We start from the raw sequence: 41083 nt of genomic DNA, 5'->3' as shown, positions 1-41083 counted from the left end.
TTCCCCATGTGAGAGTAGGTCATCGTCAAGATTAAATTCCGAAACCCCAATTGCGAAAGCAGTTGGGGTTTTGTTTTAGTAGAAGTATCCGTTTTTGCTGGCCTGTTACCGTGTTGACGGGCCAGATACAGAATTTCTTGACGACCATAGAGCGTTGGAACCACCTGATCCCATCCCGAACTCAGTAGTGAAACGATGCATCGCCGATGGTAGTGTGGGGTTTCCCCATGTGAGAGTAGGTCATCGTCAAGATTCAATTCCGAAACCCCTGTCTGCGTAAGCAGACAGGGGTTTTGTCATTTCAGGTTCACTAAAACCCACGGTCAAATGGCTTTACGAGCCTTGCTGATGCGTCGAGCCTGCCACTTGCGCCACCAGATGTAGACCCCAGTCCCTGACAACCCCGCAATCAAAATGCCTAATAGCGCGATCATCACTTGCCCGGTGACACCAATGATCCGTCCACCGTGTATCGGTAACTGCAACCGGTAAAACTGTTCCCCCAACGTTCCCTGCCCTGCAATCTCCTGCCCTAACAATCGCCCGTCCGTACCGTGAAAGAACAACCAGGATTTGCCATGTGCCTCTGTGTCGTGCTGTCCGAATCCTGCCCCGTAGAAGTTGTACTCAAAGCTGTAATACAACTCCCCGATCGCCGCTGTCAGCCCTAACCTTTCTCCCTCCTGTAATGCCCTTTCGTACGCCTGTTGATAACTCAGTTGGGTCACCCCAACCTCGCTGGTGGGTATTCGCCCTCGGGCTTCATAGACGCTCGGTTCAATGGGTGAAAACAGCGACACCACAGGTTTGAACACTTGGCTCGGCAAGTTCATCGCCACACTGCTGACCGCGATCGGCAACAACAACAGCCATAACCACAATCCGCCAGCCCGATGCAGATCGAAGTTAAGCCGATAGGCGTGTCCGCCCTTGACCTTCCACGCCGTCGACCACTTCTTCCAGAACGGTTTGCCGCGCGGCAAGGTCAGCCACAACGCCACAAAGCAATCGATCACCCAGGCGATTGCAACCAGGCCCATCAACAGCAATCCCCAGTTGCCTGGCAACGTCAGGTTGTAATGAAATTCCAGAATGAACGGGACAAAGTTCTCCCGCTGAAAACAGCACTCACCCCAATAACGCTGACCCTTCTGTTCAGCCGTCACCGGATCGAGATAGAACACCTGATTGCGCTCATCGAACGGCTTGCCGGTCGCTGGGTCATTGCGCGGCACCGCCGCCAGCAGCGCCGTGTGGCCAGCCTCATGCGGATACTCCATGTACCAGACCTGCAACTTCGGATGCGCAGACTGCACCGCGTCGACCAACTCGCCCGGAGGCAATCGTGAACCCTGCGCAGACGCTGAGTAGAACTGTGGATTGAGCCACTCATCCAGTTCATGATTGAACGCCAGAATGCTTCCGGTAATCCCGGCCAACAGCAAAAACACCGCCGTGGCCAAGCCGATATAGCGATGCAACAACACCAGAAACGCACGCATTAAAATTTCCCCACTGAGACGACAAAGCCAGCCCCTGACATTTCAGGGGCTGGCTTTTTTATGCACAGGACAAAGGTTTAGAACTGATAGCTGACCGTCGCCGCGACGTTGCGCTCTTCGCCCATGTAGCAGAAGTTCAGGCTGGCACAGGAAGCCACGTAGGACTCGTTGGTCAGGTTGTTTGCATTCAGCCGTACATCGACGCCCTTCAGGCCAACCTTGCCCAGGTCATACCCGATCGATGCATCGAACAGCGTGTAAGACGGCACCTTCAAGGTGTTTTCCGCATCCGCCCAGCTATAGCCGACATAACGCACACCGCCGCCCAGACGCAGGCCATCCAGCGCCGCGCTGTCGAACTTATAGTCGGCCCACAGCGACGCCATGTGACGCGGTGCCTGAGTCGGCGAGTTACCTTTGTTCTCGATCACATCGGTCGGGGTGCTCAGCGTGCTGACCATCGACTTCGAATATTCGATGTCGGTGAAGGTGTAGCTGCCGAGCACTTTCAGGTTGTCGGTCAGTTGCATGTGCGCTTCCAGTTCCAGCCCTTGGGAGCGGACAGCACCGACAGCGCGATAGAAGTTTTCCTGCGGCAGTTTGGTCGCCAGGTTTTCCTGATCGATGCGGAACAGCGACGCGGTGAACAGGTTGTCGGTGCCCGGCGGCTGATACTTCAAGCCCATTTCCCACTGCGTGCCATCGGTAGGCGCCAATGGATTGCCGGCGCTGTCGGCATAGGAGTTCGGGTTGAACGATTCGGAATAGCTGACGTAGGGCGCCAGACCGTTATCAAACAGATACAGGGCGCCAGCGCGGCCGGTCAATTTGGTGCGACGGTCATTGATTTCGGTGCCCAGCGGACGCCCCGCTTCGGCAATGCGGTTTTCATCCGACGTCTCGACCCAGTCCTGGCGCAGACCCAGCGAGAAACGCCATTTGTCCATCTCGATCAGGTCTTGCAGGTAGACGCCGGTCTGCTCCAGGCGGCGCAGGTAACTGGTCTCGCCGTACATATCAATTGCCGAGTTGCCGTACACCGGGTTGAACGCGTTGATCGGTGCCAGACCGCCGCTGGTCCAGTCGACCACGGTTTTGCGCCGCTGATAATCCGCGCCCATCAGCACCGTGTGTTTGGTCGCGCCGGTGAAAAATTCCGCCTGCAGCATGTTGTCGACGATAAACGCATGCAGACGCTCATCACCGCCGGTGTAATAGCGGTTCAGTTCGTTACTGGTCGGCGTGGTCCAGCCATAGGCGTAGACCTGGTCCATGTTCACCTTGGAGTCGAGGTAGCGGAAATTCTGCCGTGCCGTGAAGACATCGTTGAAGCGATGCTCGAACTGATAACCGAACGACTGTTGATCACGTGAATAACCATCGATGCCCGGCTCGCCCTCGAAGAAGTGCGGCGAGATCCGGTTGCCATTGCGCTGATGGATCGTGCCGTCGGCCGGGACGCCGCCGTGATAACCGCCATCCGGGTCATGTTGCAGATACGCCTGCAGGGTCAGCGAGGTGTCTTCACTGAAGTCGATGCTGACGGTCGGCGCCAAGGCAAAGCGTTTTTCCTTGTTGTGGTCGAATTGCGTGTCGGACTGATCCGTTAACCCGGTCAGACGATAGGCAACGCGCTTGTCGTCATCGACCGGTCCGCTGAAGTCAAAACCGACCCCGCGCTGACCTTGCGTGCCGACCGTGGCTTGCACCTGATGGTAAGCCTCGTACAACGGTTTCTTGCTGGTCAGTGCGACGAGGCCGCCGGGCGAGCTGCGACCATACAGAACCGACGAAGGCCCTTTGAGAATGTCCACGCGCTCAAGGAAATACGGGTCGACCTGCATGGTGCTGTAAGTGCCGCTGTCGCCCATCGACTTGAGGCCATCGAGGTAGATGTTGTCCACCGAGCCGTCGTTGAAACCGCGCATTGCCACATAGTCGTAGCGATGCGTGGCGCCGTAAGGATTGGTCAGCACGCCGGGGGTGTAGCGCATCGCCTGGGAGACCGTTTGCGAGCCCTGGTCGTCCATTTGCTCACGGGTGACCACGGACACGCTTTGCGAAGTTTCCAGCAGCGCAGTACTGGTTTTGGTGGCGATCTGGCTGTGCGTGGCGTTGTAGCCGTCCATGCTGCCCAGCGCGTTGCCGAGGGCAAAGCCTTTGATATCGGTGGTCGGCAAGGCCAGCGCTGCGGATTCAGCGAGCGGGCGCAGGGTGTAGCTGCTGCCATCCTGGCTGACCGCTTCGAGGCCGGAACCACCGAGCAGATGACTTAGCGCCTGATCGGTCGAATACTCGCCCTGTACGCCGGGCGACTGCTGTCCCTGAGTTTGCTGCGGCGTCATCGACAAGGTGATGCCCGCCTGGCGCGCGAACTGATTCAGCGCCTCACCCAAAGGGCCGGCAGCGATGTTGTAACGATGGCTGACTTCACTGGCAGCGGTTGCGGCCGCCACACTCAGGTTAGGCAACACTGAGACGCCCAGCGCGGTGGACAACAAAGCAGCGCGAACCGCGTGGCGCAACACGGCCGATTCGACAGTGAAATTCAGAGAGTTCTTACAGGTGGCGCGGACAGTCATTGTAGGTTTCCGTAGGAAGTCGCAAACGCTTGAATTGAAGTGCTTACTGACCAAGCCGGATTGACCGCGAAAACCCGCCAAAATATTTTCAGACCGCACGTTCCAGCGTCACCCACCAGCGTGTGCGATAGCGCAATTGCACCGGCAAGGTCTGCGGCAGAATCGCCAACAGCTTGTCGGTGTCCTCCAGTCGGAATACCCCGGAAAGACGCAGGTCCGCAGCATCCGCCGCACAACTCAGGAAACCCTGCCGATAACGCCCGACTTCAGTGAGGAAGTCGCCCAGACGCATATTGCGGGTGACGATCAGGCCGTCGACCCAGGCGCCGACATCCATATCCAGCGCCGGCGCTGGACGCACCTGATGGTGATCGATCAGATAGCTTTGTCCGGCCAGCGCTTCAATCGACGTACCGCCGGAATGAATGGCCACCCGGCCACTGGTGACACTGAGTTGCGTGCAATCGCTCTGCTGACGCAGGACGAACCGCGCGTCCTGTGGCGCATAAATACCGTGGCGACTTTGTACGCGCAGGGGCCGTTCAAAGGTCGCGCCTTCGTCAGCGCCGCCGCAGGTGACGACGATTTCACCGCGGGTCAGTTTGATCAGGCGCTGCTCTGCGGTGTAATCCAGATCCACTGCACTGGCGGTGTTGAGCTCGATTCGCGTGCCGTCCGGCAACTGAAAACCGCGCCGCTCGCCGGTCGCCGTGGCGTAATCGGCGCGCCACTGCTGCCAGGCAGCGGTGTCTTTCGCCAACCACGCGACCGAGCCCATCAGTAAAGCGCCCGACAACAGCTTCAAGGCCTGACGACGGCCCAGCCCCTGCGCACTGTTTTCCAATGTGTTGAACGCCACATGCGCACCGGGTACCGCGCGCAGGTTGTTGCTCAATTCGGCGTGTAATGACTGCACCCGTTGCCAGGCCAGTTCATGTTCATGATGCTCGGCACGCCACTGCTCGCACTGGCGGTTCAGCCGTGCGTTGCCATGGTTGTTGCGCAGGCGCAGCAGCCAGTGAATGGCTTGCTTGACCACCTTCTGTTGCGGTTCGGCGCGCCGGCCCAATGAGAGGTTATCCACAGCCATCAGCTTTCGTACCGCAGCACGTAGCAGTGATACAGCGCGTCGGCGACATAGCGTTCGACCGAACGCAACGATACGTTCATCTGCTCGGCAATCTGCTTGTGGCTCAAACCTTCGCACTGGGCCAGCAGAAACGCCTGACGCACTTTTGGTTTCAGTCCTTCAAGCATGCGCGCGATGCTTTCCAGCAGTTCGATCACCAGTGCCCGGGATTCGGCACTCGGCGTTTCGGCCTCGGGCAAGTGGGCGATGGTTTCCAGATACGCCCGTTCGATTTCTTCACGGCGCCAGTGGTCGATGACCAGACCGCGCGCAATCGTGCGCAGAAACGCGCGGGGTGCTTTCAGCTCCAGGCGTTCGGTGCGTTGCAGCAGACGCACGAACGTGTCCTGCGCCAGATCCGCCGCATCCGCAGCGTTGCCCAGCCGCGCACGCAGCCAGGCATTGAGCCAGCCGTGATGAGTACTGTAGAGCGCCTGTACTGCAAACTCAGGTGAGGACATGAACGCGACAGCCCGAACGTCACAAATGATAATTAGTCGCATTGTCAGCAAGGGGTGGCGAATTTGCAACTGCCACTCGAACATCGCTCGGAAAAAAATCATCAGCGGACGCTCTGGCACGCCGTTCGGCGGGAATTCGGCAGAAATGCCATCCATTTCCTACATAGCCCTAAGATTTCTCCCGCGCGTGCCGACAGACTGGTGAGACATGCGTGCACCAAAGTAGAGCGGCCAGAAGAACGCTGCCTGCGCTGTACATGGAATGTTGCATCCGGAACGCATCCCCACTTTTCGCATAAGAAGTCCCATGAAATGAATCTCAAGTTCAGCCATAAAATCCTGTTGGCCGCCTCGGGCGTCGTGGTCCTGGCGTTCGCGCTGTTCACCCTCTACAACGACTATCTGCAGCGAAACACCATTCGCCAGAACCTCCAATCCTCTGTGCAGCAGGCCGGCGATCTGACCGCCAGCAGCGTGCAGAACTGGATGAGCGGGCGAATTCTGGTGCTGGAAAACCTCGCGCAGAACGTTGCCCATCAGGGCAAGGACGCCGATTTCCCGGGGCTGGTCGATCAACCGGCGTTTACCTCGAACTTCCAGTTCACCTACGTCGGCCAGGCCAACGGTGTCTTCACCCAGCGCCCGGACGCGAAGATGCCGGACGGCTACGATCCGCGTCAGCGCCCTTGGTACAAGCAAGCGGTCGTCGCCGACAAAACCATGCTGACGCCGCCGTACATGGCTGCCGTCGGTGGTCTGGTGGTGACGATTGCCATGCCGGTGAAAAAGAACGGCGAGCTGCTCGGTGTGGTTGGCGGTGACTTGAGCCTGGAAACCCTGGTGAAGATCATCAATTCCGTGGACTTCGGTGGTCTCGGCCATGCGTTCCTGGTCAGCGGTGACGGCCAGGTGATCGTCAGCCCGGACAAAGATCAGGTGATGAAGAACCTGAAAGACATCTACCCGAACTCCAGCGTACGCATCGAGAAGGGCAACCAGAACGTCGTGCTCAACGGTCAGGAACGTATTCTCTCGTTCACCCCGGTCACTGATTTGCCGAATGCCGAGTGGTACATCGGTCTGTCGATCGATCGCGACAAGGCCTACGCCGCACTCAGCCAATTCCGTACCTCGGCGCTGATCGCGATGTTCGTGGCCGTGGCCGCGATCGCATTGCTGCTGAGCCTGTTGATCAATGTGCTGATGCGTCCGCTGACCACCATGGGCCGTGCGATGCAGGACATCGCTCAGGGCGAGGGCGATCTGACCCGCCGTCTGGTGGTTGAGAGCAAGGATGAGTTTGGTGAGCTGGGCAGCGCGTTCAACCAGTTTGTTGAGCGAATTCACGCCTCGATTTCCGAAGTATCCTCGGCCACTCGCCACGTACATGACTTGTCGCAGCGGGTAATGGCCTCGTCCAACGCTTCGATCGTCGGCTCCGACGAACAAAGTGCGCGCACCAACAGCGTCGCTGCGGCGATCAACGAGTTGGGCGCTGCCACGCAGGAAATCGCCCGTAACGCCGCCGATGCTTCGCAGCACGCCAGCGGCGCCAGCGAGCAGGCGGACGACGGTCGTCAGGTGGTGGAACAAACCATCCAGGCGATGACCGAGCTGTCGCAGAAAATCAGCCTGTCGTGCACGCAAATCGAAACACTGAATGCGAGTACCGACAACATTGGCCACATCCTCGATGTGATCAAGGGCATCTCGCAACAGACCAACCTGCTGGCGCTCAACGCGGCGATCGAAGCGGCGCGTGCCGGTGAAGCCGGGCGTGGTTTTGCCGTGGTCGCGGACGAGGTGCGCAACCTCGCCCACCGTACTCAGGAATCGGCGGAAGAGATCCACAAGATGATCACTTCCCTGCAAGTCGGTTCGCGTGAAGCGGTGAGCACCATGAACGCCAGTCAGGCGTCGAGCGAGCAGAGCGTGGAAGTGGCCAATCAGGCCGGTCTGCGTCTGGTCAGCGTGACTCAGCGCATTGGCGAAATCGACGGCATGAACCAGTCGGTAGCCGCCGCGACGGAAGAGCAGACCGCCGTGGTCGAGACCCTCAACGTCGACGTCAACCAGATCAACCTGTTGAACCAGCAGAGCGTCGCCAACCTCAACGAGACGTTGAAGGATTGTGATGCGTTGTCGCAACAGGCCAATCGCCTGAAGCAATTGGTTGATAGCTTCAAGATCTGAGTGAAGGTCGGTTAGATCGCGTTATCGTTCATCGCGAGCAGGCTCACTCCTACACATTAATCGGGTTTCCGGTAGGAGTGAGTCGCGATCTTAGTCTGCGGCTTTGCGGGTTTGTCCGGCAGGGCTGGCCAGGAAGCGCGTGATCACTTCGACACCCCGGTTGAGGTGTTGCACCAGCAACGTCACCGAACCCTCGACATCCCCATCACTCGCCGCTTGCAGCAAGGCGCGGTGGTCATCCTGAGAAATCTTGCCCAGGCCCATGGCTTCGAGATTGAAGCGCAGGAACCGCTCCTCTTCATTAAGGCCGTCTTCGACCAGGCGCAGCAGGCGCTTGTTCGGTGCCTTGCTGTACAGGGCCATGTGGAACAAGCGATTGAGCCGACCGATTTCGCTGTAGTCCTGCTGGTTTTCCAGTTCATCGATCAGGTCGGCGGCGCGTTCGAGATCAGCCGCCACCAGCAGCGGAATCGACTGACGCAACGCTGCGGATTCCAGCAGGATCCGCAGCTCATAGGTTTGCGCGGCATCGCCTTGAATCAGCGCGGCTACCACCGCGCCTTTGTGCGCAGTGACATTCAGCAGCGCTTGCGCTTCGAGCTGGCGCAAGGCCTCGCGCACCGGCATACGGCTGACACCGAACAGGTCGGCCAGATCTTGTTGGCGCAGGGCCGTGCCGCACGGCAGGCGACCGTCGAGGATCGCCGCGCGCAAGGTTTCTTCTATGATCGAGCGGGCCAAATGCGCGGGAATGGGCCCGTCGACTTTGATGCTGTGCAGCGGTTTGGGCTTCTGTGTCACGACTACGCACCCTGTCTTTCGACTGAATTGGATCCAAATGACACTAGTGATTGCTCTACAGGTTGTCAAACCGTGTGGAGGAATACCGTATTCCACAAGTTTAGCGCGGCGTCGATGATCTCAGGGTGCCATTGTTTTTTACCCGGCTAAGCTTCACCATCAAACGCTTTCCTTCCTGCCCCCCGGAAATCTGCTGTGGCGGTACGTTTCGCGATCCCCCGGACTCTGCGCTGGCTAGGCTGCGCACTGCTGCTGGCCGGCGTCATGCTGGGCGGTCTGCATGCCGATTGGGATTTTTCCGCGATCAGCCGCAAGGCTACGGCGCTGTACGGCCCGCTGGGTGCCGGGCAGCAACGCATCGATGCCTGGCAAAATCTGTTGGCGACGCAGAAGCAAGTCAGCGAAATGGACAAGCTGAAAGTGGTGAACCTGTTCTTCAACAAACAGATGCGCTACGTCGAAGACATCGACCTGTGGCACGAAGTCGACTATTGGGAAACCCCGATCGAGGCGCTGTGGAAAGGCGCCGGCGATTGCGAAGACTATGCGATCGCCAAGTATTTCAGCCTGCGCCATCTCGGGGTATCCAGTGACAAGCTGCGCATCACTTACGTCAAGGCGTTGCGCCAGAACCGCGCGCACATGGTGCTGACTTACTATGCAACACCGGATGCCATGCCGCTGGTGCTCGACAGCTTGATCGACCCGATCCAGCCGGCGTCGCAGCGAACCGATTTGCTGCCGGTCTACTCTTTCAATGCTGAGGGCCTGTATCTGCCTGGGGCCAAGGGCAACAAGAAGGTCGGTGACACCAAACGTCTGTCACGCTGGCAGGATGTGTTGAAGAAAATGCAGGCCGAAGGTTTTCCGGTCGAAACGATTAACTAGGAGCACGCGCTCAGATGTCTTTGTTCAAACAGCTGTTGATCGCTATCTGTCTGTTCCTGGTGGTCGCCTTCACCGGCAGCTTCATGGTCAGCCTGGAGAGCTCGCGCACTCAGTACGTCAACCAGTTGCGCTCCCACGCTCAGGACGCCGCGACAGCGCTGGCGTTGTCGCTGACACCGAATATCGACGACCCGGCGATGGTTGAATTGCTGGTCAGTTCGATTTTCGACAGCGGTTATTACGCGAGCATTCGCGTGGTTGATCTGAAGACCGACCAGACCATTGTCGAGCGCAACGGCATCCCCGCCGTCAGCAATGTGCCGGACTGGTTCGTCAAACTGATTGGCCTGGAACCGGCTGGCGGCGATGCGCTGGTCAGCCGTGGCTGGGAACAGGCGGCGCGGGTCGAGGTGGTCAGTCACCCGATGTTTGCCGTGGCCAAGTTGTGGCAGAGCGCGTTGGGCAGCCTTGGCTGGCTGCTGATCTGCGGTGCGGTGAGTGCGCTGCTTGGCGCGCTGCTGTTGCGCCGGCAATTGAAGCCGCTGGATTACATGGTCAAGCAATCCCACGCCATCGCCCGTCGCGAATTTCTCAGCTTGCCCGAATTGCCGCGCACGCCGGAATTGCGTCGCGTCGTGCAGGCGATGAACCAGATGGTCGAGAAGCTCAAGGCGCTGTTTCAGGAACAGGCTGAACGCAGTGAAAAACTGCGTGCCGAGTCTTATCAGGACAACCTCACCGGGCTGGCCAACCGGCGTTATTTCGAGATGCAACTGAACAATCGGGTGAGCAATCCGGAGCAGGCCAGTTCCGGTTATCTGCTGCTGTTGCGGGTCAAGGATCTGGCCGGGCTCAACCAGCGTCTGGGCGGGCAGCGCACCGATGAATTGTTGAAGGCCGTCGGTGAGCAACTGTCGCGCGAGTGCGCCAAATACCCGGAAACCCAGAACCTCGTCACGCGTATTCGCGGTGGTGAATTCGCCGTGCTGGCGCCTGGGCTGGTGCGTGAAGAAGCGCTGCAACTGGCGCAGAACCTCGACAGTGCGCTGAGCAGCTTGCACGCCACGGGGGCGACGGACGTGGCGGCGGTGGCCTCGATCGGTCTGGCACCGTTTGCTCACGGTGATTCGCCGCAGTCGGTGCTCAGTCTCGGTGATCAGGCGCTGGCGCAGGCTGAAGGGCAGGGTGAACAGAACTGGGCCTGCATCGATCAGAGCCTGACCGCAGACGTTGGCGACGATCACCACGCCTGGCATCGCTTGCTCGATCAGGCCTTGAGTCAGCAACGTTTCGAGCTGTATTTCCAGCCGGTGGTCGCCGCGCAGGACACGCAACTGGTGCTGCATTACAAAGTGCTTTCGCGCTTGCTCGACGAACAGGGCCAGACCATACCGGCCGGACGTTTCCTGCCGTGGCTGGAGCGCTTCGGCTGGACCGCGCGGCTCGATCGACTGATGCTCGAGCGAGTACTGGAACAAATGAAAGGCCATGAAGATTCGCTGGCGCTGAACCTGTCTTCGGCGACCCTGGCCGATCCGCAGGCGCTGAGCAAAGTCTTCGAAATCCTCCGGGCGCATTCCAACCTCGGCGCGCGGCTGACCCTTGAGATTGGCGAAGAGCAATTGCCCGAGCAAGCGGTGCTGGAGCAGTTGACCCGGCGCCTGCGCGAACTCGGCTTCTCCCTCAGTCTGCAACGTTTTGGTGGCCGTTTCAGCATGATCGGCAACCTCGCGCGCTTGGGGCTGGCGTACCTGAAGATCGATGGCAGTTACATCCGGGCGATCGATCAGGAGAGTGACAAGCGCCTGTTTATCGAAGCGATTCAGCGCGCGGCGCACAGCATTGATCTGCCGCTGATTGCCGAGCGGGTCGAGACGGAGGGGGAGTTGTCGGTGATTCGCGAGATGGGCTTGTATGGGGTTCAGGGGCAGTTGTTGGGTGAACCCAAGCCTTGGCAATAATCTTCAGATTTTAAAGGCGAAAAGATCGCAGCCTTCGGCAGCTCCTACATGGAATGCATTCACCTGTAGGAGCTGCCGAAGGCTGCGATCTTTGCTTTTAGATCAACCCGGTTTCGTCATCATCGATCAACTGACTCAACCCACCCAACGCTTCACGCGCCTGGGTCCGGTCCATCAGTTTGGCCTGGGCCGCCGGCGGCAGGTCGGTGACGCGGATCACGCCTTTCTGGGTCAGCACCTGAATCAGGTCGTCGAGTACCCGAATCATTTCAAAGTCGCTCTGCTTGAGCTGTTTGAGGCTGGTTTCCACGACCTCGTTGGCGAACCAGGCCTGGATTTCATGGCTGTCGGCCGGCAGCGTTTCCGTGGCTTCGGCGTAGGCCGCGGCTTCCACGCGAATCAACAGACCTTGCGCATCGCGTTGCACGTAAAACATTGAGCATCCCTCAGAAATGAACCAGCGTCATGCTGTCAGCAGCATAGCCAACTGCGCGCAAGTATGCGGTGCGCCGATGCAATCGTCACCGTGGCGGTGACTGCAAACGTGACGGCCGCCCGAGAAGGGCGGCCGTTGTGTTCACGCATCAGCTGTTGTTGTGGTCGACCTTGATGGTCGGGTCGCTGCCGGCAATCAGGTTATGAATGTTGGCGCTCGACCAGTTGTTGCCTTCCAGTTTGATCGTCACATCCGGGGTTGCCGCCGCAGCGTCGCCGGAGTTGAACTTGCCCGCCGAGCTGACTTGCAGCGACGACGTGCCGTCGACCGTGGTGATCTTCAGGAAGTTGTCGATGGTGCTGCCGGTTTCGCCCTGCAGCAAATCGCGCAGGTCGATGCGGTCACCTTCGCTGGCCTTGAAGTCCTTGATCACGTCGTTGCCGGTGTCGCCCGCCTTCCAGACGAAGGTGTCGGCACCCGAACCACCAATGAGGATGTCGTTGCCCTGACCGCCGATCAGCGTGTCGTTGCCGGTGCCGCCGAGCAGGATGTCATTGCCTTTGCCGCCATCGAGCCAGTCGTTGCCGCCCGAGCCGAAGAGGATGTCATTGCCCGCGCCACCCAGCAGCGTGTCATTGCCGTCGTGCGCGCCGGACACATCGAACGCCTGATAGTGCTCGGTGATGTACTGGTGCACGTTGCTGGTAGTGACTTTGCTGACGTCGACGCCGGTTTCCTTGGCCACGAACGCCTGCATGGCCTGATAACCCTCGCCGGCGATGCCGTTGAAGCTCACCAGATCGCCGAACAGGATGTCGTTACCGTCGCCACCGCTGACGGTGTCATTGCCCGGCAGCGTCGCTTCGGTGTGGCCGATGATCGAGTTGGCCAGATCCTTCGGATCGATGTTGGTCTGTGGAGTTTTATCCGAATCGTACGGCTTCAGATCGTTGAGGCTGACGCCGTTGTTGAGGCCGATGGCCTCGACGTTCGACAGACCGCTGAGCAAGGCAAAACTGCTGGTGGAGTTGTCAGTGGTGGTCGTGCTGGTGCTGCTGCCGCTGCCCGCCAGACTCGACAACTCGTAAGTGCCGTCGCCCTGCGCGTGGACGGTACCCAGATTGGTAGTGCTCCAGCCGTAGCGGTTGGTGTAGGTCTGCAACTGGGCGAAACCGCTGGCGTTGATGCTCAGGTAATGCGTGTTGTCGATGTAGGTGCTGAAGGTGTCGCCCAGCTTGTAGTTGCTGGTGGTCACCACGCTGTCGAACTTCACGCTGCCGTACAGCGTCGGGTTGGTCTGCTCGCCGCTCTGGTAGTAGGTCGGCTGGCCATCGGTGATGAAGTACGTGAGGTTCTTCGCCCCGGTGTTGGCCACAGCTTCTGTGCTTTGGAACCAGTTGGCCGTGGTCTTGAACACGTCCTCGTAGTTGGTGCCGCCGCCGGAACTCATCGAATCCAGAACTGCTTTGAGCAGGGTCAGCGCATTCGGGTCGTTGAGGTTCACCGACACCGACTTGTTGACCTGGGTATCGAAGTCCACCAGGAAGATATTCACCGTGCCCGAGTTGCTGCCGCCCAGGCTCTGCTTGAGGGTGTTGAACACCGCGGTCAGCGAGTCCTTCGCCGCGTTGATCGACGAACTGCTCATACTGCCGGAACTGTCGACCATGAACGCGATGTTGTAGTTGGTGCCTGGCACCACGGTCAGGCCACCGATGTCGGCGACGATGATGTCGTTGCCATCGGTACCGGTGACGGTGTCATCGGCCGAGGTGGCGACAATGGCGTTGTAGACCGCCGGCACCACGGTGACCGGAATGGTCGCCGTGCTGCTCGCCGAGCCGCCAACCTGTTCGGTGGAGGTCGAGGTCACGGTCAGGTTGAACTGGCCGTTGTAGTACGGCGGTGGCGTCACGGTCAGGCTGCCGAGGTTCCAGCCGGTGACGTTGGCGTCGCCGCTGCTGGCGGTGACGGTGAAGGTATGCCCTGCGCCATCGCTGAGTACCGAGCCGACCGGTGCACCGCTGATCTTCACGCTCAGGGTTTCCGAACCGTCGGTATCGGTCAGCGCGGTGCTGACGGCCGACAGTTTCACGGTGGTGCCTTCGGCGCCAGTGTTGAGCTTGTAGCCGTCGTAATAACCTTCACCGTTGGTGCCGTGCAGATCGGAAACGGTCACGCCCGAGTTCACCAGATCCTGCACGCCGGTGTAGATCGGCACGCCGGCGCTGCTCAGGTCGATCGGCGTGCTGCCGTTGACCGACAGGTTGACGTCGTAGCTGCCCGGGCCGCTCTGGTTGTGGTGGTAGATGTCCAGGGTGTAATAGCCGCTGGTGGTCGGGGTGAATGAACCGTTGAGGTTGCCGCCCGCGCCCCACGTGGTCGATGCCACGCTCTTGCCGCCAATGGTCACCAGCAGGCTGTCATCGCCGATGCCGCTGAAGGTGTAGGTCTTGCCGGCTTCCAGATAAATTAGCCCCGAGGTTTTCGACGCGGTACCGGCGGTCACGCTGCCGTCGGACTGCACGTTGTTGACGTTGGTGCTGGTGTTCGGAGTGCCGGCACCGTCGATGACGTTTTTCAACGTGGTCGAATCCGCGCCGTTGCCGTTGGTGCCAAGGCCCGACAGACCGGTCCAGACTTCCTTGATCAGCCCGGTGGACTTCACGCTGTTGTCGGCCACGCTCACGGTCGGCGCATCCGCCACTGGCGTGATGTCGATCTTCACGGTGCCGGTGTTGCCCAGCAGTTGGCCGTCGGTTGGCTGGAACTTGATCTGTGCGTAGTCAGCCTGGTTGTTACCCAGACCTGTGCCGCCGTAACCGTTGACGCCCGACTCGTTGGCATCCGGCATGAAGCGCAGCTTGCCAGCGTCGATGTCCGCTTTGCTGAAAGTCTGGTTGTTGGCGACGTCTTTCCAGGTCGAGCCGTCCAGGTACTGCAGTTTGCCTTCGCCCGGCAGCTGGGTGATTTTGATCCCGAGGCTGCTGGCCGGGCTGTCGACGTCAGTCACACCGAAGGTCGACCAACCGAGGATCAGCGGCGTGTCTTCAGTGCCGGTGACGTTGACCGGTGCTGCAACTGGCGCATCGTTGACTGCCACGACGTTGACCGTAGTGGTCGCCACGTTGGAGTAGTTGCCACCATCGGTCACGGTCACCGTGATGATGCGTGGCACGGTGCTCGGGTCTTCACTGCTGTTGGTGAAGCTGATGTTCTTGATCGCCTGCATGTAGTCGGCCAGCGTCGCGTTGCCCGACAAGGTCAGGGTCACGGTGCCGTTGGTGCTGTTGGCATTGATGGTGATGCCGTTGACGCTATTGCCGAGGTTCAGCGCATCGCCGTCCTGACGGTTGGTCAGTACCACGGTGGCGCCGGTCAGCATGGTGCTGTCCGGGTCGGTGATCTTGATATCGGTGTCGGCAATCGACACGCCCGCGCCCGGGGTGTTCTCGGTGAACGTCACCTTGTAGTCGGCACCGGTGGCGCCACTGGAATTGTTGGCATCCAGGTCGATGACCGGCGGTGCATCGTTGTCGATGATCGAGGTGCTGACGCTGCCATTGGTGCTGCTGACCGCGAGGTTCTCGAAGTTGCCACCCGTAGCCGAATCAATCTTGACCACGAAGTTCTCGGTGCCTTCGGTGATCTTGTCATCGATGGTGGCGACGTTGAACTGCGCGCTGCTCGCACCTGCCGGGATCTTCACGGTGTACACGCCGGTGAAGTCCGAACCGTCGGCGGCGGTACCGCTGTAGACGATTTTCAGGGTCACTTCGGTTTGCGCCGGGTGGTTCAGGCTGACGGTGTAGCTGGCAGTCTGGCCTTCGGTCACCGAGGTGCTGCCGGTGATGCTGACGGTGGTGGTGTCGATGGTGTCGGTGACGTTGGTCACGGCTGGCGTGGAGTTGGTCACCAGGTTTTCGAAGTTGCCGCCCGTTGCATTGCTGATCGTGGCTTGAACGGTGCCGGCGTCTTTGTAGACGTCGTCAGCCGGGGCCGCAACAGTCACGGTGCCAGTGGTTTTGCCGGCGTCGATGGTAATGACGGCGCCGTTGCTCAGGGTCACGGTGACTGGCGAGCCAGCGGCGTTGGTCAGGGTCGCGGTGTAGGTGATCTGGCCACCTTCGGCCACGGTGCCGGTCGCGGACAGCGTCAGGTTGGTGGTGTCGACGGTGTCGGTCACGGTAGTGCTGACCGGGGTTTTGTCGGCGACGAGGTTTTCGTAGTTACCGCCGCTGACATTGGTGATCGCGTTGGTCAGTGGTGCGTGGCCAGTCAGCGCATCGTTCGGTGCGATGGTGGTCACGGTGCCAGTGGTTTTGCCGATGTCGATGGTGATGGTCTGACCGTTCGACAGGGTCACGACAACCGGCGCGCCGGTCACCGGCGCACCGACAGTCGCTGTGTAGACGACGTTGCCGCCTTCAGCCGCAGAGCCTGTCGCGGTCAGTTTCACCGTCGTGGTATCGATGGTGTCGGTGACGTTGGTTACGGCTGGCGCAGTGCTGGTCACCAGGCTTTCGAAGTTGCCGCCAGTGGCGGTCTTGATTGTTGCCTGAACGTTGCCGGCATCTTTGTAAACGTCGTCGGCTGGCGCTGCAACGGTCACGGTGCCAGTGGTTTTGCCGGCGTCGATGGTAATGACGGCGCCGTTGCTCAGGGTCACGGTGACTGGCGAGCCAGCGGCGTTGGTCAGGGTTGCGGTGTAGGTGATCTGACCGCCTTCGGCCACGGTGCCGGTCGCGGACAGCGTCAGGTTGGTGGTGTCGATGGTGTCGGTCACGGTGGTGCTGACCGGGGTTTTGTCGGCGACGAGGTTCTCGTAGTTACCGCCCGTTACGTTGGTGATCGCGTTGGTCAGTGGTGCGTGACCGGTCAACGCGTCGTTAGGCGCTGTGGTGGTCGCGGTGCCGGTGGTTTGGCCAACGCCAATGGTGATGGTCTGACCGTTCGACAGCGTTACCACGACGGGCGAGCCAGTCACCGGCGCACCGACGGTAGCGGTGTAGACGACATTGCCGCCCTCTGCCGCTGTAGCCGTTGCCGTCAACTTCACGGTGGTGGTGTCGATGGTGTCGGTGACGCTGGTCACGGCTGGCGCAGTACTGGTCACCAGGTTTTCGAAGTTGCCACCGGTTGCGGTCTTGATCGTTGCCTGTACGTTGCCGGCGTCTTTGTAGACGTCGTCAGCCGGGGCCGCAACAGTCACGGTGCCGGTGGTTTTGCCGGCCTCGATGGTGATCACTGCGCCGTTCGACAAAGTCACGGTAACTGGCGAGCCAGCGGCATTGGTCAATGTCGCGGTGTAGACGATCGAACCGCCCTCGGCCACGGTGCCTGTCGCACTGAGCGTCAGATTAGTGGTGTCGATGGTATCGGTGACGGTGGTGCTGACCGGCGTCTTGTCGGCGACGAGGTTTTCGTAGTTGCCGCCGCTGACATTGGTGATGGCATTGGTCAACGGAGCGTGGCCAGTCAATGCGTCGTTTGGCGCAGTGGTGGTCGCGGTGCCGGTGGTCTGGCCAACTCCGATGGTGATGGTCTGACCGTTCGACAGGGTCACGACAACCGGCGAGCCGGTCACCGGCGCACCGACAGTCGCTGTGTAGACGACGTTGCCGCCTTCAGCCGCAGAGCCTGTCGCGGTCAGTTTCACCGTCGTGGTATCGATGGTGTCGGTGACGCTGGTTACGGCTGGCGCAGTGCTGGTCACCAGGCTTTCGAAGTTGCCGCCAGTGGCGGTCTTGATTGTTGCCTGAACGTTGCCGGCATCTTTGTAAACGTCGTCGGCTGGCGCTGCAACGGTCACGGTGCCGGTGGTCTTGCCCGCATCGATGGTGATAACGGCGCCGTTGCTCAGGGTCACGGTGACTGGCGAGCCAGCGGCGTTGGTCAGGGTCGCGGTGTAAGTGATCTGGCCACCTTCAGCCACGGTGCCGGTCGCCGACAGCGACAGGTTGGTGGTGTCGATGGTGTCGGTGACAGTGGTGCTGACAGGCGTCTTGTCGGCCACGAGGTTTTCGTAGTTGCCGCCGCTGACGTTGGTGATGGCGTTGGTCAGCGGTGCGTGGCCAGTCAATGCGTCGTTAGGCGCAGTGGTGGTCGCGGTGCCTGTGGTCTGGCCAACTCCGATGGTGATGGTCTGACCGTTCGACAGGGTCACGACAACCGGCGAGCCGGTCACTGGAGCGCCGACAGTTGCGGTGTAGACGACGTTACCGCCCTCTGCCGCAGTGGTCGTTGACGTCAACTTCACGGTGGTGGTATCGATGGTATCGGTGACGCTGGTGATAGCCGGAGTCGTGCTCGGCACCAGGTTTTCGAAGTTGCCACCGGTGGCGGTGCTGATTGTCGCCTGCACGGTGCCGGCGTCTTTGTAGACGTCGTCGGCTGGCGCTGGAACGGTGACGGTGCCAGTGGTTTTACCGGCGTCGATGGTGATCACGGCGCCGTTCGACAGGGTCACGGTCACTGGCGAACCAGCGGCGTTGGTCAGCGTTGCGGTGTAGACGATCGAGCCGCCTTCAGCGACCGAGCCCGTCGCGCTCAGCGACAAGTTAGTGGTGTCGACCGTGTCGGTCACAGTGGTGCTGACCGGCGTCTTGTCGGCCACGAGGTTTTCGTAGTTGCCGCCGGTAACACCGGTAATCGCGTTGGTGATCGGCGCATGACCAGTCAACGCGTCGTTCGGCGCGGTGGTGGTCACGGTACCGGTGGTTTTGCCGACTTCGATGGTGATGTTCTGGCCGTTGGCCAGGGTCACGACCACAGGCGAACCGGTCACCGGAGCGCCAACAGTGGCGGTGTAGGTGACGGTGCCACCTTCAGCAGCCGATTCGGTGGCGGTCAGTTTGACGGTGGTGGTATCGATGGTGTCGGTCACATTAGTGACGGCCGGAACGGTGCTCGGCACCAGGCTCTCGAAGTTGCCGCCAGTAGCGGTCGAAATGGTCGCTTCGACTTTGCCGGCGTCTTTGTAAACGTCGTCGGCCGGCGCTGCGACGGTTACGGTGCCGGTGGTTTTGCCCGCGTCGATGGTGATTACGGCGCCGTTCGACAGGGTCACGGTGACTGGCGAGCCAGCGGCGTTAGTCAGCGTCGCGGTGTAAACAATCGAACCGCCCTCGGCCACAGAACCGGTCGCGGACAGCGACAGGTTGGTGGTGTCGACGGTGTCAGTGACATTGGTCGAAACCGGGGTCTTGTCGGCCACCAGGTTCTCGTAATTGCCACCCGTTACGCCGGTGATCGAGTTGGTCAGCGGCGCATGGCCGGTTAGCGCGTCGTTCGGTGCGGTGAAGGTCACGGTACCGGTGGTCTTGCCGACTTCGATGGTGATGTTTTGACCGTTGGCCAAAGTCACGGTGACCGGCGAACCGGTTACTGGCGCGCCAACGGTGGCGGTGTAGGTGACCGTACCGCCTTCAGCCACCGAAGTATCGGCGGTGAGTTTGACCGTCGAGGTGTCGATGGTATCGGTGACGTCGGTGACCGCAGGCGTGGTGCTCGGAACAAGATTCTCGAAGTTGCCGCCGGTGGCGTCCTTGATCGTCACTTCGACTTTACCGGCGTCTTTGTAGACGTCATCGGCTGGCGCTGCAACGGTCACGGTGCCCGTGGTTTTGCCCGCGTCGATGGTGATTACCGCGCCATTGCTCAGGGTCACGGTGACGGGCGAGCCGGCAGCGTTGGTCAGGGTCGCGGTGTAGGTGATCTGGCCACCTTCGGCGACGTTGCCAGTCGCGGTCAGCGACAGGTTAGTGGTGTCGACGGTATCGGTGACGTTGGTCGAAACCGGAGTCTTGTCGGCCACCAGGTTCTCGTAATTGCCACCGGTTACGCCGGTGATCGAGTTGGTGACGGGCGCGTGACCGGTCAACGCATCGTTTGGTGCAGTGAAGGTTACGGTGCCGGTAGTTTTGCCGACTTCGATGGTGATGTTTTGACCGTTGGCCAAAGTCACGGTGACCGGCGAACCGGTTACTGGCGCGCCAACGGTGGCGGTGTAGGTGACCGTACCGCCTTCAGCCACCGAAGTATCGGCGGTGAGTTTGACCGTCGAGGTGTCGATGGTATCGGTGACGTCGGTGACCGCAGGCGTGGTGCTCGGAACAAGATTCTCGAAGTTGCCGCCGGTGGCGTCCTTGATCGTCACTTCGACTTTACCGGCGTCTTTGTAGACGTCATCGGCTGGCGCTGAAACGGTCACGGTGCCCGTGGTTTTGCCCGCGTCGATGGTGATTACCGCGCCATTGCTCAGGGTCACGGTGACGGGCGAGCCGGCAGCGTTGGTCAGGGTCGCGGTGTAGGTGATCTGGCCACCTTCGGCGACGGTGCCAGTCGCGGTCAGCGACAGGTTAGTGGTGTCGACGGTATCGGTGACGTTGGTCGAAACCGGGGTCTTGTCGGCCACCAGGTTCTCGTAATTGCCACCGGTTACGCCGGTGATCGAGTTGGTGACGGGCGCGTGACCGGTCAACGCATCGTTTGGTGCCGTGAAGGTTACGGTGCCGGTAGTTTTGCCGACTTCGATGGTGATGTTTTGACCGTTGGCCAAGGTCACGACAACCGCTGAACCGGTGACTGGTGCGCCCACGGTAGCGGTATAGGTGACGGTACCGCCTTCAGCCACCGAGGTATCGGCCGTCAGTTTCACGGTCGACGTGTCGATGGTATCGGTGATCTGAGTCACCGCCGGAACAGTGCTCGGCACCAGGCTTTCGAAGTTGCCGCCAGTAGCAGTCGAAATGGTTGCTTCGACTTTGCCCGCGTCCTTGTAGACGTCATCGGCTGGCGCTGGAACAGACACGGTGCCCGTGGTTTTGCCGGCTTCGATGGTGATCACCGCGCCATTGCTTAACGTCACGGTCACTGGCGAGCCAGCGGCATTGGTCAGGGTCGCGGTGTAGATGATCGAACCACCCTCGGCCACGGAGCCGGTCGCGGTCAGCGACAAGTTGGTGGTGTCGACGGTGTCGGTCACGTTGGTGCTGACCGGCGTTTTGTCGGCCACGAGGTTTTCGTAGTTGCCGCCGCTGACGCCAGTGATGGCGTTGGTCAGTGGCGCATGACCGGTCAACGCGTCGTTCGGTGCAGTGGTGGTCACGGTGCCGGTGGTTTTGCCGACTTCGATGGTGATGTTCTGGCCGTTGGCCAAGGTCACCACGACTGGCGAACCGGTCACCGGCGCGCCGACGCTGGCGGTGTAAGTGACGGTGCCGCCTTCAGCGGCAGACTCGGTGGCGGTCAGTTTGACCGTCGAGGTATCGATGGTGTCAGTGACGTCAGTGACCGCAGGCGTGGTGCTCGGAACGAGGTTCTCGAAGTTGCCGCCCGTGGCGTCCTTGATCGTCACTTCGACTTTGCCGGCGTCTTTGTAGACGTCGTCGGCAGGGGCTGCAACGGTCACGGTGCCGGTGGTCTTGCCCGCTTCGATAGTGATCACCGAGCCATTGCTCAGGGTCACAGTCACCGGAGTGCCGGCCGGGTTGGTCAGTGTTGCGGTGTAAACGATCGAGCCACCTTCGGCCACGGAACCGGTCGCGGTCAGCGACAGATTGGTGGTGTCGACGGTGTCGGTGACGTTGGTCGAAACAGGGGTCTTGTCCGCTACCAGGTTCTCGTAATTGCCGCCGCTGACGCTGGTGATCGCATTGCTGATCGGCGCATGACCGGTCAACGCGTCGTTCGGTGCAGTGGTGGTCACAGTGCCGGTGGTTTTGCCGACTTCGATGGTGATGTTCTGGCCGTTGGCCAAGGTCACGGTTACCGGAGAACCGGTCACTGGCGCGCCCACCGTCGCGGTGTAAGTAACGGTGCCGCCCTCAGCCGCCGACTCGGTCGCGGTGAGTTTGACGGTGGTGGTGTCGATGGTGTCGGTGACGTTGGTCACGGCTGGAACGGTGCTCGGCACCAGGTTTTCGAAATTGCCACCAGTGGCGGTCGCAATGGTCGCTTCGACTTTGCCGGCGTCCTTGTAGACGTCATCGGCTGGCGCCGCAACGGTCACGGTGCCGGTGGTCTTGCCGGCCTCGATGGTGATCACCGCGCCGTTCGACAGGGTCACGGTCATGGGCGTGCCGGCCGGGTTGGTCAGGGTTGCGGTGTAAACGATCGAACCGCCTTCAGCTACCGAATCGGTTGCGGTCAGGTTCAGGTTGGTGGTGTCAGTGGTGTCGGAAACCGCGGTGTCGGCGGACTTGCCGTCGACCACGAGTTTTTCGTAGTTGCCGCCCGTGGCGCCGTCGATGGTCACGCTCAGCGAGCTGCCGCCGGCCAATGGGCTGTTCGGTGCCACAAAGTTTACCGAACCGCTGGTTTCACCGACGGCGATGGTGATGGTCTGGCCATTGGACAGAGTCACTACAACCGGCGTGCCAGTCACTGGCGCGGTCACGGTGGCGGTGTACACCACGGTTTCGCCTTCGGCGACGTTGGCAGTGGCGGTCAGCGACACGGTGGAGGTGTCGATGGTGTCGTTGACGGTAGTGACGGCCGGGACAGTGCTGGTGACGAGGTTTTCGAAGTCGCCACCGGTCGCGCCCTTGATGGTCGCTTCAACAGTGCCGGCGTCCTTGTAGACGTCGTCTTTCGGAGCGTCGACAGTCACGGTGCCGGTGGTTTTACCGGCCTCGATGGTGATCACCGAGCCGTTGCTCAGGGTCACGGTGACTGGCGAACCAGCAGCGTTGGTCAGGGTCGCGGTGTAGGTGATCTGACCGCCTTCGTTCACCGCGCCGGTCGCCGTCAGCGACAGATTGGTGGTGTCGACGGTGTCAGTCACGGTGGTGCTGACCGGGGTTTTGTCGGCCACGAGATTTTCGTAGTTACCGCCGGAAACGTTGGTGATCGAGTTGGTCAGCGGCGCATGCCCGGTCAACGCATCGTTCGGAGCAGTGGTGGTCACGGTGCCAGTGGTTTTACCCACTTCAATGGTGATGTTCTGACCATTGGCCAGGGTCACGACCACGGGCGAGCCCGTCACCGGAGCACCGACAGTGGCGGTGTAAGTGACGGTGCCACCTTCAGCCGCAGACTCGGTCGCGGTCAGTTTGACCGTCGAGGTGTCGATGGTGTCAGTGACGTCGGTCACGGCAGGCGTGGTGCTCGGCACCAGGTTCTCGAAGTTGCCGCCAGTCGCATCCTTGATGGTTACTTCGACTTTGCCGGCGTCTTTGTAGACGTCATCGGCTGGCGCCGCAACGGTCACGGTGCCCGTGGTTTTGCCCGCTTCGATGGTGATGACTGCACCGTTCGAAAGCGTCACGGTCACTGGCGTGCCGGCTGGATTGGTCAGTGTTGCGGTGTAAACAATCGAACCGCCTTCGGCCACGGTGCCGGTCGCGCTCAGCGTTAGATCGGTGGTGTCGACGGTGTCGGTGACGGTGGTCGAAACCGGGGTTTTGTCGGCAACCAGATTCTCGTAATTGCCGCCGCTCACGTCGGTGATCGCGTTGCTCAGCGGCGTGTGGCCGTTCAGCGCATCGTTCGGTGCCGTGGTGGTCACGGTGCCGGTGGTTTTACCCACTTCAATGGTGATGTTCTGACCGTTGGCAAGGGTCACCACAACCGGCGAACCGGTGACTGGCGCGCCGACAGTCGCGGTGTAAGTGACGGTGCCACCTTCAGCAGCAGACTCGGTCGCGGTCAGTTTGACCGTCGAGGTGTCGATGGTGTCAGTGACGTCGGTCACGGCAGGCGTGGTGCTCGGCACCAGGTTCTCGAAGTTGCCGCCAGTCGCATCCTTGATGGTTACTTCGACTTTGCCGGCGTCTTTGTAGACGTCATCGGCTGGCGCAGCAACGGTCACGGTGCCCGTGGTTTTGCCCGCTTCGATGGTGATGGTCGAACCGTTCGACAGAGTCACTGTCACCGGCGTGCCGGCCGGGTTGGTCAGCGTCGCGGTGTAAACAATCGAACCGCCTTCGGCCACGGTGCCGGTCGCGCTCAGCGTTAGATCGGTGGTGTCGACGGTGTCGGTGACGGTGGTCGAAACCGGGGTTTTGTCGGCAACCAGATTCTCGTAATTGCCGCCGCTCACGTCGGTGATCGCGTTGCTCAGCGGCGTGTGGCCGTTCAGCGCATCGTTCGGTGCGGTCGTCGTAACGGTGCCGGTGGTTTTGCCGACTTCGATGGTGATGTTCTGGCCGTTGGCCAGGGTGACCACGACTGGCGAACCGGTTACCGGAGCGCCAACAGTGGCGGTGTAGGTGACGGTGCCACCTTCAGCAGCCGACTCGGTAGCGCTCAGCTTCACGGTGGTGGTGTCGATGGTATCGGTGACATCGGTCACGGCTGGAACGGTGCTTGGCACCAGGTTCTCGAAGTTGCCGCCAGTAGCGTCCTTGATGGTCACTTCGACTTTGCCGGCGTCCTTGTAGACGTCATCGGCGGGCGCAGCAACGGTCACGGTGCCGGTGGTTTTACCCGCTTCAATGGTGATCACCGAGCCATTCGAAAGCGTCACGGTCACCGGAGTACCGGCCGGGTTGGTCAGGGTCGCGGTGTAGGTGATCGAACCGCCCTCGGCGACCGAGTTGGTGGCGCTGAGGGACAGGTTGGTGGTGTCGACGGTGTCGGTGACACTGGTCGAAACCGGTGTCTTGTCGGCGACGAGGTTCTCGTAGTTGCCGCCGCTGACGCCGGTGATCGAGGTGTTCAGTGACGCCTGACCGTTCAGCGCATCGTTCGGCGCGGTGACGGTCACGGTGCCGGTGGTTTTACCCACTTCGATGGTGATGCTCTGACCGTTGGCCAACGTCACCACGACAGGTGAGCCGGTCACGGGGGCACCGACGGTCGCCGTGTAAGTGACGGTGCCACCTTCTGCCACGGTGGTGTCGGCCGTCAGTTTGACGGTCGTGGTATCGATGGTGTCAGTGACGTCAGTCACGGCTGGCGTGGTGCTCGGAACGAGGTTCTCGAAGTTGCCGCCGGTGGCGTCCTTGATGGTCACTTCGACCTTGCCGGCGTCTTTGTAGACGTCATCGGCTGGCGCAGCAACGGTCACGGTGCCCGTGGTCTTGCCCGCTTCGATGGTGATCACCGAACCGTTGGAAAGGGTCACGGTGACTGGCGTGCCTGCCGGGTTGGTCAGGGTCGCGGTGTAGACGATCGAACCGCCTTCAGCCACAGACCCGGTTGCGCTCAACGTCAGGTTGGTGGTGTCGACGGTGTCGGTGACCGACGTCACGGCCGGGGTTTTATCTGCGACGAGGTTTTCGTAGTTGCCGCCGCTGGCGCCGTCGATTTTCACGCTCAGCGTGTTGCCGCCAGCCAGTGCATCGTTCGGTGCGGTGAAGTTGACGCTGCCGCTGCTGGCGCCGACCGGGATGGTGATGGTCTGGCCGTTGGACAGGGTCACCACAACCGGCGCGCCGGTAACTGGCGCGGTCACGGAGGCGGTGTAAACCACTACGCCGCCTTCAGTAGTGCTGGCGGTGGCAGTCAGGGAAACGGTGCTGTTGTCGATGGTGTCGGTCACGTCGGTGACGGCCGGGGTCTTGTCGACCACCAGGTTTTCGAAGTTGCCGCCCGTGGTCTTGGTGATGCTCGCATCGACCTTGCCGGCGTCCTTGTAGACGTCATCGGCCGGTGCTGCGACGGTCGCGGTGCCGGTGGTCGCGCCCTTGGCGATGTTGATTACTGCGCCATTGCTCAGGGTCACGCTCATGGCCGTGCCGGCCGGGTTGGTCAAAGTCGCGGTGTAGACGATCGAGCCGCCCTCGGCGACCGAACCGGTGGCGCTCAGGCTGATATTGGTGGTGTCGACCGTGTCGGTGACGGTGGTGACCACGGCCGAGCGGTTGGCATCGACCAGCTCGAAATTGCCGCCGCTGTGGCTGGCAATCGCGGTCTGTACCTTGCCGCCGTCGATGTACGGAGTATTGGCAGGCGCGGCGAAATTCACCGAGCCGCTGGTGGCGCCGGCGGCAATGTTGATCACCGCGCCGTTGGCCAGAGTCACGGTCATGGCGGTGCCGGCCGGATTGCTCAGGGTCGCGGTGTAGGTGATCTGGCCACCTTCGCTGACGGTGTCGCTGGCGCTGAGGGTCAGCGTGGTTTTGTCGACGGTGTCATTGACGGTGGTGCTGACCGGGGTCTTGCTGACGTCGAGTTTCTCGAAGTTGCCGCCAGTGGCATCGGTCATGGTCACGGTGAGCTTGCTGACATCTTTGTAAACGTCATCGCTCGGCGCGGCGATAGTCACCGAACCGCTGGTTTTGCCAGCCTCGATGGTGATGGTCTGGCCGTTGCTCAGGTTGACGGTCACCGGCGTTTGCGCAGCGTTGGTCAGGGTCGCGGTGTAAGTGATCGAGGTGCCTTCGAGCACATAGCTTTCAGCGCTGAGGGTCAGGTGTGTGGTGTTGATCGTGTCGGCGACGTTGGTCACTGCTGGCGTCGGATTGGCCACCAGGTTTTCGAAATTGCCGCCGGTGGTTTCCTTGATGGTCACTTCGACTTTGCCGGCGTCTTTGTAGACGTCATCGGCAGGCGCAGGAACGGTCACGGTGCCGGTGGTCTTGCCGGCGTCGATGGTGATGGTCGAGCCGTTGCTCAGGGTTACGGTCACCGGGGTGCCGGCCGGGTTGGTCAGCGTCGCGGTGTAGACGATCTGCCCGCCTTCGTTGACGTTGCCGGTGGCGGTCAGCGAAACGGTGGTGGTGTCGACGGTATCGGTCACGGTGGTGCTGACCGGGGTTTTGTCGGCGACCAGATTTTCGTAGTTGCCGCCGCTGACGTTGGTGATCGCGTTGGTCAGCGGTGCATGGCCGGCCAGCACATCGTTCGGTGCGGTGGTGGTCACGGTGCCGGTGGTTTTGCCGACTTCGATGGTGATGCTCTGACCGTTGGCCAGGGTCACGACGACAGGCGAACCGGTCACTGGCGCACCAACAGTCGCGGTGTAGGTGACGGTGCCGCCTTCAGCAGCGGTTTCGGTGGCGGTCAGTTTCACCGTCGAGGTGTCGATGGTGTCAGTGACGTCGGTCACGGCTGGAACGGTGCTTGGTACCAGGTTCTCGAAGTTGCCGCCGGTGGCGTCCTTGATAGTGACTTCGACTTTGCCGGCGTCTTTGTAAACGTCATCGGCCGGTGCTGCGACGGTCACGGTGCCGCTGGTTTTACCGGCTTCGATGGTGATCACCGAGCCATTGCTCAAGGTCACGGTCACCGGGGTGCCGGCCGGGTTGGTCAGGGTTGCGGTGTAAACGATCGAACCGCCTTCTGCCACGGTGCCGGTGGCGCTGAGCGTCAGGTTGGTGGTGTCGACGGTGTCGGTGACGGTGGTGCTGACCGGGGTTTTATCGGCAACGAGGTCTTCATAGTTGCCACCGCTGACGCCGGTGATCGAGTTGGTCAACGGTGCATGGCCATTCAGCGCATCGTTGGGTGCGGTGGTGGTCACGGTGCCGGTGGTTTTGCCCACTTCGATGGTGATGTTCTGGCCGTTGGCCAGAGTCACGACCACAGGTGAACCGGTGACTGGCGCACCCACGGTAGCGGTGTAGGTGACGGTGCCGCCTTCAGCCGCAGTCTCGGTTGCAGTCAGCTTAACGGTCGAAGTGTCGATGGTGTCGGTGACGTCGGTCACCGCTGGCGTGGTGCTTGGCACCAGGTTCTCGAAGTTGCCGCCGGTGGCGTCCTTGATAGTCACTTCGACTTTGCCGGCGTCTTTGTAGACGTCATCGGCAGGTGCAGCGACAGTCACGGTGCCTGTGGTTTTACCGGCCTCGATGGTGATCACCGAGCCATTGCTCAGGGTCACGGTGACCGGGGTGCCGGCCGGGTTGCTCAAGGTCGCGGTGTAAACGATCGAACCGCCTTCAGCCACAGTGCCGGTGGCGCTGAGGGTCAGGTTGGTGGTGTCGACGGTGTCGGTGACCGTGGTCGAAACCGGAGTTTTGTCTGCAACGAGGTCTTCGTAGTTGCCACCGCTGACGTTGGTGATCGAGTTGGTCAGCGGTGCATGACCATTCAGCGCATCGTTCGGTGCGGTGGTGGTCACGGTGCCGGTGGTTTTGCCGACTTCGATGGTGATGTTCTGGCCGTTGGCCAGGGTGACCACGACTGGCGAACCGGTGACCGGCGCGCCGACAGTGGCGGTGTAAGTGACGGTGCCACCTTCAGCAGCCGACTCGGTGGCGGTCAGTTTGACGGTGGTGGTGTCGATGGTATCGGTCACGTCGGTGACGGCCGGAACGGTGCTCGGCACCAGGTTTTCGAAATTGCCGCCCGTTGCATCCTTGATGCTGACTTCAACTTTGCCGGCGTCTTTATAGACGTCATCGGCTGGCGCTGCGACGGTCACGGTGCCGGTGGTTTTACCCGCTTCGATGGTGATGACAGAACCATTCGAGAGCGTCACGGTGACAGGCGAACCTGCTGCATTGGTCAGGGTCGCGGTGTAAGTGATCTGGCCGCCTTCAGCCACAGAACCGGTGGCGCTCAGTGACAGGTTGGTGGTGTCAGCAACATCGGTAACAGTGGTTGAAACCGGCGTCTTGTCGGCCACCAGATCTTCGTAATTACCACCCGTAACACCGGTGATCGAGTTGGTCAGCGGCGCATTGCCGGTCAACGCGTCATTTGGCGCGGTGGTGGTCACGGTGCCTGTGGTTTTGCCGACTTCGATGGTGATGCTCTGGCCGTTGGCCAGAGTCACGGTGACCGGCGAACCGGTGACTGGCGCGCCAACGGTGGCGGTGTAGGTGACCGTGCCGCCTTCAGCGACGGAGGTATCGGCAGTCAATTTAACGGTCGAGGTGTCGATGGTATCGGTGACTTCGGTCACGGCTGGAACGGTGCTCGGCACCAGATTCTCGAAGTTGCCGCCCGTTGCATCCTTAATGATCACTTCGACTTTGCCGGCGTCTTTATAAACGTCATCGGCCGGTGCAGGGACGGTCACAGTGCCGGTGGTCTTGCCCGCATCGATGGTGATCACCGAGCCGTTGCTCAGAGTCACGGTTACCGGTGTGCCGGCAGGATTGGTCAGGGTTGCCGTGTAAACGATCGAACCACCTTCGGCCACAGTTCCGGTCGCTGTCAGCGACAGGTTGGTATCGTCGATCGAGTCGGTAATGGTCGTGGTCGCTGGCGTGGTGTTCGGCACCAGGTTTTCGAAGTTGCCGCCGCTGGTACCGGTAATCGTGGTGCTGACGGTGCTGCCATTGTTGTAGACGTCATTGGCCGCAGTCGGCACGTTGACGCTGCCGGTGGTTTTGCCGGCCTCAATGGTGATGGTCGAACCGTTCGACAGGGTGATCGTCACCGGCGTTTGCGCCGGGTTGGTCAGGGTCGCGGTGTAAGTGATCTGGCCACCTTCGACGACAGTACCGGTAGCGGTCAGGCTCACACTGGTGGTGTCGATCGAATCGGTAACGGTGGTAGTCGCTGGCGTCGTGTTCGGCACCAGGTTCTCGAAGTTGCCGCCGGTTGCACCGGTAATCGTGGTGCTGACGGTGCCGCTATTGTTGTAGACGTCGTTCGCTGCGGTCGGCACGTTGACGCTGCCGCTGGTCTGACCCGCGCCGATGGTGATGATCGAACCGTTCGACAGGGTGACGATCACCGGTGTCTGTGCCGGGTTGGTCAGCGTTGCGGTGTAAGTGATCTGGCCACCCTCGACCACTGTGCCGGTGGCGGTCAGGGTCAGGTTGGTGGTGTCGATCGAGTCGGTGATGGTGGTCACCGCTGGCGTCGGGTTCGGCACCAGGTTCTCGAAGTTGCCGCCAGTGGCACCGGTGATGGTGGTGGTGACGGTACTGCCGTTGTTATAGACGTCGTTGGCCGGCGTCGGCACGTTGACAGTGCCGGTGGTCTGGCCTGCGCCGATGGTGATGGTCGAGCCGTTCGACAGGGTGACGGTCACCGGAGTCTGGGCCGGATTGGTCAGGGTCGCGGTGTAAGTGATCTGCCCGCCTTCGGTGACACTCGGGCCCGCCGTCAGGGTGACGGTGGTGGTGTCGATGGTGTCGGTGACCTGCGTCGTCGCCGGAGTGGTCGGCGGCGTCACGGTGATGCCGTTGCCGCCCGTGGTGCCGGTGACGGTCACGTCGATTTGGGTCGGGTCGTTGTAAACCGTGTCGTTCGGCGCCAGCGGCACATTGACGGTGCCGGTGGTGGAGCCGGCCGGAATTACGATCACCGCGCCGTTGGACAGGGTGATGGTCAGGTCGGTCAGCGGTGCCTGGGTCAGGGTCGCGGTATACACCAGCACGCCGCCGGCTTCGGTGATGGTCGGCGTGGCGCTGAGGCTCAGGGTCGACTCACGCAGGGCGTTGGTGGTGGTATCGGTGGTCTGCCCGCCGGTGATGTTTTGCGCGGCCTGACCTGCAGAGTTAATGCCTGCGGTCGGGAAGCCAATGGTCGGGTCGACGCGGCCAGCGGTGGCGTCGAGCATCACGAAGCTGTGGCCACCCCCGGCGGCACCGCCAGTGCCTGCGGCGCTCGGGCCGGCAGCGGTGGCTTCAAGGGCGGTGGTCGGGTCGACACCGGCGGCGATGGCTTGCTGCAGTTCTGCTACCGACGGCGCAGCCTGCGCGGTGGCTTCAGCCAAGTCGGTGCTGGAGTCGGGCGCGCTGGCGCTCCACTGGGTTTCGCGGCCCAGGTCGAGTGTGCGGCCATCCGCCAGCTCAAGCGACACGGCGCCGGAGAGGCCGGTGTCGATCTGGTCGCCGACATACAGGCGATCGCCTTCAACGAGTACGCGACGTACGCCCTCTGGAGACACCACGAATACCTGACCAACAATGCTTTTGACGATGGCAACAACACTGCTCATTGAAGACTCTCCGGGGTGTCACGTTCAGTTGACTTCCATGGACCTGATGGCATGGGCGCCGATTCAGTCTGGACGTACTTTAAAAATTTGCGAAACAAGTTTGACGCGTCTATTCGTCAATAATTTGGCTAGATTCTTTCGCTATTAACTTTATGCCAAACTATTGACCTTATGGGTGCCATCCTAAACAATCGCCCCACTAATGTCACATTGATATTTCCGCGGCGACCTGTCCTTCAGCGTGTGATCCAGTTCCTGTTTTGAACTTTCCGACATACGGTCAATCTGGTTGCCATCATCCGACGCAGCGCCACGTTTTGCTGTGATTCAAGACAAGAAGTTCTGGGAAATTCCTACCATGCGTTCGCCCCTGTTTCTGGCTGTACCTTTCGCTCTCGCCGCCTCTTTTGTACAAGCACAATCCTTACCAGAAGCCATGCAACAGGCATTGGATGTCCATCCGGAAATCCAGGCAGGGGTCAACAGTCGTTTGGCCGCGGATTATCAATTAAAGGCAGCGAAAGGGGGATACCTGCCCAAGGTCGATCTGCTCGGCGGTTATGGCCGTGAAGGCACCGACAGCGTCACCACCCGTGCCGCCGGTAACAACAACCACTGGGAAACCCTGAACCGCAGCGAGTCAAGTTTACGTCTCTCGCAAATGGTTTTTGACGGTTTTGCCACGTCCAGCGAGGTCGGGCGTCAACAAGCCACCGTCAACTCCCGCGCTTATTCCTTGCTCGGCACTTCCGAGCGCACCGCGCTGACCGTTGCCCAGGTCTACCTGGACGTGCTGACCCGTCGCGAATTCGTGCGTCTGGCCGAAGAAAACCTCAAGAGCCACCAGCGCATCTACGACCAGATCCAGTTGCGCACCCAGCGCGGCGTCGGCAGCGGTGCCGACCTCGATCAGGCCGAAGCGCGGATGGCTCAGGCGCGCAACAACCTGATCACCGAGCAGACCAACCTTGCGGACTCGGAAACCAACTTCCTCAGCGCCGTCGGCCAGATGCCCGATCAACTCGAGCGTCCGGCGCCGTTCATCGCGATGATGCCGGCCAACCTCAATGAAGCGCGTACGCAGATGCTGGAAAACAGCCCGATCCTGCGTTCGGCCGAGTCCGATATCGCCGCCGCCGAGAAGCAGTACGAAACCGCCAAGTCGACCTTCTACCCACGTTTCGACGCCGAACTGGGCCGCACCGCCGATAACGACCTCGATGGCCAGAACGGTCACAACAACGAGTGGCAAGCCATGCTGCGCATGCGCTTCAACCTCTATTCGGGCGGCAGCAACAAGGCCGATCTGGAATCCAAGTCGTACCTGTCGAACCAGGCGCTGGACATCCGCAACAACGCCCTGCGCCAGTTGAACGAAGAGCTGGGCCTGGCCTGGAACGCCTTGAACAATGCGAACGCGCAGGTGCCGATCGCGCAGCAATACGTTGATCACAGCACCGCCGTGCGCACCGCTTACCAGCGTCAGTTCAGCCTCGGCGAACGCACCCTGCTCGATTTGCTCGACAGCGAAAACGAGTTGTTCACCGCGTCGCGGCGTCTGGCTGACATCAAAAACATTCAGTTATTTACTCAGTACCGAATCAAGGCGACCATGGGCGAATTGCTCAGAAGCCAGGGAGTGGTCGCACCGTTGGCATCCGTTGTGCAGAACGACGTGAAGCCCAAGGTCCAGCTGCCTGGGATGAATTGAGTTGTCCCTTTTCAACTGTTAAGAGTGTCGAGCGTGGAATCAGAAGTCAGTCGAGTTCATCTCAGTCATGATCCACGCGCGTTGCACGACGATCCGTTACTGGACGGTCTGCTCGCCCTTTGCATGCTGCACCAGAAGCCTGCCAGCGCGGCGATGTTGACCACCGGCCTGCCGCTGCCCAAACAACGCTTGAGTGTCGAGTTGCTGCCCCGCGCGGCGGCTCGCGCCGGCCTGCAAGGTCGAGTGCTGCAGCGCAAACTGGAAGAAATTCCGGCGATCGCCATGCCCGCGTTGCTGCTGCTCAAGGATGGCCGCAGCGCCGTCCTGCTCGGCTGGCAGGGTGACAATGAAGCGCGGGTGTTGCTCAGTGAAACTGACGGCGGCGAGTCCATCGTCAGCCGCGAACTGCTCGTCGACGACTACACCGGCAAAGTCTTCTTCGCCCAGCCGCAACACAAATTCGACGTCAACCACGGCACGCTGATTCCGCGCGCACGCTCGTGGTTCCGCGACACCCTCAAGCGTTCGCGCTGGCTGTACGCCGATGCGATTGCCGCGAGTTTCCTGATCAACATCATTGCCATGGCCGCGCCGCTGTTCGTGATGAACGTCTACGACCGCGTGGTGCCGAACCAGGCCGAAGCGACGTTGTGGGTGCTGGCACTCGGCATCACCGGCGCCTACATTTTCGACCTGATCCTCAAGAGCCTGCGCAGCCTGTGCCTGGATCTGGCCGGGAAGAAAACCGACCTGATCATCTCCGCCACATTGTTCGAACGCATCGTCGGCATGGCGATGAAATACCGCCCGGCGCGGGTCGGCAGCTTTGCGCAAAACATCCACGAGTTTCAGAGCCTGCGCGACTTCCTCGCCTCGCTGACCCTGACCAGCCTGATCGATCTGCCGTTCACCATCCTCATCTTTATTGTCATCGCCATTCTCGGCGGGCATCTGGTGTGGATTCCGGTGTTGGCGTTCCCGATTGCCCTGGCCATCGGCTACGCGTTGCAGAAACCGCTGGTGGCAACCATGGAACGCACCATGGCCCTCGGCGCCGAGCGTCAATCGAGCCTGATCGAAACCCTCGCCGGCCTCGATGCGGTCAAGGTCAACAACGCCGAGAGCGAGCGTCAGTACCAGTGGGAGCAGACCATCGGCACCCTCAGCCGCCTCGAACTGCGGGTGAAAATGCTCTCCGGCCTGGCGATGAACATCACCTTGCTGATCCAGCAACTGGCCGGGGTGATCATGATCGTCTTCGGCGTGTACCAGATCATTGATGGTCACTTGAGCATGGGCGGTCTGATTGCCTGCTACATGCTCAGCGGTCGCGCGCTGAGCCCGTTGGCCTCGCTGTCCGGTCTGCTCACGCGCTATCAACAGGCGCGGGTGACCATGACTTCGGTCGATCAAATGATGGAGCTGCCGCAAGAGCGCAATTTCGAAGAGCGTCCGCTGAGCCGCAAGGTGTTGCAGGGCGCGATCGAGTGCCGCCAGCTCAACTTCACCTACCCGGAACAACAGAACCCGGCGCTGAAGAACATTAACCTGGTGATCCGTCCCGGCGAAAAAATCGGCATCATCGGCCGCAGCGGCTCGGGCAAAAGCTCGCTGGCCAAACTGCTGGTGGGCCTGTATCAGCCGGACGACGGCGCGCTGTTGGTCGACGGTGTGGACATCCGCCAGATCGACGTCAGCGAACTGCGCTACAACATTGGCTACGTGCCGCAAGACATCCAGCTGCTGGCCGGCACCCTGCGTGACAACCTGGTCTCCGGCGCACGCTATGTAGAAGACGAGTTGGTGCTGCAAGCCGCCGAACTGGCCGGCGTCCACGAGTTCGCCCGTCTGCACCCGCAAGGCTATGAGCTGCAAGTCGGTGAGCGCGGGCAGAATCTGTCCGGTGGCCAACGACAAAACGTCGCGCTGGCCCGAGCGCTATTGCTCAATCCGCCGATCCTGTTGATGGATGAACCCACCAGCGCGATGGACAACACCGGTGAAGAACGCCTCAAGCAACGCCTCGCCGCCGTGATCGAAAACAAGACCGTGGTGCTGGTCACGCACCGGGCTTCACTGTTGTCGCTGGTCGATCGTCTGCTGGTGATCGACCGTGGACAAATTCTCGCCGATGGCCCGAAAGCCGCCGTGATGGAAGCGTTGAAGAAGGGGCAGATCAGTGTTGCTTAAGTCGGGTTTCAAGGATTCGATCCGTCGCTACTTCAAGGGCTCGGCATCGTTGCAGGGCCAGCCACTGCCGGAGGTCAACAAGGCGCTGATCGAGGACGCCCCGCGCGTCGTGCGCCTGACCATCTGGGCGATCATCGGCTTCTTCGTCTTCCTCATGCTCTGGGCCAACTTCGCCGTGATCGACGAAGTGACCAAGGGCGACGGCAAGGCGATTCCGTCGTCGAAGATTCAGAAAATCCAGAACCTTGAGGGCGGGATCGTCTCTGAACTGTTCGTCAAGGAAGGCCAGATCGTCGAAGCCGGCGCACCGCTGATTCGTCTCGACGACACGCGATTTGCTTCCAACGTCGGCGAAACCGAGGCCGATCGTCTGTCGATGCTGCTGCGCGTTGAGCGTCTGAGCGCCGAGGTCGATGATCGCCCGCTGAATTTCCCCGAGGACGTGCTCAAGGCTGTGCCGGGACAGGCGAAAAGCGAAGAGTCGCTGTACATCAGCCGCCGTCAGCAGTTGCACGACGAGATCGGTGGTTTGCAGGAGCAGTTGATTCAGCGTCAGCAAGAGCTGCGCGAATTCGCTTCCAAGCAAGCGCAGTATCGTCAGCAACTCGGCTTGCAGCGTCAGGAAATCAACATGTCCGAGCCGCTGGTGGCGCAGGGTGCGGTGTCCCCGGTGGAAGTCTTGCGTCTCAAGCGTGCCGAGGTGGAAACCCGTGGTCAGCTCGATGCAACGACGCTGGCGATACCGCGTGCCGAATCGGCGATCAAGGAAGTGCAGCGCAAGATCGACGAAACGCGCGGCAAATTCCGCAGCGAAGCGCTGACCCAACTCAACGAAGCGCGCACCGACCTGAATAAGGCCAGCGCCACCGGCAAGGCGCTGGAAGACCGCGTCAGCCGTACGCTGGTGACATCGCCGGTGCGCGGTATCGTCAACAAGTTGCTGGTCAACACCATCGGCGGCGTGATCCAGCCGGGCAGCGACATGGTCGAAATCGTACCGCTGGATGACACCTTGCTGGTCGAAGCGAAGATCCGTCCGCAGGACATTGCGTTCCTGCACCCGGGGCAGGAAGCGATCGTCAAATTCACCGCGTACGACTACACCATTTACGGCGGGCTGAAGGCCCAGCTGGAGCAGATCGGTGCCGATACCATCACCGACGAAGACAAGAAAACCACGTACTACATCATCAAGGTGCGCACTGAACGCAGCCACCTCGGCACGGACGAGAAGCCATTGCTGATCATCCCGGGGATGGTCGCTTCGGTGGACATCATCACCGGCAAGAAGTCGGTGTTGAGCTACCTGCTCAAACCGATCATCCGCGCGCGGGCTGAGGCGTTGCACGAACGCTAGATTTGCAGCGCGGCTGGTGGCCTCTTCGCGAGCAGGCTCGCTCCTACAGTAACCGCATTTCTCCAGATGGAATGTGATCCCTGTAGGAGTGAGCCTGCTCGCGATGGCGGCAGCCGAAACACTGCATCTCTGTCAGGAAGTGACAAAAACCGTCACTCACCATCCAGTCCATTCCGCCATATCGTTATTCATTAACGGTATTTAATCTCCCGTTCTTATAGCTATAAAGTCATCCCCCTGCGTACCTGCCGACCAATCGGCGCGCCGCACGACCTGAACCAACACGCAATCCAGCGTGAGTGTCTGATCGACGAGCGCGCCCGTGAGCGCGCCGTGCGTGGGAGATGGAAAGATGTCCGCAGCTACTGCTTCCCCTGGCGTCGCGACCGCCGCGCCGCAAACCTTCGAGATTCGTCCCTTCAGCGGTGCCGTTGGCGCCGAGATCATTGGCCTTGACCTCACCCGGCCGATCAATGATCAGGACTTTGCGCGCATCCATCGCGCGCACCTGGATCACCACGTCGTGGTGTTCCGCAACCAGCAAATCACCCCGCAACAGCAGATCGACTTCAGCCGCCGCTTCGGTGTGTTGCAGATCCATGTGCTCAAGCAGTTCCTGCTGGCCGACCACCCGGAAATCCTCATCGTTTCCAACATCATCGAAAACGGCCAGAACATCGGCCTCGGCGATGCCGGCAAATTCTGGCACTCCGACCTCTCCTATAAAGCGCTGCCAAGCCTCGGCTCGATGCTTCACGCACAGGAGTTGCCAGAGGAGGGCGGCGACACGCTGTTCGCCGACATGCACAAAGCCTGGGACAACTTGCCCGAAGCGTTGCGCAAAGCGGTCGAAGGCCGCAGCGCCGCGCACTCCTACACGGCGCGTTACAGCGAGACCAAATTCGAAGGCAACTGGCGCCCGACCCTGACCCCGGAGCAACTCGCCCAGGTCGCGGAAGTGGTGCACCCGGTGGTGCGCACGCACCCGGAAAACGGCCGCAAGGCGCTGTTCGTCAGCGAGGGTTTCACCACGCGCATCGTCGGCCTGCCGGATGACGAGAGCCAGCAACTGCTGAGCGAGCTCTACGCCCACAGCGTGCTGCCGCAAAACATCTACCGCCATCAGTGGCAGCCCCACGACCTGGTGTTCTGGGACAACCGTTCGCTGATTCACCTTGCCGCCGGCTGCCCCGCGTACCTGCGCCGCAAGCTGTATCGCACGACCATTCAGGGCGACGCGCCTTTCTGATTCGCCGGAGATTGATCACATCATGAACGCTCCCTTGCCAGGCCACGCGGCCAGCAACCCGGTCGCCCGCAGCGAAGCGCTGCTGGCCGTCGATCACGTCAGCCTCGAATACCGCACGCCGCAACGTGTGGTGCGCGCCACTCACCAAGTCAGTTTTGAAATCGACCCGGCCGATCGCTACGTGCTGCTCGGCCCGTCCGGCTGCGGCAAATCCACCTTGCTCAAAGCGGTCGCCGGGTTCATTCAGCCATGTGAAGGCGAGATCCGTCTGCAAGGCCAGCGCGTCGACGCGCCGGGGCCAGACCGGATTGTGGTGTTTCAGGAATTCGATCAACTGCCACCGTGGAAAACCGTCAAACAGAACGTGATGTTTCCGCTGCTGGCCTCGCGCACGCTGAAGAAAAAAGAGGCCGAAGAGCGTGCGCTGCACTATCTGGAAAAGGTCGGCCTGGCGGCGTTCGCCGATGCCTATCCGCACACCTTGTCCGGCGGCATGAAAGCACGGGTGGCGATTGCCCGGGCGTTGGCGATGCAGCCGAAAATCCTCTTGATGGACGAACCGTTCGCCGCACTCGATGCGCTGACCCGCCGCAAGATGCAGGAAGAATTGCTGCTGCTTTGGGAAGAAGTGCGCTTCACCTTGTTGTTCGTCACGCACTCGATTGAAGAGGCGTTGGTAGTCGGCAATCGCATCCTTTTGCTGTCGCCACATCCGGGGCGGGTGCGCGCCGAAGTGCACAGTCATCAATACGATCTGCACAGCCTCGGCGGCGTGTCGTTTCAGGAATCGGCGCGGCGCATTCATCGTTTGCTGTTCGATGAAGGCCAGTCGCCGGAAACCGAGCGTGACCACGACTTCAACGACATTCGCATCGCCTATTGAGCGGCCAGGAGGACTACCCGATGAGCCATTCATCATCTGTGCGTGAAGAATTTGAAATTGTTTTAGAGCCGCTGACTGAAGTGCCGGTCGAGCGAGAGCTGTCGCTCGGCACGCGGCTGTGGCAACAGGGCTGGTTGCGTAAAAGTCTGATCCTGATTGTGCTCGCTGTCGTGTGGGAAGTGGTCGCGCGGATTCAGAACAACGACCTGATGCTGCCGAGTTTCCTGCAGACCAGCCATGCGCTGTTCGATGGTGTGCTCAGCGGTGAACTGCTGGCCAAGGTGTGGATCTCGTTGGTGGTGCTGATCAAGGGTTATCTGATTGGCATTGTGCTGGCGTTTGCCTTGACCACCTTGGCGGTGTCGACGCAGTTGGGCCGCGATCTGCTGAGCACGATGACCTCGATGTTCAACCCGCTGCCGGCGATTGCCCTGTTGCCCTTGGCGCTGCTGTGGTTTGGTCTGGGGCAGAACAGCCTGATTTTCGTGTTGGTGCATTCGGTGTTGTGGGCGCTGGCGTTGAACACTTATGCAGGGTTTCTCGGGGTTTCCGAAACGCTGCGCATGGCTGGGCGCAATTACGGTTTGAAGGGTTTGCGGCTGGTGTTGTTCATCCTGATCCCGGCGGCGCTGCCGTCGATTCTGGCCGGGTTGAAAATTGGCTGGGCGTTCGCCTGGCGCACGTTGATCGCGGCGGAGTTGGTGTTTGGCGCGACCAGTGGCAAGGGTGGGCTGGGCTGGTACATCTTCCAGAATCGCAACGAGCTGTACACCGACAAGGTGTTTGCCGGGTTGGCGGTGGTGATTCTGATCGGGTTGCTGGTGGAGAATCTGGTGTTCGACACGCTGGAACGCGTGACCGTGAAGCGTTGGGGGATGCAGCGCTGATTGATTCAGGCTTGTTTTATGTTGGTATTTCAATGCTTAAGTTTTGTGGCAGGGGGCCGTTAAAGGGGCATTGAAATCCACAATGAAAAAGGAATTTTTTCTTTGGCTAGAGAAGGGTCTGAATCGAACGCGAATACATGTAAACCCAATGTTGTAGGTTGGGTTTTGTCGCTGTCGTTTTTTCTTTTTGTTGCAAGCCTCTTCATATCCTCAAATGACCTGCTGACACCGGGTTGGGTTTTGGCTTTAACGTGCGCTTCGATGATCGCGGCCATATTTGGCGTCGTAATTCTGATCGAACAAAAGATTCTGAGACACTTCGGTAATTACGCAGTCTCCGCTTTCTTCTGGACGATACTCCTTGGTGCAGCCACCTACTTTGCCAGGATGAAGGCGGTAAGTGATATCAACAGTATTTTTCCCTTTGATGCGTCGGCCCTTCCTATGACGTTAGTGGCCGGTACTGTTATTCAACTGATGATTTTCCTATTTTGGCCCCTGGTTGTAGGGGCGGTTGTCGCGGCGTTCTATCTTGTCCTCAAAGTACGAGACAGCGAGTTTTGGTCCGAGACACATAAAAATCCATTAGCAGTGATTTTTTCTGCCGCTCTGATTTGTTTCATGACAGGCATGAGTGCGTTTTACGTAGACCATTTTTTCTCGGAGACCAAGCGTCTACAGATCCTGTACAGAGTCGCCCATGCGGCTGATTTCAGTTCGAATTTCAATTGCGCAGGAGTTGATCCGAAGCAGTACCACGTTTTGTTTGTGGGGCCGGAGCAGCGCCGTATCTCAATTGCAGAGATTATTCCGGAAACTTTCATCTATTTTGGACCTCGTGTTGCTGACATCATGCAAGAAGTGACGCTTCCAGGTAAGGAAAGTCTTGAGCTAAAAGACTGTGTGCCAGGGATAGCCAAGACCACTGATCCTCTCGCAGAGCGCATCAACGAATTGCATTTTGAAATTAAGCCGATCAACAACTGAGAGCTCATCCCTCTGTTAGCATTGTGTCTGGATCAATCCAGATCAGCCAAGAGTGCTCAGCATGCAACTCCCGGACATGAACCTTCTGGTCGCCCTTGACGCGTTGCTCGACGAGGGCAGTGTGGTCGGCGCCGCGCGGCGGATGAACCTCAGCCCGGCCGCCATGAGCCGCACCCTGACGCGAATCCGTGAAGCCATCGGCGACCCGATTCTGGTGCGCGCCGGCCGCGGCCTGGTGCCAACCCCCAAGGCGCTGGAGTTGCGCGAACAGGTGCGCGACGTGGTCGAGCAGGCTGCGTTGCTGTTTCGCTCGGCCGATGCTGTGGAGTTGGGCACGTTGCGCCGGCGTTTCAGCATTCGCGCCAATGACTTTTTCATTGGCGTATATGGCGGCAAGCTGTTCGACACGCTGGATCAACTGGCGCCGCATTGCGAGCTGCGTTTCGTCCCGGAGGGTGATGGCGATGATGAAGCGCTGCGTGAAGGGCGCATCGACCTGAGCGTCAGCAACACTCGCCCGGTCTCCCCGGAAGTGAAAGTGCAGAACCTGTTTTCCACGCATTTCGTTGGCTTGGTCCGTGAAGATCATCCGTTGCTCGATGGCGAAATTACCGCCGAACGCTACGCCGGGTTTTCGCACATCAGCATGTCGCGACGCGGTATCGCCCGTGGCCCGATTGATACCGCGCTGAACGCGTTGGGCCTGGAGCGGCGGGTGGCGGTCATCGCGCCGAGTTTCCATGCGGCGATGTTTGCTTTGCCTGATTCCGATCTGATCTTGCCCGTACCTAAAGAGGCGCTGCTCAGCGTCCGCCGGCTCGGGCTGAAGCTGCGTTCGTTCGACCTGCCAATCCCGTTGCCGACGTTGATGCTGACTCAGGCCTGGCATCCGCGCTTTGATAAAGATCCGGCGCACCGCTGGTTGCGAGAGACACTCAAGGCCTGCTGCGACGAGACGTGGCTGGCGGCACAACCCTGAAGATCAAAAGATCGCAGCCTGCGGCAGCTCCTACATTGAAATACATATCCCTGTAGGAGCTGCCGCAGGCTGCGATCTTTTGCTTTTAATGATTGCGTCT

General features: G+C 60.5%; 18 protein-coding genes, 1 rRNA gene and 1 pseudogene. 13 read left to right on the top strand and 7 right to left on the bottom strand.

Features of this window, described 5'->3' with window-relative positions:
• The first annotated feature begins 136 nt into the window (after positions 1–136).
• Positions 137–252 (top strand): 5S ribosomal RNA (gene rrf / locus ACQ4MY_RS24845).
• A 71-nt stretch (positions 253–323) separates the two neighbouring features.
• On the opposite strand, the gene ACQ4MY_RS24840 is transcribed toward rrf, so the two are convergent.
• The 4 genes from ACQ4MY_RS24840 to ACQ4MY_RS24825 form a co-directional block, all read right to left on the bottom strand.
• Positions 324–1502: a PepSY-associated TM helix domain-containing protein gene (locus ACQ4MY_RS24840; protein ID WP_440096781.1), complete on the bottom strand. Its 1179-nt coding sequence runs from the start codon at positions 1500–1502 to the stop codon at positions 324–326.
• A gap of 77 nt (positions 1503–1579) precedes the next feature.
• Entirely contained in the window at positions 1580–4084 is a 2505-nt protein-coding gene (locus tag ACQ4MY_RS24835; protein WP_440096780.1) for a TonB-dependent siderophore receptor, read from the bottom strand.
• Between the two features lie 88 nt (positions 4085–4172).
• Positions 4173–5174 carry a FecR domain-containing protein gene (locus ACQ4MY_RS24830; RefSeq protein ID WP_440096779.1) on the bottom strand — a complete coding sequence of 334 codons (1002 nt, stop codon included), beginning with the start codon at positions 5172–5174 and terminating at the stop codon, positions 4173–4175.
• Positions 5174–5674: a sigma-70 family RNA polymerase sigma factor gene (locus ACQ4MY_RS24825; RefSeq protein ID WP_045123304.1), complete on the bottom strand. Its 501-nt coding sequence runs from the start codon at positions 5672–5674 to the stop codon at positions 5174–5176. Before ACQ4MY_RS24825 ends, ACQ4MY_RS24830 begins: the two co-directional genes overlap by 1 nt.
• Before the next feature lie 312 nt (positions 5675–5986).
• On the opposite strand from ACQ4MY_RS24825, the pseudogene ACQ4MY_RS24820 reads away from it, so the two are divergent.
• Together ACQ4MY_RS24820 and ACQ4MY_RS24815 are read left to right on the top strand one after the other, a co-directional pair.
• A pseudogene (locus tag ACQ4MY_RS24820) lies at positions 5987–7012 on the top strand (HAMP domain-containing protein); the annotation flags it as partial.
• Between the two features lie 69 nt (positions 7013–7081).
• The gene (locus tag ACQ4MY_RS24815; protein WP_371924622.1) at positions 7082–7867 is read left to right on the top strand and encodes a methyl-accepting chemotaxis protein; all 786 of its coding nucleotides are present in this window, start codon (positions 7082–7084) and stop codon (positions 7865–7867) included.
• Between the two features lie 90 nt (positions 7868–7957).
• Here the strand turns inward: ACQ4MY_RS24815 and ACQ4MY_RS24810 are convergent, their stop codons facing one another.
• Positions 7958–8668, bottom strand: a complete 711-nt coding sequence (locus ACQ4MY_RS24810) for a GntR family transcriptional regulator (protein WP_008087030.1) — start codon at positions 8666–8668, stop codon at positions 7958–7960.
• A gap of 195 nt (positions 8669–8863) precedes the next feature.
• On the opposite strand from ACQ4MY_RS24810, the gene lapG reads away from it, so the two are divergent.
• Positions 8864–9556 carry a cysteine protease LapG gene (gene lapG / locus ACQ4MY_RS24805; protein WP_008087033.1) on the top strand — a complete coding sequence of 231 codons (693 nt, stop codon included), beginning with the start codon at positions 8864–8866 and terminating at the stop codon, positions 9554–9556.
• Positions 9557–9570: 14 nt separating this feature from the next.
• Positions 9571–11517 (top strand): cyclic di-GMP receptor LapD, encoded by a 1947-nt coding sequence (lapD, locus tag ACQ4MY_RS24800; protein WP_440096777.1) that lies wholly within the window; start codon positions 9571–9573, stop codon positions 11515–11517.
• A gap of 97 nt (positions 11518–11614) precedes the next feature.
• Here lapD and ACQ4MY_RS24795 read toward each other — a convergent pair whose 3' ends face one another.
• Positions 11615–11953 (bottom strand): tryptophan synthase subunit beta, encoded by a 339-nt coding sequence (locus tag ACQ4MY_RS24795; RefSeq protein ID WP_158834481.1) that lies wholly within the window; start codon positions 11951–11953, stop codon positions 11615–11617.
• Between the two features lie 148 nt (positions 11954–12101).
• On the bottom strand, positions 12102–30740 hold the full coding sequence (locus ACQ4MY_RS24790; RefSeq protein WP_440096776.1) for a LapA family giant adhesin: 18639 nt from the start codon (positions 30738–30740) through the stop codon (positions 12102–12104).
• A 358-nt stretch (positions 30741–31098) separates the two neighbouring features.
• On the opposite strand from ACQ4MY_RS24790, the gene ACQ4MY_RS24785 reads away from it, so the two are divergent.
• From ACQ4MY_RS24785 to ACQ4MY_RS24750, 8 genes are all read left to right on the top strand, one after another.
• A complete protein-coding gene (locus ACQ4MY_RS24785; protein ID WP_440096775.1) occupies positions 31099–32451 on the top strand; it encodes a TolC family outer membrane protein in 1353 nt (450 codons plus the stop codon).
• A 33-nt stretch (positions 32452–32484) separates the two neighbouring features.
• Entirely contained in the window at positions 32485–34641 is a 2157-nt protein-coding gene (locus ACQ4MY_RS24780) for a type I secretion system permease/ATPase (protein WP_440096774.1), read from the top strand.
• Positions 34631–35998 (top strand): HlyD family type I secretion periplasmic adaptor subunit, encoded by a 1368-nt coding sequence (locus ACQ4MY_RS24775; RefSeq protein WP_440096773.1) that lies wholly within the window; start codon positions 34631–34633, stop codon positions 35996–35998. Before ACQ4MY_RS24780 ends, ACQ4MY_RS24775 begins: the two co-directional genes overlap by 11 nt.
• A 352-nt stretch (positions 35999–36350) precedes the next feature.
• A complete protein-coding gene (locus ACQ4MY_RS24770; protein WP_440096772.1) occupies positions 36351–37247 on the top strand; it encodes a TauD/TfdA dioxygenase family protein in 897 nt (298 codons plus the stop codon).
• 22 nt (positions 37248–37269) lie between these two features.
• Positions 37270–38130: an ABC transporter ATP-binding protein gene (locus tag ACQ4MY_RS24765; RefSeq protein WP_440096771.1), complete on the top strand. Its 861-nt coding sequence runs from the start codon at positions 37270–37272 to the stop codon at positions 38128–38130.
• A gap of 20 nt (positions 38131–38150) precedes the next feature.
• Positions 38151–39017 carry an ABC transporter permease gene (locus tag ACQ4MY_RS24760; RefSeq protein WP_440096769.1) on the top strand — a complete coding sequence of 289 codons (867 nt, stop codon included), beginning with the start codon at positions 38151–38153 and terminating at the stop codon, positions 39015–39017.
• A gap of 165 nt (positions 39018–39182) precedes the next feature.
• The gene (locus ACQ4MY_RS24755; RefSeq protein WP_440096768.1) at positions 39183–40004 is read left to right on the top strand and encodes a hypothetical protein; all 822 of its coding nucleotides are present in this window, start codon (positions 39183–39185) and stop codon (positions 40002–40004) included.
• A gap of 61 nt (positions 40005–40065) precedes the next feature.
• Positions 40066–40983: a LysR family transcriptional regulator gene (locus ACQ4MY_RS24750; protein WP_008080355.1), complete on the top strand. Its 918-nt coding sequence runs from the start codon at positions 40066–40068 to the stop codon at positions 40981–40983.
• The last annotated feature ends 100 nt before the right edge of the window (positions 40984–41083 follow it).

It is taken from the genome of Pseudomonas sp. SM4, from assembly GCF_051913165.1.
GTDB lineage: Bacteria > Pseudomonadota > Gammaproteobacteria > Pseudomonadales > Pseudomonadaceae > Aquipseudomonas.
Note: the sequence above shows the minus strand (reverse complement) of the source record. Positions and strands in the feature narration are given on the sequence as shown.

What these genes read in the sequence shown, in the direction of transcription:
- ACQ4MY_RS24840 (WP_440096781.1), bottom strand. Translation starts at nt 1,502, where the DNA reads ATGCGTGCGTTTCTGGTGTTGTTGCATCGCTATATCGGCTTGGCCACG.
- ACQ4MY_RS24835 (WP_440096780.1), bottom strand. Translation starts at nt 4,084, where the DNA reads ATGACTGTCCGCGCCACCTGTAAGAACTCTCTGAATTTCACTGTCGAA.
- ACQ4MY_RS24830 (WP_440096779.1), bottom strand. Translation starts at nt 5,174, where the DNA reads ATGGCTGTGGATAACCTCTCATTGGGCCGGCGCGCCGAACCGCAACAG.
- ACQ4MY_RS24825 (WP_045123304.1), bottom strand. Translation starts at nt 5,674, where the DNA reads ATGTCCTCACCTGAGTTTGCAGTACAGGCGCTCTACAGTACTCATCAC.
- ACQ4MY_RS24815 (WP_371924622.1), top strand. Translation starts at nt 7,082, where the DNA reads ATGGCCTCGTCCAACGCTTCGATCGTCGGCTCCGACGAACAAAGTGCG.
- lapD (WP_440096777.1), top strand. Translation starts at nt 9,571, where the DNA reads ATGTCTTTGTTCAAACAGCTGTTGATCGCTATCTGTCTGTTCCTGGTG.
- ACQ4MY_RS24795 (WP_158834481.1), bottom strand. Translation starts at nt 11,953, where the DNA reads ATGTTTTACGTGCAACGCGATGCGCAAGGTCTGTTGATTCGCGTGGAA.
- ACQ4MY_RS24790 (WP_440096776.1), bottom strand. Translation starts at nt 30,740, where the DNA reads ATGAGCAGTGTTGTTGCCATCGTCAAAAGCATTGTTGGTCAGGTATTC.
- ACQ4MY_RS24785 (WP_440096775.1), top strand. Translation starts at nt 31,099, where the DNA reads ATGCGTTCGCCCCTGTTTCTGGCTGTACCTTTCGCTCTCGCCGCCTCT.
- ACQ4MY_RS24770 (WP_440096772.1), top strand. Translation starts at nt 36,351, where the DNA reads ATGTCCGCAGCTACTGCTTCCCCTGGCGTCGCGACCGCCGCGCCGCAA.
- ACQ4MY_RS24765 (WP_440096771.1), top strand. Translation starts at nt 37,270, where the DNA reads ATGAACGCTCCCTTGCCAGGCCACGCGGCCAGCAACCCGGTCGCCCGC.
- ACQ4MY_RS24760 (WP_440096769.1), top strand. Translation starts at nt 38,151, where the DNA reads ATGAGCCATTCATCATCTGTGCGTGAAGAATTTGAAATTGTTTTAGAG.
- ACQ4MY_RS24750 (WP_008080355.1), top strand. Translation starts at nt 40,066, where the DNA reads ATGCAACTCCCGGACATGAACCTTCTGGTCGCCCTTGACGCGTTGCTC.